This is a genomic window from Streptomyces sp. NPDC002884, from assembly GCF_040295245.1.
Classification (GTDB): Bacteria; Actinomycetota; Actinomycetes; order Streptomycetales; family Streptomycetaceae; genus Streptomyces.
Genome location: NZ_JBEOVB010000016.1, coordinates 103,864 through 160,915 on the forward strand (window position 1 = coordinate 103,864; position 57,052 = coordinate 160,915).

The 57,052-nt window shown below is 71.4% G+C and carries 50 protein-coding genes, 3 pseudogenes and 1 riboswitch (1 of these 54 cut by a window edge); of the genes and pseudogenes, 39 read left to right on the forward strand and 14 right to left on the reverse strand.

Annotated elements, in window-relative coordinates:
* Nucleotides 1-182 (reverse strand): annotated as a pseudogene (locus ABT070_RS28285) (helix-turn-helix domain-containing protein); the annotation flags it as partial.
* 245 nt (nucleotides 183-427) lie between these two features.
* Between ABT070_RS28285 and ABT070_RS28290 the strand changes: the two are divergent.
* Entirely contained in the window at nucleotides 428-976 is a 549-nt protein-coding gene (locus ABT070_RS28290) for a DUF1062 domain-containing protein (protein ID WP_351764696.1), read from the forward strand.
* A 486-nt stretch (nucleotides 977-1,462) separates the two neighbouring features.
* On the opposite strand, the gene ABT070_RS28295 is transcribed toward ABT070_RS28290, so the two are convergent.
* Nucleotides 1,463-1,957 carry a lamin tail domain-containing protein gene (locus ABT070_RS28295; RefSeq protein ID WP_351764697.1) on the reverse strand — a complete coding sequence of 165 codons (495 nt, stop codon included), beginning with the start codon at nucleotides 1,955-1,957 and terminating at the stop codon, nucleotides 1,463-1,465.
* 196 nt (nucleotides 1,958-2,153) lie between these two features.
* On the opposite strand from ABT070_RS28295, the gene ABT070_RS28300 reads away from it, so the two are divergent.
* Nucleotides 2,154-2,654, forward strand: coding sequence for a cupin domain-containing protein (locus ABT070_RS28300; protein WP_451101687.1), 501 nt, complete (start codon nucleotides 2,154-2,156; stop codon nucleotides 2,652-2,654).
* Between the two features lie 168 nt (nucleotides 2,655-2,822).
* Here the strand turns inward: ABT070_RS28300 and ABT070_RS28305 are convergent, their stop codons facing one another.
* The gene (locus ABT070_RS28305; RefSeq protein ID WP_351764698.1) at nucleotides 2,823-3,314 is read right to left on the reverse strand and encodes a MarR family winged helix-turn-helix transcriptional regulator; all 492 of its coding nucleotides are present in this window, start codon (nucleotides 3,312-3,314) and stop codon (nucleotides 2,823-2,825) included.
* 114 nt (nucleotides 3,315-3,428) lie between these two features.
* Here ABT070_RS28305 and ABT070_RS28310 point away from each other — a divergent pair.
* The 3 genes and pseudogenes from ABT070_RS28310 to ABT070_RS28320 form a co-directional block, all read left to right on the forward strand.
* Nucleotides 3,429-4,792, forward strand: a pseudogene (locus ABT070_RS28310) (pyridoxal phosphate-dependent decarboxylase family protein).
* 105 nt (nucleotides 4,793-4,897) lie between these two features.
* Complete coding sequence (locus ABT070_RS28315) at nucleotides 4,898-5,419, forward strand: AAA family ATPase (RefSeq protein WP_351764699.1); 522 nt, start codon at nucleotides 4,898-4,900, stop codon at nucleotides 5,417-5,419.
* Between the two features lie 25 nt (nucleotides 5,420-5,444).
* Nucleotides 5,445-5,651, forward strand: a pseudogene (locus ABT070_RS28320) (SulP family inorganic anion transporter); the annotation flags it as partial.
* A 49-nt stretch (nucleotides 5,652-5,700) separates the two neighbouring features.
* Here ABT070_RS28320 and ABT070_RS28325 read toward each other — a convergent pair.
* Entirely contained in the window at nucleotides 5,701-6,981 is a 1,281-nt protein-coding gene (locus ABT070_RS28325) for a YhgE/Pip domain-containing protein (RefSeq protein WP_351764700.1), read from the reverse strand.
* A 170-nt stretch (nucleotides 6,982-7,151) separates the two neighbouring features.
* On the reverse strand, nucleotides 7,152-8,078 hold the full coding sequence (locus tag ABT070_RS28330) for a TIGR03564 family F420-dependent LLM class oxidoreductase (RefSeq protein ID WP_351764701.1): 927 nt from the start codon (nucleotides 8,076-8,078) through the stop codon (nucleotides 7,152-7,154).
* 168 nt (nucleotides 8,079-8,246) lie between these two features.
* A riboswitch (SAM riboswitch) is annotated at nucleotides 8,247-8,356 on the forward strand.
* A gap of 258 nt (nucleotides 8,357-8,614) precedes the next feature.
* Here ABT070_RS28330 and ABT070_RS28335 point away from each other — a divergent pair.
* From ABT070_RS28335 to ABT070_RS28360, 6 genes are read left to right on the forward strand one after another with little or no spacing between them, the layout of a single operon-like run.
* Nucleotides 8,615-10,255 (forward strand): ABC transporter substrate-binding protein, encoded by a 1,641-nt coding sequence (locus tag ABT070_RS28335; protein ID WP_351764702.1) that lies wholly within the window; start codon nucleotides 8,615-8,617, stop codon nucleotides 10,253-10,255.
* Nucleotides 10,252-11,334, forward strand: coding sequence for an ABC transporter permease (locus ABT070_RS28340; protein ID WP_351764703.1), 1,083 nt, complete (start codon nucleotides 10,252-10,254; stop codon nucleotides 11,332-11,334). The genes ABT070_RS28335 and ABT070_RS28340 overlap by 4 nt, the downstream gene beginning before the upstream one ends.
* A gap of 3 nt (nucleotides 11,335-11,337) precedes the next feature.
* Nucleotides 11,338-12,285: an ABC transporter permease gene (locus ABT070_RS28345; protein WP_351764704.1), complete on the forward strand. Its 948-nt coding sequence runs from the start codon at nucleotides 11,338-11,340 to the stop codon at nucleotides 12,283-12,285.
* Nucleotides 12,278-14,044: a dipeptide ABC transporter ATP-binding protein gene (locus ABT070_RS28350; protein WP_351764705.1), complete on the forward strand. Its 1,767-nt coding sequence runs from the start codon at nucleotides 12,278-12,280 to the stop codon at nucleotides 14,042-14,044. The genes ABT070_RS28345 and ABT070_RS28350 overlap by 8 nt, the downstream gene beginning before the upstream one ends.
* Nucleotides 14,041-15,267 (forward strand): dipeptidase, encoded by a 1,227-nt coding sequence (locus ABT070_RS28355; RefSeq protein ID WP_351764706.1) that lies wholly within the window; start codon nucleotides 14,041-14,043, stop codon nucleotides 15,265-15,267. Before ABT070_RS28350 ends, ABT070_RS28355 begins: the two co-directional genes overlap by 4 nt.
* Before the next feature lie 7 nt (nucleotides 15,268-15,274).
* Complete coding sequence (locus tag ABT070_RS28360) at nucleotides 15,275-15,514, forward strand: DUF6059 family protein (RefSeq protein ID WP_351764707.1); 240 nt, start codon at nucleotides 15,275-15,277, stop codon at nucleotides 15,512-15,514.
* A 642-nt stretch (nucleotides 15,515-16,156) separates the two neighbouring features.
* On the opposite strand, the gene ABT070_RS28365 is transcribed toward ABT070_RS28360, so the two are convergent.
* Nucleotides 16,157-16,408, reverse strand: a complete 252-nt coding sequence (locus ABT070_RS28365) for an acyl carrier protein (protein ID WP_351764708.1) — start codon at nucleotides 16,406-16,408, stop codon at nucleotides 16,157-16,159.
* Between the two features lie 148 nt (nucleotides 16,409-16,556).
* On the opposite strand from ABT070_RS28365, the gene ABT070_RS28370 reads away from it, so the two are divergent.
* Nucleotides 16,557-16,832 carry an acyl carrier protein gene (locus ABT070_RS28370; protein WP_351764709.1) on the forward strand — a complete coding sequence of 92 codons (276 nt, stop codon included), beginning with the start codon at nucleotides 16,557-16,559 and terminating at the stop codon, nucleotides 16,830-16,832.
* Nucleotides 16,829-17,986 carry a bis-aminopropyl spermidine synthase family protein gene (locus ABT070_RS28375; RefSeq protein WP_351764710.1) on the forward strand — a complete coding sequence of 386 codons (1,158 nt, stop codon included), beginning with the start codon at nucleotides 16,829-16,831 and terminating at the stop codon, nucleotides 17,984-17,986. The genes ABT070_RS28370 and ABT070_RS28375 overlap by 4 nt, the downstream gene beginning before the upstream one ends.
* Here the strand turns inward: ABT070_RS28375 and ABT070_RS28380 are convergent.
* Entirely contained in the window at nucleotides 17,938-18,930 is a 993-nt protein-coding gene (locus tag ABT070_RS28380; protein WP_351764711.1) for a BtrH N-terminal domain-containing protein, read from the reverse strand. The genes ABT070_RS28375 and ABT070_RS28380 overlap by 49 nt on opposite strands.
* Nucleotides 18,931-19,328: 398 nt before the next feature.
* Here ABT070_RS28380 and ABT070_RS28385 point away from each other — a divergent pair, with 398 nt between their 5' ends.
* On the forward strand, nucleotides 19,329-19,709 hold the full coding sequence (locus tag ABT070_RS28385; protein ID WP_351764712.1) for an S-adenosylmethionine decarboxylase family protein: 381 nt from the start codon (nucleotides 19,329-19,331) through the stop codon (nucleotides 19,707-19,709).
* A gap of 10 nt (nucleotides 19,710-19,719) precedes the next feature.
* Here the strand turns inward: ABT070_RS28385 and ABT070_RS28390 are convergent, their stop codons facing one another.
* Together ABT070_RS28390 and ABT070_RS28395 are read right to left on the reverse strand one after the other, a co-directional pair.
* Nucleotides 19,720-20,415, reverse strand: coding sequence for an alpha/beta hydrolase (locus ABT070_RS28390; protein WP_351764713.1), 696 nt, complete (start codon nucleotides 20,413-20,415; stop codon nucleotides 19,720-19,722).
* 13 nt (nucleotides 20,416-20,428) lie between these two features.
* Complete coding sequence (locus ABT070_RS28395) at nucleotides 20,429-21,502, reverse strand: PIG-L deacetylase family protein (RefSeq protein ID WP_351764714.1); 1,074 nt, start codon at nucleotides 21,500-21,502, stop codon at nucleotides 20,429-20,431.
* A gap of 119 nt (nucleotides 21,503-21,621) precedes the next feature.
* Here ABT070_RS28395 and ABT070_RS28400 point away from each other — a divergent pair, with 119 nt between their 5' ends.
* From ABT070_RS28400 to ABT070_RS28415, 4 genes are read left to right on the forward strand one after another with little or no spacing between them, the layout of a single operon-like run.
* Entirely contained in the window at nucleotides 21,622-22,266 is a 645-nt protein-coding gene (locus tag ABT070_RS28400) for a winged helix-turn-helix domain-containing protein (protein ID WP_351764715.1), read from the forward strand.
* Nucleotides 22,263-23,009: a 4'-phosphopantetheinyl transferase family protein gene (locus ABT070_RS28405; protein ID WP_351764716.1), complete on the forward strand. Its 747-nt coding sequence runs from the start codon at nucleotides 22,263-22,265 to the stop codon at nucleotides 23,007-23,009. Before ABT070_RS28400 ends, ABT070_RS28405 begins: the two co-directional genes overlap by 4 nt.
* Before the next feature lie 56 nt (nucleotides 23,010-23,065).
* Nucleotides 23,066-24,808, forward strand: coding sequence for a B12-binding domain-containing radical SAM protein (locus ABT070_RS28410; protein WP_351764717.1), 1,743 nt, complete (start codon nucleotides 23,066-23,068; stop codon nucleotides 24,806-24,808).
* Nucleotides 24,805-25,752 (forward strand): Gfo/Idh/MocA family protein, encoded by a 948-nt coding sequence (locus tag ABT070_RS28415; protein ID WP_351764718.1) that lies wholly within the window; start codon nucleotides 24,805-24,807, stop codon nucleotides 25,750-25,752. The genes ABT070_RS28410 and ABT070_RS28415 overlap by 4 nt, the downstream gene beginning before the upstream one ends.
* Here the strand turns inward: ABT070_RS28415 and ABT070_RS28420 are convergent.
* Nucleotides 25,713-26,831, reverse strand: a complete 1,119-nt coding sequence (locus ABT070_RS28420) for a radical SAM protein (protein WP_351764719.1) — start codon at nucleotides 26,829-26,831, stop codon at nucleotides 25,713-25,715. The two genes, ABT070_RS28415 and ABT070_RS28420, sit on opposite strands and share 40 nt — an antisense overlap.
* Before the next feature lie 305 nt (nucleotides 26,832-27,136).
* Here ABT070_RS28420 and ABT070_RS28425 point away from each other — a divergent pair, with 305 nt between their 5' ends.
* The 16 genes from ABT070_RS28425 to ABT070_RS28500 all read left to right on the forward strand — a co-directional run bounded on the left by ABT070_RS28425 (nucleotide 27,137) and on the right by ABT070_RS28500 (nucleotide 44,739).
* Nucleotides 27,137-28,183, forward strand: coding sequence for a 3-dehydroquinate synthase family protein (locus ABT070_RS28425; RefSeq protein ID WP_351764720.1), 1,047 nt, complete (start codon nucleotides 27,137-27,139; stop codon nucleotides 28,181-28,183).
* Between the two features lie 8 nt (nucleotides 28,184-28,191).
* On the forward strand, nucleotides 28,192-29,043 hold the full coding sequence (locus ABT070_RS28430; protein WP_351764721.1) for a shikimate dehydrogenase family protein: 852 nt from the start codon (nucleotides 28,192-28,194) through the stop codon (nucleotides 29,041-29,043).
* The gene (locus ABT070_RS28435; RefSeq protein WP_351764722.1) at nucleotides 29,040-30,191 is read left to right on the forward strand and encodes an aromatic ring-hydroxylating oxygenase subunit alpha; all 1,152 of its coding nucleotides are present in this window, start codon (nucleotides 29,040-29,042) and stop codon (nucleotides 30,189-30,191) included. Before ABT070_RS28430 ends, ABT070_RS28435 begins: the two co-directional genes overlap by 4 nt.
* 94 nt (nucleotides 30,192-30,285) lie before the next feature.
* Nucleotides 30,286-30,537 carry a phosphopantetheine-binding protein gene (locus ABT070_RS28440; RefSeq protein WP_020129798.1) on the forward strand — a complete coding sequence of 84 codons (252 nt, stop codon included), beginning with the start codon at nucleotides 30,286-30,288 and terminating at the stop codon, nucleotides 30,535-30,537.
* A gap of 19 nt (nucleotides 30,538-30,556) precedes the next feature.
* Nucleotides 30,557-31,303, forward strand: coding sequence for an FkbM family methyltransferase (locus ABT070_RS28445; RefSeq protein ID WP_351764723.1), 747 nt, complete (start codon nucleotides 30,557-30,559; stop codon nucleotides 31,301-31,303).
* A 40-nt stretch (nucleotides 31,304-31,343) separates the two neighbouring features.
* The gene (locus tag ABT070_RS28450; RefSeq protein ID WP_351764724.1) at nucleotides 31,344-33,068 is read left to right on the forward strand and encodes a carbamoyltransferase family protein; all 1,725 of its coding nucleotides are present in this window, start codon (nucleotides 31,344-31,346) and stop codon (nucleotides 33,066-33,068) included.
* A 12-nt stretch (nucleotides 33,069-33,080) separates the two neighbouring features.
* Entirely contained in the window at nucleotides 33,081-34,289 is a 1,209-nt protein-coding gene (locus ABT070_RS28455; protein ID WP_351764725.1) for a DegT/DnrJ/EryC1/StrS family aminotransferase, read from the forward strand.
* Entirely contained in the window at nucleotides 34,289-35,359 is a 1,071-nt protein-coding gene (locus tag ABT070_RS28460) for a Gfo/Idh/MocA family protein (RefSeq protein ID WP_351764726.1), read from the forward strand. The genes ABT070_RS28455 and ABT070_RS28460 overlap by 1 nt, the downstream gene beginning before the upstream one ends.
* Nucleotides 35,356-36,576, forward strand: a complete 1,221-nt coding sequence (locus tag ABT070_RS28465) for a DegT/DnrJ/EryC1/StrS family aminotransferase (protein WP_351764727.1) — start codon at nucleotides 35,356-35,358, stop codon at nucleotides 36,574-36,576. Before ABT070_RS28460 ends, ABT070_RS28465 begins: the two co-directional genes overlap by 4 nt.
* Entirely contained in the window at nucleotides 36,569-37,228 is a 660-nt protein-coding gene (locus ABT070_RS28470; protein WP_351764728.1) for an HAD-IA family hydrolase, read from the forward strand. Before ABT070_RS28465 ends, ABT070_RS28470 begins: the two co-directional genes overlap by 8 nt.
* A complete protein-coding gene (locus tag ABT070_RS28475; protein WP_351764729.1) occupies nucleotides 37,225-37,698 on the forward strand; it encodes a type II 3-dehydroquinate dehydratase in 474 nt (157 codons plus the stop codon). The genes ABT070_RS28470 and ABT070_RS28475 overlap by 4 nt, the downstream gene beginning before the upstream one ends.
* Nucleotides 37,695-39,833: an AMP-binding protein gene (locus tag ABT070_RS28480; protein WP_351764730.1), complete on the forward strand. Its 2,139-nt coding sequence runs from the start codon at nucleotides 37,695-37,697 to the stop codon at nucleotides 39,831-39,833. Before ABT070_RS28475 ends, ABT070_RS28480 begins: the two co-directional genes overlap by 4 nt.
* Nucleotides 39,830-40,795 (forward strand): ROK family protein, encoded by a 966-nt coding sequence (locus tag ABT070_RS28485; protein WP_351764731.1) that lies wholly within the window; start codon nucleotides 39,830-39,832, stop codon nucleotides 40,793-40,795. Before ABT070_RS28480 ends, ABT070_RS28485 begins: the two co-directional genes overlap by 4 nt.
* Nucleotides 40,792-41,664: a glycosyltransferase family 2 protein gene (locus ABT070_RS28490; protein ID WP_351764732.1), complete on the forward strand. Its 873-nt coding sequence runs from the start codon at nucleotides 40,792-40,794 to the stop codon at nucleotides 41,662-41,664. The genes ABT070_RS28485 and ABT070_RS28490 overlap by 4 nt, the downstream gene beginning before the upstream one ends.
* The gene (locus ABT070_RS28495) at nucleotides 41,661-43,079 is read left to right on the forward strand and encodes a condensation domain-containing protein (RefSeq protein ID WP_351764733.1); all 1,419 of its coding nucleotides are present in this window, start codon (nucleotides 41,661-41,663) and stop codon (nucleotides 43,077-43,079) included. The genes ABT070_RS28490 and ABT070_RS28495 overlap by 4 nt, the downstream gene beginning before the upstream one ends.
* Before the next feature lie 355 nt (nucleotides 43,080-43,434).
* Nucleotides 43,435-44,739 (forward strand): condensation domain-containing protein, encoded by a 1,305-nt coding sequence (locus ABT070_RS28500; RefSeq protein WP_351764734.1) that lies wholly within the window; start codon nucleotides 43,435-43,437, stop codon nucleotides 44,737-44,739.
* A 45-nt stretch (nucleotides 44,740-44,784) separates the two neighbouring features.
* Here ABT070_RS28500 and ABT070_RS28505 read toward each other — a convergent pair whose 3' ends face one another.
* On the reverse strand, nucleotides 44,785-45,090 hold the full coding sequence (locus ABT070_RS28505) for a phosphopantetheine-binding protein (protein WP_351764735.1): 306 nt from the start codon (nucleotides 45,088-45,090) through the stop codon (nucleotides 44,785-44,787).
* Nucleotides 45,091-45,226: 136 nt separating this feature from the next.
* Between ABT070_RS28505 and ABT070_RS28510 the strand changes: the two genes are divergently transcribed.
* The 3 genes from ABT070_RS28510 (at nucleotide 45,227) to ABT070_RS28520 (ending at nucleotide 51,659) form a co-directional block, all read left to right on the forward strand.
* Complete coding sequence (locus tag ABT070_RS28510; RefSeq protein WP_351764736.1) at nucleotides 45,227-46,633, forward strand: condensation domain-containing protein; 1,407 nt, start codon at nucleotides 45,227-45,229, stop codon at nucleotides 46,631-46,633.
* Nucleotides 46,634-46,891: 258 nt separating this feature from the next.
* Nucleotides 46,892-48,187 (forward strand): MFS transporter, encoded by a 1,296-nt coding sequence (locus ABT070_RS28515; protein WP_351764737.1) that lies wholly within the window; start codon nucleotides 46,892-46,894, stop codon nucleotides 48,185-48,187.
* A 187-nt stretch (nucleotides 48,188-48,374) separates the two neighbouring features.
* Nucleotides 48,375-51,659, forward strand: coding sequence for an AMP-binding protein (locus ABT070_RS28520; RefSeq protein WP_351764738.1), 3,285 nt, complete (start codon nucleotides 48,375-48,377; stop codon nucleotides 51,657-51,659).
* A 230-nt stretch (nucleotides 51,660-51,889) separates the two neighbouring features.
* Here the strand turns inward: ABT070_RS28520 and ABT070_RS28525 are convergent, their stop codons facing one another.
* Nucleotides 51,890-52,258, reverse strand: a complete 369-nt coding sequence (locus tag ABT070_RS28525; protein WP_351764739.1) for an ArsR/SmtB family transcription factor — start codon at nucleotides 52,256-52,258, stop codon at nucleotides 51,890-51,892.
* The gene (locus ABT070_RS28530; RefSeq protein ID WP_351764740.1) at nucleotides 52,255-52,701 is read right to left on the reverse strand and encodes an SRPBCC domain-containing protein; all 447 of its coding nucleotides are present in this window, start codon (nucleotides 52,699-52,701) and stop codon (nucleotides 52,255-52,257) included. Before ABT070_RS28530 ends, ABT070_RS28525 begins: the two co-directional genes overlap by 4 nt.
* 658 nt (nucleotides 52,702-53,359) lie before the next feature.
* Here ABT070_RS28530 and ABT070_RS28535 point away from each other — a divergent pair.
* Nucleotides 53,360-54,442 (forward strand): ScyD/ScyE family protein, encoded by a 1,083-nt coding sequence (locus ABT070_RS28535; RefSeq protein WP_351764741.1) that lies wholly within the window; start codon nucleotides 53,360-53,362, stop codon nucleotides 54,440-54,442.
* A 314-nt stretch (nucleotides 54,443-54,756) separates the two neighbouring features.
* Here the strand turns inward: ABT070_RS28535 and ABT070_RS28540 are convergent, their stop codons facing one another.
* Entirely contained in the window at nucleotides 54,757-56,499 is a 1,743-nt protein-coding gene (locus ABT070_RS28540) for an acyltransferase (RefSeq protein WP_351764742.1), read from the reverse strand.
* Between the two features lie 272 nt (nucleotides 56,500-56,771).
* Here ABT070_RS28540 and ABT070_RS28545 point away from each other — a divergent pair, with 272 nt between their 5' ends.
* Nucleotides 56,772-57,052, forward strand: partial view of a hypothetical protein gene (locus ABT070_RS28545; protein WP_351764743.1) — the 5' portion only. The gene runs 487 nt beyond the window's last position; the window shows 281 of its 768 coding nt (coding positions 1-281); the start codon lies at nucleotides 56,772-56,774; its stop codon lies off the right edge, out of view.

The window sequence follows — 57,052 nt, forward strand, 5'->3', positions numbered from 1 at the left end:
ACGGCCGGTACGGCCGGTACGGCCGGTACGGCCGGTACGGCCGGTGCGGACCAGGATCCGGTCCCCGGTGGCTTTGCGGATGCGGCCCAGGGAACGGCTCATCGCCGGTGCGGTGACCTGGATGCGGGCCGCGGCGCGGCCACGCTTCCCTCTTCGGGCAGCGCGTCCAGAGCCGTGAGCAGGTTCTGATGTCAAGTCGGGCCAACGGCAGGGGAGTCGGCCGGACGGATGCCGGCGCTGAGTCGCTCGAAATCCGGTGGAACAGCGCCGCCGCCTGCCACTACCGTGCTGCCGAACCGAGTCGTCCAGGCAAGGAAGTGCCGTTGTACACCGTGTGAGACCTCCCGAGTGCTGATTCGTCGCGCGTCGCACCTGTGCGCCGCGCTGCTTTTTGCTGCGGACTTCTCACTGAAACCGGTGTACTTCTGTGCTCGAAAACTGGGTGGTCGTGCCCACCTGCCTGCCGACCGTTCTCCGCCGCTGCCACGCGTGCGCGTCCGAGCGTTTCGGGGCAAGCGGAAAATTCCGCGTCAACGCGCACCACAAGCTCCTCGACGTCTGGCTCCTCGTGCTCTGCACCTCCTGCGGGGAAACCGCGAAGCTCACGGTCCTGGAGCGGGTGAACGTGCGCTCCGTACGACCTGAGCTGCTGGACCGGCTGCATGACAACGACCCTGGTCTGACAGCTGAGTTGCTCCAGGATCCGGGTGTGCGGCACCGCAACCGCATCGCCCTCGACTGGGACGGTGCCTGGCGCCTCGACACCGGCGGTTCGGACTGCCCGGGCCGCGAGGCGATCGAGGTCTCGGTCCGCTTCGCGGCCCGGATACCGGTTCGGCCGGTGCGGCTGATCGCCGAGGGGTGCGGGCTTTCGCGGGCCGAGGTGGAGCGACTGATCACGGAGGGGAAGCTCGTCTCGGCAGTCCGGCTGAGCGGCAAGCTCACCGGCGACTTCACCTTCACGCTCAAGCGCTGAGCCTTCCTCAGGGCCGGCCGAGGCCAAGGTCAAGGCCAAGGCCAGAGTCAAGAGTCAAGAGTCAGGAGGCAGAAGCCAGGGGCCTGTCCGGCAGGATCCGCCGGACAGGCCCCTGGTGCTCCCGGCGTAATGCGTGATCTTGACTGCGGGGCTCTGGGCCAGGGTCCTGACCATGCAGCCGTACTCCCTCGCAGTCCTGTCCCCGCCCGCCTTCCAGCGGGCGGCCCCACCGGATCTCCACTCCCTCCGAGCGTTCCTCGAAGGAGCCGTCGGAGCGGTGCCCGCTGCCCGCGCGCCGAGTCCACGCGCCGTCAGCGACCACCGACCGGAGTCCTCCATGCGGGCTGCACCCGTACGTCCCTTGCTCCACATCTCCCTCGCCGCCACTTCCTGGGGCAGTGCCGGCGCCCGTGCTGTCATCCGCCACCGCGGCGGACCGACCGAGGATGCCTCTCGCCGCCGTGGGAAGGATGACTCGGCGGGGTGTCAGCCGTGGTAGTTGATGTAGCCGTTGCCGTCGGCGTCGTTGGCACGCTTGGTGTAGGAGTGGACGTCCGCCTTGGCGCCGGTCGGCTTGAGCAGGTAGATGGTGTCCTTGTCGTTGTTCCAGATGAAGTTGCAGTTCTGGCGGTAGACGACGTTGCCCGCGTCGGAGTCGGTGCCCTTGCCGCCGCGCAGCTTCACGTAGTCGCCCGGCTCGAGCTTGTGGCCGGCGGTGAAGGTGAACTTGTTGCCCGTGGCGTCCTTGACGACGTAGCCCTTGAGGTCGACGGTCGCGGTGCGGGAGTAGTTCTTGATCGTCAGGTACTCGTTCTTGGTGTTGCCGCCGGAGCACCGGTTGGAGTCGCTGCCGGGGGCGTCGTACTGGACGCCCTTGAACTTCAGCGCGGACGTGTACTCGGTGGCCTGGGCCGGTGCGGCGACGGTCACGGCGATCGTGCCCGCGGCGGCAACTGCGGCCAGGGTGTGGCGTATACGCATGAGGAATCCCCCCTCAGTGGTGCGAATGGAGCGCCTGGAGCCTATCGGAAGTGATGAGGAGGTGTTCCTCTCGTGTGCAGATGGTGAAGGCCGTGGTCGGGGCGGGCGCGGTGCCTGGCACCCTGGCACCGCCCCGGGCACGGCGACGTGACCGACGTCCCCCAGCTCAATCCCGGGCGTCGGACGGTACGACACCGTGAGCACGCTGTCGCGCCTGGAGTCGGGCCGGCGCTGCCCGACGCTCGACCTGCTCATCCCGCTCGCCCGCGCCCACCGCGTCGCGCTGGACCAGCTGGTGACGGCTCCGGCCACCGGAGATCCGCGGGTCCATCTGAAGCCTCGAAGCCGGGAGCGCGGAAGCGTCCTCGTCCCGCTGACGCAGTACCCGGGTCGGGTCCAGGTCTTCAAGCAGGTGCTTTCGCACCGCGAACCGAGACTGGTGACCCACGCCGGCTACGAATGGCTCTACGTGCTCGCCGGCCGGCTCCGGCTCATCCTCGGGGAGCGCGAGATCGTTCTCCGGCCGGGGGAGGTGGCCGAGTTCGACACCGGTGAACCCCACTGGTTCGGTCCCGCCGACGCCGAAGCGGTGGAAATCCTGCACCTGTTCGGCCCGCACGGCGACCAGGCCGTCGTCCGCACCGCCCCGCCGGCGAGCGCCGAGGGGCACCCCCGGAGTCAGACGGGACCGAGCTGACCGCACTCCAGGATCCCAGGGGGCGATGAGTCCCGTTGCGTTTGCCGGTCTCCTCCACAGCACGCGACGAACCGCACCGAGGCCGCCCGCGCACGGCCCTGAACGACCAGGATCCGGCTCGGACGGGGTGCGCAGGCTTCCCCTCCGGGCCGCCGTCCCGCGCCCCTGTCAGCCGGCGGCCTCGCGCAGTGCCTTGTCGATCTCGCTCAGGGCGCCGGTCAACCGCGTGTAGTCGTCGGTGGTCAACGGTTCGACGAAGAACTTCTCCACCATGCGGGCATGGACGGCCGCGGCGCGCACGAAGGTCGCTCGGCCCTCGGCGGTCGGTTCCACGAGGGCCACCCGGCGGTCCTCGGGAGACGGCACGCGGCGGACCAGGGCGGCCTCTTCCATCCGGTCGATGAGCCGGGTGGTGCCACTGCTGGTGAGCGTGAGGTCGTCGGCCAGCTGCCGCTGCGAGACCTCCTCGCCGGGGCTGCGACAGAGCCGGATGAGCACTTCCAGCATGGTGTGGCTGATCCCGCACTCCCGCCGCAGGGCGGCGTCGATCCGCTGTTCCAGGCGAGTCGCGGACCTGATCAGCAGGCCGAAGTCCCGGACGAGCCCACTGTTCGCGGCGCGAGCGGCGGCTGCGGTGTTCGGCTCGGACATGTCGTTCATCGCCGTGAGTTTACTGCCGGAGCACCTGCTGCCATCTCAATTGCTGAGCAGTCAATTGCTGATCAGTCACATAAATTCTAGAGTGGGCGCACCCCGAGGCTGAGAGGGGGATCAGTGGATCTGCAGCACTGGCTCGGTCGAGCCACACACGCGATACAGGACTGGGCCGACACCTTCGGCCCCTACCGGCCCCACCCGTCCCTCCAGGTGGACGACGAGCGCTTCGCGAGGCCTTCGAGCTGTTCACCGGACGGCTGCGGAACAACTATCCCTTCTTCCACCCGCACTACGCGGGCCAGATGCTCAAGCCCCCGCACCCCGCGGCCGTGGTCGGCTACCTCACGGCGATGCTGATCAACCCGAACAGCCACGCCCTGGACGGCGGTCCCGCCACCGCAGCGATGGAACGTGAGGTCGTCGGGCAGTTGGCCACGATGTTCGGCTACGACACCCATCTGGGGCACCTCACGACCAGCGGCACGATCGCCAACCTCGAAGCCCTGTTCGTGGCCCGCGAACTCCACCCCCGCCGCGGGATCGCCTACAGCGGGGACGCCCACTACACCCACGGCCGCATGTGTCACGTCCTCGGCGTGAAGGGGCACCCCGTGCCCACCGACGACCGGGGCCGTATGGATCTCGACGCGCTGGAGGACGTCCTGCGCACCGGCGAGGTCGGCACCGTCGTCCTCACCACCGGCACCACAGGACTGGGCGCCGTCGACCCCGTCCACCTGGCTCTGCCGATCGCCGAACGACACGGCGCCCGCGTCCATGTCGACGCCGCGTACGGCGGGTTCTTCACGCTCCTGGCCGGCGTCGACGGCCCCGAAGGGCTCTCGGCCGAGCCGTGGCGGGCCGTGGCCCGGTGCGACTCGGTCGTGGTCGACCCGCACAAGCACGGACTCCAGCCCTACGGCTGCGGCGCCGTCCTCTTCCGCGACCCCGAGGTCGGCCGTTTCTACCTGCACGACTCGCCTTACACCTACTTCACCTCAGCCGAACTCCACCTCGGCGAGATCAGCCTGGAGTGCTCGCGCGCCGGCGCCTCCGCCGCCGCCCTGTGGCTCACCTTCCAGCTCCTCCCGCCCACACCCGACGGCCTTGGCAACGTCCTGGCGGCCGGGCGAAGGGCGGCACTGAGATGGGCGCAACTCATCGACGAATCGCAGTACTTGACGCTCTATCAACAGCCTGAACTGGACATCGTCAGCTACTTTCCCACCGTCGGCCCGGCCTCCCTGACCGCCGTCGACGCGGCCTCCGTCCGCATCCTGGCCGACGGCATGACCGGTCCCGACCCGACCTTCCTGAGCACCCTCAAGGCCGACCGTGAGGCGTTCACCGCACGGCACCCCGAGGTCACCGCCGACGCCGACGGCGCCCGGATTCTCCGGAGCGTGCTGATGAAGCCGGAGTCCGAGCAGCACGTCGAAAACCTGCACGACCGGGTCGAGCGGCTCGCCAGGGCCCGCTGACCGCAGGAGAACGGCGACGGGAGTGCCACCCGGTCCCACCCGGCCCGGTGGCAGTTCCGGCCCGAACCCGTCTTCGCCGCCCGTGCGGCGCTAGCGTGAGGGCGCATGATCGTATGGCTCAACGGCACCCACGGCGCGGGCAAGACGACGACCAGTGCACTCGTGCAGCAACTGATCCCGGATTCCAGGGTGTTCGACGCCGAGAAGGTCGGGGAGACACTCATGGACATCACGCCGGGGCTGCCCGCGACGGACAACTTCCAGCACTGGCCGCCATGGCGGCCGCTCGTCGTCGAGACCGCCCGCCGTGTACTCGACTACACCGGCGGCACCCTGGTGATGCCCATGACGGTCCTGGTCGAGCGGTACTGGCGCGAGATCAGCACGGGCCTCGCCCACCATGCCGTCCCGGTGCGGCACTTCGTCCTCCATGCCGACGAGGACACCCTCCGCGGGCGCATCGAGGGGGACACCGTCCTCGGCCCCTCCTCGTTCCGCCTGAAATACCTCGAGCCCTACGCCGAGGCGGCCCGCACGTGGCTGCACGACGAGGCCGAGGTCGTCGACACCACGCACCTCACCCCCGCCCAGGCCGCCCAGCGGATCGCGGAGGCCGTCAGGAGGTGAATCCGGGCTCGCGAGTCAGCCTGCGGGGCAGTTTCCTCACGCCACCGACCCCGACAAGGCCGTCATCGACCTGTCCGCCGCCCACATCCGGGACGCCTCCTCCGAGGCCGCCCCGGACGCCGTCGAGACGTACGCCCAGGGCGGCGGGAGCGGCAGGAGCGTCGGGATCATCGGACCGGACGAGCCCGGCGCCCGGATCCACGAGCCGCTCGGCGGCGCGCTCGCGGGCAGCCGCCGACCGGCGCGCGGGCCCGACCGGGGGCGGCGGTCGGCGGGTGCGCTCAGGTGGGCTGCGGGGTGAGGCGCTTGTGGCCCTTGCGGTCGTAGTAGGCGGCCATCGCGAAGCCGAAGAGGAGACCGAGGGCCGCGCCGATCGCGATCATGATCCAGGCCCGGGTCAGCCCGGCGTCGCCGCGCGCGTCGAAGTAGAGGATCGCCCGGACGCCGTCGCTGAGCTGGCGCATGGGCTCGAAGTGGGACAGGAAACGGTAGAAGCCGGGGACCGCTTCGAGGGGGACGGTGGCGCCCGAGGAGGGCAGGCCGAGCACGATGAACACGAACATGGACACCAGCTGGCCGATCCCGCCGAAGGCCGCGTTGATGGCCTGGACGCCGAGGCCGACCGCGAGGGTCGCACAGTAGGAGTAGATCCACAGCAGCGGGATGTGGGTGGCGTCCATGCCGAGGACGCCGACGCAGGCGAGCAGGACGAGGGAGACGCTGAGGACCGAGATGCCTGCCGTCATGGCCATCTTCAGCAGCAGTGTCTGGGTGCGGTCGATCGGCACCGTGGGCAGCCGGGTGTGCCAGGGGCCGATCTCGTTGTCCGCGTAGCCGAGAGCGGTGTCCACGCCGTTGCTGATGACGTTGCCGCCCATGAAGCCGGCCAGCACGAGCAGCAGGGTGTAGTAGAAGGCGCTCAGACCGAGGCCGCTGTGGTTGCCCAGGGGGTGGCCGACCTGGGTGACGACGTTCACCGGGTCGGCGAGCAGCAGCTTGGTCGTGGAGTTCGCTCCCGAGGCGGCGGCCGTCAGCTGTTTGCCGATGGACTGCGAGGACTGCTGGGCCGCCGCCGTGGTGATCTTGCTCGCGAGGGAGGAGCCGAGGCTGCCCTTGGCGGGGTTGGTCAGCACGGTCATGGTGGGGCGCGCGGTCGCGTTCGCGCTGGTGAGTGCGGCGACGGAGTCGGTGAAGTCCGCGGGGACGACCAGTGCGCCGTACACCTTGCCCGAGTCCAGCTCGTCCTGGGCCTGGGCCCGGGTCAGCTGCCTCCAGTCGGCCGTGCCGCTGGAGGTGTCCGAGGTGATGGCCGCGGCCACCTGGGTGCCGAGGTTCTGTTTCTGCCCGGCCGGCGGCTTGCCGGTGTCGCTGTTGACGAGTGCGATCGGCAGGTCGTGCAGGTCGCTCTGCGGGCTGACGATGCCGCCCATGTAGAGCAGCGACAGCAGCAGGGCGAGCAACCCGGTGAGGATCGTGGGCACCAGCCACAGCTTGGGGCGGCGCAGGAGCGTGGCAGCGCGTGCTTGCGGGCGGGTGCCGGGGGTCGAGCCGTCGGCGGTCATGGTTCTCCGTCGTGTGTGGGGCCTGGCGGGTGGGTGCCCGCTGTGGGGCCGGCCGCCATGGGCCGCCGGCCGGGATGAACGGGTACGGCGAGTCGCCCCAAGTCTCCTCGCACCTCGGTCCGGTGGAGCGCAGACAGTCTGTTCACCGGCGCGGCGCCAGCCGGATGGGGTCACCCGGGCCAGCCGTTCGCCAGTTCTCCGAGCAGTTTCCAGGTGCGGCGCCGGTCGTCCTCGCCGCCGAGGTCCGTCGCGGTGAACACCACCTCGGTGGCCCCGGCCTCGCGGTAACGGCGTACCTCGGCCGCGACGGTCTCCTCGTCGCCGATGACGGCGAGGTCGGCGGCGCGCGTGGCGCCGGAGAGACCTATGACCCGCTGGTAGGAGGGGAACTGCTCGTAGAACGCGAGTGCCCCGGTCGCGATTCGGCGTACGGCCTCGACGTCGGCGGTGACCACACCGGGCACGAAGGCCACGATCCGGGGCGCCGGGCGGCCCGCCGCCCGGGCCGCGGCGGTGACGGCCGGGACGATGTGCTCGGCCAGGGCGCGCGGGCCGGCCAGCAACGGCAGGATGCCGTCGGCGAGTTCACCGGAGGCGCGCAGGGCCTGCGGTGCCATGGCCGCGACCAGGAGCGGCACCGGCGGTTCGGCGCCCGGCACCGTCGCCGGCAGCGGGGTGGTCGCGGTGAGCAACTCGCCGTGGAAGTCGGAGGCCCCCGTCTCGACCAACTGACGCAGAGCGGTGAGGAACTCGCGGAGCCGGGCTATCGGGCGCTCGTAGGGGATGCCGAAGCCCGTCTCGGTGAGGTGCTTGGTGCCGAGCGCGAGTCCGAGGTGGTAGCGGCCGCCGGTGGCGGCCTGGGCGGTCCGGGCCTGACTGGCGACGAGCAGCGGATGGCGGCCGAAGACGGGGATCGCGGCGGTGCCGACCTGCAGTCCCGGCACCTCGCGGCCGACGATCGCGGCCAGCGAGGGCGAGTCGTACCCGAAGGTCTGCCCGAACCACGCGGAGCGCAGTCCGGCCGCGTGGGCCTCCCGCGCGAGCCGCACAGTGGGGTCGATCCGGTTCTGGAGCGAAAGCGCTACACCGATGGTCATACACCCGCCAACTGCCCTGCTCGTGAAGGGAATTCCTCACCGCACATGACAAGCTCATGGCGGCCTCGTAACAGCACCCTGTGACCCTTGGACCTGCATGTCCGTGTGTCCCACCCGGCCAGGGAGAACCCTTGACGGCGAGAGAATCGCCGATCTACGGTGAGCGCGAGCTACGAGTTCCGGTGATCAAGCCCTGGCTGGCCGGACGGCAACCCTCGACGCGGCGGGGTGCCCCAGGTGAAGGCTCGGCGGATTTCCCAGTTCTGCAAGTGCGTTTCCCTCGGCCGGTGAGCCGACGACACTCCCAGGAGGACGGCATGGCAAGTGGCCTCGTGCTGTGCTCCCGACGTCATGTGGATCTGCTGCTGGTCTGCAGCTGTCTCTGTAGGAACTGACCGAGCCGTCGGCACGGAACCCGCCGGCGCACCTCCGCGTTCCTTCACCCTTCACTTCCACGCGACCACGCACGCCGTCCGGCAGGTCCTGCCCGGCGCGGCTCCCTCGCGTACCGACCCATGCGGAAGCAGAGACCAGACATGGCACAGCACAGCACGGCCAGACCGCTCCGGTCCGGCCTCGGCGCCCTTTCCCTCGGCACGGCGTTCCTGGTGGCCCTGACCGGCTGCACCAGCACCAAGGACGGCGGTGACACGGCCTCCGCCGAGGCGCTCACGATCGGCACGACGGACCAGGTGACCAGCCTCGACCCGGCGGGCGCCTGGGACGCGGGCTCCGGCACCATCGAGAGCGAGGTCTACTCCACCCTGCTCAGCGTGAAGAACGGCTCGACGGATGCCTCCCCGGACCTGGCCACCGGGATCGAGCTGACGGGACCCAAGGAGTACACGGTCACCCTCAAGAAGGGTCTGAAGTTCGCCAACGGGCACCAACTGACCTCGTCCGACGTCAAGTTCAGCTTCGACCGCACGCTGAAGATCGCCGATCAGAACGGCCCGTCCTCGCTCCTGTACAACCTCGCCTCGGTCGCCGCCCCGACCCCGGCCACCGTCGTCTTCACCCTCAAGTCGGCCGACGACACGCTCTTCCCCCAGGTGTTGTCCACGGCGGCCGGCTACGTCGTCGACGAGCAGCTCTTCCCGGCCGGCAAGATCCTCGACGACAAGGCGATCGTCGAGGGCAAGCCCTGGAGCGGACCGTACGGGGTCACGAGCTACGACAAGAACTCGCTGGTCTCCTTCACCGCCAACAGCGCCTACGAGGGCCAGCAGGGCGCCCCGAAGACGAAGAACGTCCAGCTCAAGTACTACACCGACGCCAGCAATCTGAAGCTCGACGTCCAGCAGGGCGGCATCGACGCCGTCTACCGCACGCTCACCACCGCCGACCTGGACGACCTGGCCAAGAAGAAGGACATCAAGGTCCACACCGGCTCCGGCAACGGCATCCGGTACATCGTCTTCGACTTCCAGACGCAGCCGTACGGCACCAAGACCAAGGACGCCGACCGGGCGAAGGCGCTGGCCGTTCGGCAGGCGGTCGCCGACTCCGTCGACCGGGCCCAACTCGCCCAGCAGGTCTACAAGAACAGCTACCAGCCGCTGTACAGCTCCGTGCCCGACGGCCTCACCGGAGCCACGCCCTCCTTCAAGTCGCTCTACGGGGACAAGAAGGGCGGCCCCGACAAGGCGGCAGCCGCGGCGAAGCTGAAGGCGGCGAAGGTGAGCACCCCGGTCACCCTCAACCTCCAGTACAACAGCGACCACTACGGCTCCTCCTCGGCCGACGAGTACGCGCTGATCAAGACCCAGCTGGAGGCCACCGGCCTGTTCAAGGTGAACCTGCAGTCGACCGAGTGGACCCAGTACGGCAAGGACCGCATCAAGCACCTGTACCCGCTCTACCAGCTCGGCTGGTACGCCGACTACCTCGACGCCGACAACTATCTCTCGCCCTTCTACTCGGCCAACAGCTGGGTCGCCAACGGCTACGACGACCCCGCCGTACGTGAGCTGATCCAGAAGGAGGAGACCGAGACAGACGCGACCGCGCGGGCGGAACTGCTCAAGCAGGCACAGGACAAGGCCGCCGCACAGGTGCCCCTGCTGCCGCTGGTCCAGGGCTCCACGGCGATCGTCACGCGTACCGACGTCAGCGGGGTGCCGGACGAGCTGACCAGCGCGTACACCTTCCGTTGGGCCGGGCTCTCGAAGAAGTGAGCGCCCTGACCCAGGACGCCCCCGGCGCCGTCACCACCCCGGTCGACGGCGCCGGCGGGTACGGACTCGCCCGCTATCTGGTGATCCGTTTCCTCCTCATCATCCCCACCGTGCTGATCCTGGTCAGCCTGGTCTTCTTCCTGACGCGCGCGACCGGCGACCCGATCAGCGCCGCCTTCGGCGACCGGCTCACCCCGGACCAGCTCCAGGCGAAGCTGCACCAGGCGGGCTACGACCGGCCGTTGCTCACCCAGTACCTGGAATACCTGAAGTCCCTCGCGACCGGCGACTTCGGACACACCGTCACCGACAACCAGCCGGTCACCCACGTGCTGGGCACCTATGGCGCAGCCACCCTCGAACTCGCCTCCTACGCCCTGCTCGTGGCCCTGCTCGTGGGCGTCCCGCTGGGCATGGTGGCGGCCTCCTACCGGGACCGCGCCCCCGACGCGGCCCTGCGGCTGTTCGCCGTCCTCACCTACGCCACCCCCGTCTTCTTCGTCGGCCTGCTGCTCAAGCTGGTCTTCGCGATCCAGCTCGGCTGGCTGCCCGCATCGGGCCGGGCGAGCACCGACGTCCAGCTCTTCCTCCAGAACCAGACCAGCACCACGGGGCTCTACCTCGTCGACGCCCTGCGCAGCGGCAACGGGGCGGCGGTCGCCGACGTCCTGCGGCACGCCGTACTGCCGGGCCTGGCCCTGGGGTTGCTCGTCGCGGGCATTCTTCTGCGCCTGGTCCGCACGAACCTGATCGGCACGCTGAACGCCGACTACGTCGAGGCCGCGCGCTCCCGTGGCGTCACGTCCTTCCGCCTGGTCACCCGGCACGCCACCCGACCCGCCCTGATCCCCGTGGTCACCGTCCTCGGCCTCCAGGTCGCCGGCCTCCTCGGCGGAGCGGTGCTGACGGAGACCACCTTCGAGTGGAAGGGCCTCGGCTACGAACTGGCCCACTATCTGGCGGCCCGTGACTTTCCGGCGGTGCAGGGCATCGTGGCCCTGTTCGCCGTCGTCGTGGCGGTGACGAACTTCCTCGTCGACGTCGTCGCGGCCCTGATCGACCCCCGAGTGAGGTACTGAGCCGTGGCGCAGGTTCTTCTACGACGGCTGCCGCTGCCCCTGCGGGCAAGCACGGGAGTGCAGCGGGCCATGCTGGTCACCGGGGTGGTCCTGACCGGGCTGTTCGTGCTGACCGCACTGGTCGGGCCGCTGCTCGCGCCCTACGGGTACGCCCAACTCCGCGACGACGGCGGACTGTTCGGCTCGCAGCAGCATCCGGGCGGCGAGCATCTGCTGGGCACCACCATCGCCGGCTACGACGTGCTGTCCCGCACGGTGTGGGGCGCCCGCACCGCCCTGGAGATCATCCTTGCCGCACTGCTGCTGTCGGTGGTCCCCGGCACGGTCCTCGGTCTGGTCTCCGGCTATCTCGGCGGCCGCCTGGACCGGCTCCTGGTGGGCCTGGCCGACGCGCTCTACGCGTTTCCGTCCCTGCTGCTCGCCATCGTCATGTCGATCGTGATCAGCGGTGGGCAGTCGAGCCTGGCCGGCGGCCTCGGCGCGGCGGCCTGCGCGGTCGCCGTCTCCTTCGTGCCCCAGTACTTCCGCGTCGTACGGGCCGAGGTGATCCGTGTGAAGGCGGAGCCCTTCGTGGACGCGGCCCGGGTGATCGGCACCGGAACCTGGCGGATCATGTTCCGGCACGTGCTGCGCAACTCGGTCCGCACCCTCCCGCTGATCTTCACGATCAACGCGTCGGAATCCATCCTCACCCTCGCCGGCCTCGGCTTCCTCGGCTTCGGGATCGAGCCCAACTCGGCCGCCGAGTGGGGCTACGACCTCAACCGCTCGGTCGCCGACGTCACTTCGGGTCTGTGGTGGACGGCGATCCCGCCCGGCCTCGCCATCGTCCTCACCGTGCTCGGCACCACCCTGCTCGGCGAGAGCCTGACCGACCTGGCCGACCCGAGGCTGCGGCGGCGTGGCGCCCCGGCCGTCGCCGGCCCGGAAGGAGACGCGGACGATGACTGACCTGCTGCGCATCGAGGACCTGCACGTCTCCTTCGCCACGGACGCCGGTACGGCCCCGGCCGTGCGGGGGGTGAGCCTGTCCGTCGCGCCCGGAGAGGTGCTGGCTCTGGTCGGCGAGAGCGGCAGCGGCAAGACCGTGACCGCCAGATCGGTCCTGGGCCTGCTGCCCGCCACCGCGTCCGTCCGGGGCCGCGTACTGCTGGGTGACGGCACCGCCGACCCGGCCGACGACGTCCTCACGGCGTCCCCCGCGAGCCTTCGCGAACTGCGCGGCACACGCGCCGCGATGGTGTTCCAGGAGCCGTCCACCGCGCTGAATCCGGTGTTCACCGTCGGGTGGCAACTCACCGAGGGGCTGCGCGCCCACGGCCATGGCGGCAGCGGGGCCGAACGCCGGGCACTGGCCGTCGAATGGCTCGACAAGGTCGGCATCCCGGACCCGGCCACCCGCGTCGACCACTACCCGCACCAGCTCTCCGGCGGCCAGAAGCAGCGCGCCGTCATCGCCATGGCCCTCGCCCTCGGCACCCGGCTCATCGTGGCCGACGAACCCACCACGGCCCTGGACGTCACCGTCCAGGCGGAGATCCTGGAACTGCTCCACCGCTGCCGCACCGACTTCGGCACCGCCGTCCTCCTCATCACCCACAACATGGGCGTGGTCGCCGACCTCGCGGACCGGGTCGCGGTGATGAGCGAGGGCGAGGTCGTCGAACAGGCCCCGGTCCGCGAGCTGTTCGCGGCGCCGGCCCACCCGTACACGCGAGAACTGCTGGCCGCCGTACCCGTCTTCGGCGGCGGAGGCCGCACGCAGGCTCCCGCACCGGACGACGCACAGCCGGTCGTACGGGCCTCCGGCCTGGTCGTGGACTTTCCCGGCCGGTTGCGTGGGAAGGGCTTTCGGGCGGTGGACGGCGTGAGCTTCGAGATCGGGCCGGGGGAGGTGCTCGGGCTGGTGGGGGAGAGCGGCAGCGGCAAGACCACCATCGGCCGGGCCGTCGCCGGGCTGACGGCCACGACCGCGGGGCGACTGCACGTGTTCGGGGAGCAGTCGACGGCCCGCCGCCGCACCCGCGGCCGGGCCGGCCACATCGGCTACGTCTTCCAGGACCCCGCCGCAAGCTTCAACCCGCTGCTGACCGTCGCCGACAGCATCGCGGAACCCCTGATCGTCCACCGGCGCGAACTGGGGGCCAAGGCCGTCCGGGCCGAGGCCGAGGCGCTGCTGGAGTCCGTCCACCTGCCCCGCTCCTACGCCGACCGCTACCCCCACGAGCTCAGCGGCGGCCAGCGCCAGCGTGCCGCCCTGGCCCGCGCGCTCGCCCTGCGGCCCCCGCTGCTGATCGCCGATGAACCCACTTCGGCGCTCGACGTGTCCGTCCAGGCCAAGGTGCTCGACCTGTTCACCGAACTCCAGCGGGACCTGGGCTTCGCGGCGCTGTTCATCAGCCACGACCTCGCGGTGGTCGAACAGGTCGCCGACCGGGTCGTGGTCCTGCACCGCGGACGGATCGCCGCCTCGGGCCCCACGGCCCAGGTGCTGGGCGATCCGCAGGACGACTACACGCGACGGCTGGTGGCCGCCGTGCCCGTCGCCGACCCGGTCCGGCAGGCCCGCCGGCGTGACCGGCCCCTCGACGTCCCCGACATCCGGGAGGGCCCCGACGGCCCAGCCGTCCCCGACGACCCAGCCGTCCCCGACACCCTCGACCACCTCGACGACCTCGACGACCTCGACGAAGGAGTGGCAAGCCCATGACCGACACCACGACCGATCTGGTCGAAGAGGTGTTGCGCAGTACTCCGGTCGTCGACGGCCACAACGACCTGCCCGTCGCGCTGCGCGCCCGCTCCGGCTACAGCGTCGAGGGCCTCGCCGACGGTCGCCCGGACCTCCATACCGACCTGCCCCGACTCCGTGCCGGCGGGGTCGGCGCGCAGTTCTGGTCGGTGTACGTCTCCTCGGAACTGCCCGAGCCCGAGGCCGTGGTGGCGACTCTGGAACAGATCGACGCCGTCTACCGGCTCGTCGCCCGCTACCCCGGCACCCTGCGGATCGCCTACACCGCCGCCGATGTCGAGCGTGCGGTCGCCGACGGGCGGATCGCCTCCCTGCTCGGCGTCGAGGGCGGCCACAGCCTCGCCGAGTCGCCGGGCGTGCTGCGGTCGTACGCCAGGCTCGGCATCCGCTACGTGACCCTCACCCACAACGACAACACCTCCTGGGCGGACTCGGCCACCGACGAACCGCGCGTCGGCGGCCTGAACGGGACCGGACTGGCGATCGTCGCCGAACTCAACCGCACCGGCGTCCTCGTGGACCTCTCCCATGTCGCCGAGTCCACCCAACGGGCGGCTCTGGCCGCCTCCACCTCCCCGGTGCTCTTCAGCCACTCCTCCGTACGCGCCTTGAACGACCATCCGCGCAACGTCGCCGATCCGGTGCTGGAGCTGCTGCGGGAGAACGGCGGCGTCATCCAGCTCACCTTCGTCCCGTACTTCATCTCGGCCGAGGTCGCCGAGTGGGCACAGGAACTCCGGGCCGAGCGGGAACGCCTCGGACTGCCGGAGAGGTCCTGGTCCTGGCCGCGCGCACCCAGGCCGGGCGAGGATCCGGCCGGGGTCGCCGAGGAGAACACGGCGGGCTTCACCGCGCCCGCCGACGACCGGCTGCGGCGCTGGACGGAGGCGCACCCGCGCCCCGAGGTCACGGTGGCCCAGGTCGCCGATCATGTCGAGCACGCCCGCGAGGTGGCCGGGGTGGACCACATCGGTCTCGGCGGGGACTACGACGGCATCGACCACCAGCCCACCGGCCTCGCCGACGTGTCCCGCTACCCGGTCCTGCTGCGTGAACTCGCCGACCGCGGCTGGTCCCGGGCCGACCTGGAGGCCCTGACGGGCCGCAACGTGCTCCGCGTCCTGCGCGAGGCGGAACTGCGGGCGGCCGAGCCGCTGTGGCCGACGGCTCCGCTGCGGTGAGCGCACGGTGAAACGCGAACGCCGATGGGCCGATGCCGTCGCCCGGTGGACGCCGGGGCTCCTCGCGGTCGGATGCTGCCTGTGGGGACTTCCGGCGCCGGAGGTCCGCGTCGGCGGTCAGGAGCCCGGAGCCGCACGGGAGCGGGCCGGCCGGCTGCCGTCCGGCCACCCGGAGCGGCACGCCGCGCACATACCGCTGACGGACGTGGAGCGGGAACTCTGGTCCGCCCTGGATCTGAAGGCCTGAGCGACGCGTCGGCGAACGGCCGCTGGGGCTGGGGCGCCTCGCCGGACGGACGGGCGGACGGGCGGACGGACGGGCGGGCGGGGACGACCGGTCCGCTGTGCGGCGGCGGCGTAGAAACGCGTCGACGGCCGGAGGCGTCCGTCATTCGGGGGGCAGGTCGGGCCCCGTTCTGCCCTTGGCGTGGAGCTTGCTCTCCTCCTCGGCGGCCCTTTGCAGAATGGCCGCCGACCGTGGATTCATGCATTCCGACCGGGGGGATATTGCCCGAAGGTGACCGTCTTCACGTCCTGGTCGATGTCGATCCCGCGCTGGATCGCCTTGCGTACGCGCTGGTCGTCCAGAGGAGCCAGTGAGCCAGTGAGCCGTTGAGCCAGAGGTTGTAGTACCTGCCGGGGCGTGCCGGGAGATGAGTGAGAGCCCGGGCGTCGCCTTGAGGGTGGTGACGTTCCGCGGCGGTATGGCCTTCGCCACCTCGGCCTGAGGGGCACAGTGCGTCCAATGCCGATTTGTGATCAGAAAGGACGCGCTGCACGCCACCTCGGGGCCCCGGGCCGTCGCGCACCGGGATGCTTCCTGATCCACGTCACGGGTGTGTTCCTGGTTTGGATCATCCGCGCCGTGAACCCACGGCCGCCCGCACGCTCAGGTGCGGGGGAGGCTCGACAGGCTGTTCCACAGGGTCGACGGTGTCTCGAAGGTCTCCATGACCAGCATCTCGTCCGGCAGTTCCACCGAGAACCTGTCCTCCAGCTCCGCCACCAGGCCGAGCAACGTCAGCGAATCCAGGCCGAGTTCCGTCAGGCTCGCGTGCGCGTCGACGGGTGTCTCCTCGTCGAGGAAGGGGAGTGACTGCCGGAGCGCGGATTCGAAGTCGCTGTAGGAAAGGTCGTTCACGGGCTGCTCCTCGATGCCGTGGGGTCTACGGGCGACGGCTGCGCCGCCGTACCGGCCAGGGTAGTCCGTACGCGATCAAGAAGGGGAGCCCTTTCTGAAACAATCTGTTCATGTTTGGCCAATGATATCCCCGAGCAGGTATGCCGGTGTGACGAGTCATCAGAGGGATGAATTATTCTATGATGTATCCACACTTCTGAAATCGGTCGACGACACATTCGATCCGGACCGGATCGCGCCCGACGCGCATTTGCTTTCCCTCACCCTGGGATCCCTTCAGCTGCTGGAGTTCCTGAACCGGCTGGAGGAGCGGTTCCGAATCGCCATTCCCGATGAGGATCTCGTCGTCGACCGATTCTCGACCCTGGAGAAAATCGTCGCCTATGTCGCCTCGCGGCAGGCGGAAGCCGGGGACGGGCGGTGAGTGCGGAGCGACACGCCGCATGGTCCCGTGTCCTGCGGGCCGCGGGGCCGGACGAAGTGCGCGACCCGCGGGCCACGGTGCGCGCGGTGGCCCAGGTCGCCCGGCGGGCGCGGGGCGGCGGGCGGCTCGACGACATCGTCCGTGGCCCGACGACGGTCAACTCCGGGCTGTGGGTGGTCTCACGGATGTGCCGGGACGGAGCGGTGCGCGTCGACCCCGACGGCACGGTCCGGCCCACCGCCGGGATCCCGGACGCCCGCGACGACGGCGCGCCGGGATTAGTCGACCTCACGCTCGCCGACGGACTCGTCGACTGGGAAGTCCTGGCCGAGGTCCTGACCCGGCGCACCTACGCGCCGGACCCCGAACTGCACCAGAGCTTCGACACCTTCGCCTCGCTGCGGCGACGGCTCGCTGTCATGGACTACTACGACGACCTCGACGGCCGGACGGTGCTGCAGCTCGGCGACGACGAGATGTTCGGCGTGGCCATCGGGCTGGCGGACGGTGTGCGCCACGTGCATGTCGCGGACACCGACGAACGGGTGCTCAAGTCCATCGGGGACGAAGCGGCCCGCCTCGCGCTGGGCCTGACCACGCACGTCGTCGACGTGCGCCGGGACAGGCCGGATCTGTCCGGCGTGGACACCTTCTTCGTGAGCGGACTGAAGGACCCCGGCGGTCTCTTCCTGTTCGTGGCGACCGCCGTGTCGACCGTGGCAGGAGCGGGGGCGGTCGGCTACGTCAGCTTCGATCTCGACGTGTACCGCGCCGGCACCGGTTCCGACCCGGGTGGCGAGCCGGCCCAGCGGGAGGTGCTGCGGATGTTCGACCGGCTCGACTGCACCGTCACCGCCCTCCTGCCCGGCGACGACGGGCTGTTGGACGACTCCGTCCTGGCGGACCTGGGTGAGGCCACCCGCGCCGCGGCGTGGCACGCGGCCTCACCGGCGGAGCTCGGGGCACGGCTGCGGACACTGCTCGACCGGCGGCCCGCCGGCGCCGACCTGTCGCTCTACCAACCCGGATTCCCGCACGCCCAGCTCAGGCCCATCTCGCTCGCCCGGATCGAGACCGGCCCGGCGAGCAGACGGCTGGCGAGCCGCTACCTCGGCTTCCTGCAGAGCGCGGTGCCGGCAGCGGGCGGCGGCTGAGATCCGGTCACGGGATCCCGGGACACGGCGTCCTGTCCGGCGAGGGATTCCCGCAGTCTCGCGTTCCACTCGTTCTCCAGGGCCACCGTCTCGGTGATGAGATCGGCGATGCGCTGTACTGCCGCGGCTCCCTTCCGAAAGCGCAGGAAGAAGTAGTTCCGGGTCATCTCCCAGCGCCGGGAGAGGGCTTCCGCGTCGGCGGCCCGATCGTGCAGCAGCGGGAGCGCACAGGTCTCGGCGGCGGCCCGCAGGAAGCGCGCGTTCAGGGCGCGCTGGCTGGCCAGCTCGCCGAACCAGGCACTGACCTCGATCGTTCCCACGGGGCTGAGCGAGGCGAAGGCGTCCGGGGTGGCGCGCAGTTCGTCGGCGCACGCGGTCACCAGATCCGCGCCGGCGCAGGCGTCCGCGTTCTCCGCGACGACGGAGCGGAACCGCTCCCGTCGCCTCTCCTCGTGCGTCTCCTTCCGGGCCGCCCCCCGCGCTTCCCCGGAGGCGAGCGGGCCGGCTTTCACGACCACCGTGCGGTTCCGCCAGTCGGGGTCGCCCCTGCGCGCCTCTCCGAGCGCGTCCGAGGACATGGCGGTGAACAGCGTGGCGCTCTCCATGAAGCCGTCGAAGAGCGACCCCTGATAGCGGTCGACGATCCGCAACGCACCGGCCTTCTTCCCGCCGTTGCCGTTGCCGTTGCCGTTGCCGCCGCCGTCGTTGTCGTCGGCGGGATGGATCACTATCCGGTGTGAATGGTGCTGCTGCAGGTGGAACGAACTGTGGGGGACGTGGAAGGTGTCCACCCAGGCGATCACCGGATTTCCCTCCGAGAGCTGAGCCCGAATGTATTCCTCGGCTCGCTGCGAGTCGGCGTGATGAATATGGTCGGCGGTCAGGCCGTACCATTCGCCCAGGATCTCCTCGGGTGTCCGACGCTGGATCCCGATCTGTTCCACGGGCCATTCCGAGTCGACGGCGTCCGTCCTGCGGTGGTATCCCCAGTGATCTCCCAGAACGCTCGGATCGTGACCGAGCCAGGCCGCCGTGATGCCGAAAGTCGCCGAAATGCAGTCAAGTGCCAGGAAATCCCGGCCCGATGCGTCCTGCCGCTCCAAGAACTCCGCTCCTTCGTTGTCCATCGCCGTCCGCAGTGTTCCGGCCAATCCGACGTGACCTCCCCTGAGCCCCTTGACGCGCGGCGCCCGCGAGCCCTAGAGCGCGCGCCGGATGCTACGCTGCGCCCCGCCGGACCGTGTGTGAACCGGCCTCGCCGACCTTCCACTTCGGCCGTCAGACCAGCACATACCTATCTGAAAGGAGACGGGGGCGAGCGACAAGCGGCCTCCGGTTCCCCATGACCAACTCCAGCAGTCCCGCCACCGACGGAATAAACGTCGACGACCTGTGCTCGTACGCAGTCGACGTCTGGGTGAGCGACCACAGCATCCTGACCGACGAACAGCGCCTCCTCAAGATCCTGCGCACGGCCGCCGAAAAGGGAAACGCCACGGTACTCGGTGAGTCCTCGCACATCTTCCCGAACGGCGCCGTCACCGCCATCCTCCTGCTCTCCGCCTCGCACCTGAGCATCCACACCTGGCCGGAATTCAGCCTCGCGAACATCGACCTGCTCGCGTACGGCCGCCTGAACGGCGAACGGATGATGCAGAGCGTCGAGTTGGGTCTCTCGCCCACGAGGATCAACGTGACGCGCATGCTGCGCGCGGTGCACTGACCCGCACCGTTCACAGCCACCCCGACAGCGACGTGAGGAACGCGTCGAAGCTGTCCCGGTGGATCGCGTGCGTGGCGTCCGGCACGGTCCGCACCTCGAACCCCCGCCGGGTCAGCTCGGCCCGCATCTCCCCGCTCACCAGCGTGCTCGGCTCCGCCGCCTGGACGAGGGAGCGGACGAGCGGCTTCTGCGGAGTGTGATCGGCGCCGCGGTAGGCGGAGAGGGCGAGCGCCGACCGCTCGTCCCAGGCGTCCAGCGCCGCCAGCTCGGCCGCGACCTCCCGCTCTCCCCACTCCGGGCGCAGACTCCTGATCAGCAGCCGAGGCGCGCGCTTGAAGAGGGTGAAGACGGCCGGGTCGAGGGTGCCGTCCGGGCCTCCCAGCCGCCAGGCGGGCTCCGAGTAGACGGCACGCTCCGGCTCCAGTTCCGGCACGGCGAGCGCCAGGGCCAGGGCGCCGAGCGAATGGCCCAGCGCCAGCTCCGGGCCGCGAGGCAGCGTCTCCAGCAGATCCTGTGCGAACAGGTGCGGCGCGTAGGCGCCCCGGCCGCTGCCGCCGTGACCGCGCAGATCCACGGCGAGGACGCGGTAGCCCCGTCCGGTCAGGACCGGGACCAGTTCGTGCCAGGTGCGGTGGTCGGCCATGAGGCCGTGGACGAGGACGGCGACGCGGTCGCCGGTGCCCCACTCCCGTGTGTGCAGTCGCATGCCGGGGCCGCCCTCACCCGGCCGCGGCGGCTTCCTCCGCCGCCGCGGCCGCCAACTCCCCGAAGGCGGCGGCGGACTCCGGCAGCACCCAGAGGCGTTCCGCCCACCCCGGCGCGCCCAGCTGCCGGCCATGGCGGACGATCCGTTTCGAGACCGCCTCCAGCACCTGGAGCCGGTAGGGCCACAGCGCCTCCTGCTTGGTGCGTACCGCGGCTTCCGACGCGGGGATCAGCACCGGGACCGGCGTGGCCTGTTCAGGGCCGACCGTGAGCCGGCCGGCTTCGGCCGTGGCGTCCGCGAACAGCGAGTACGGCATGTCCTCGTAAAACGCGACCCGTTCGGGCTCCAGCGTCTTGCGGGCGATCAGCTCCAGCGCGGCCTGCCGGGTCAGGACGTGGTCGACATGCCCGCCCACGGCCAGCGGCACGAGCACCAGGCCACCGCCCGCCGCCTCGGCGGCCAGATCGGCGGTGACGCGCTCGAACAGCTCCGGCTCCGTCGCACGGGCCGCGTCCGCGGACTGCGGCCCGAGGAAGTAGCCGTCCTGCCAGGCGGAGCGGTCGGCGGCGTCCACGTGGCCGAGCACGGTCAGTTCCGCGCCCAGCACCCCGCACGCCACCCGCTCCTCCTCCAGCAGCAGGCGTGAGGCCAGCGCGGGACGGCTCCGATAGTGAGGGCGACGAGTCCAGGTCTCGTGCGAGAACACGTCCACCACGCGGCCGCCGAACCGGGCGAGCAGTCCGCCCAGGGCGAGTTGGGCGTCGTCCGGGTGGGGAGAGAACAGGGTCAGGGCGCGGGACGGCCGCGGGCGGGGCGGCGGAGCGGCGACCACCAGGCCCGCCGCATGCCAGCCGGCGATCAACTCCCGTTCCCGGGACGGCCAGGAACGGTACGGCCGGGCGCCGTCGCACGCGTGCCACAGTTCCGCGGCGGACGAGGGGAGGACGGCCGGATCGACCGGCTCGCCGAGGAACCGCACCTCGGCACCGTCGAACTCGGTGTGCGGCAGCCGAATCGGCCGGTCGTCCGCCAGGAGTGGGTGGGTCGTGCGCCGGACCAAGGGGGCGGGGGAGGGGCGCTCTGGCATGCGCAGGAGTGTAGACCAAGGGTCGATCATGGAACTATGGGAAGGAGAACGACAGTTGGAGAACCCGACAAGCCTGTTATCCACTCCGTGATCCGCACGCGACGAGAGGCTCGAACTGCATGTACGTACTCACCCGGGGACTTGCTGCGCCGGAAGCCGCCCGTCTGCGAGAGGCGTGTGAGCGCACCGGACTGCCGCTGAGGGAGCCGGCGGCGCAGGACCCGCGGGAGCTGGCCGCGCACGTCGCCGACGACCTCCTCGTCGTCTTCGTGGCCGCCGAGGCGGACGGCTCGGCGCCGCTCGAACTGCGCGAGATCACCCGCGAAGGCGCCTACGCCGTCCTCGTACAGCCGGCGCCGACCGCCAAGGGCACGCTGGCGGCGCTCCGTTCGGGCGCGGGCTTCGTCATGGCCGCGCCGCTCGGCGCCGAGCGGCTCGTGTCCTTCCTGACCTACCTGCGGGACGTCGCCGCCCCCGCGTCCGCCCAGATCCTCGACCTGGACGAGACCGGCGCTCTCACCACTCCGTCCGCGTCCGTGCGGCTGTCCGAGGCCGAGGCCAAGGCGCTGCGGGCGCTCGCCGACCGCCGGGCCGTCATCGTCCCCCGGCCCGACCTGCTGCGGCTGACCGGTGAGGACCCGCGGGACGTCATCGAGGCGCTGCGGGCCCGGTTCCGGGAGGTCGGCTCGGGCGCCCAGATCCTCAAGGTGCCGCACATGGGGTTCCGGCTCGTCGGGGAAGTGCGGCTGAAGGCCGGCACATGACGGCGGCGGACCGCCCACCGCGTCCGGTGCAGCTGTGGTGGGCCCGCCTGGCCGACGCGCGCCCGGGCCTGGTGGGACTGCTCGATCCCGTGGAACTCGGCCGCTACGAGGCCACGGCCGACCCCGACAACAGGCGCCGCTTCCTGGCCGGTTGCGCGGTCAGCCGGACGGTGCTCGGCGAACTGCTGGGTCTGCCGCCCGCCGACGTGCCGCTGCGGCGCGTGTGCCCGCGCTGCGGCGGACCGCACGGCAAGGTCACGCTCGACGTACCGACCGACAGCGCCCATGCGGACGTCCGCTTCTCCGTCTCGCACAGCGGGGACGTGATCGGACTCGCCGTCTGCCGTGGCGCGGACGTCGGGCTCGACGTCGAGGACGGCGCCGGCACCGATGTGGAGAAGGTGGCCCCCCGCGTCCTCACCGACACGGAACTGGCCGCGCTGCGCGCCCGCCCGCCCTCGGAACGGCCGGCGGCATTTCTGCGCTACTGGACGCGCAAGGAGTCCGCGCTGAAAGCGATCGGCGTCGGCTTGCGGGTTCCGCTGCGCCGACTGGAGGTGTCGGATCCCAAGCTGCCGCCGGCCGTGTTGAGTTGGCCTGAAATCATGGGGGTCTGCCATGAAGTGCGTATGGCGGATACGGTGGTTGACACGACGCACCCCGCGTCGGTCTCGGTGACGGGAACGACCGAAGTGACACTCGTACGGCACGACACGTCGGCAATGCTCCGAGCGTGGCGGTAACTCCACTTATTTCTGCATCGACTTCTTTACGGACCACGGGGAAGGGTTAGGGTCAGATGTCGGACGTCGTGCTGTTGACCCCGCGTGAGATAGCCACGGGGGCACTCAGCCTGAACAACCAGAACGTGACCGTCACCGACGAGGAGTACGTCCAACTCGACCCGGCACTGCGGATTTTCTACGAGAAGGTCCGGGAGAATCTGGGCCTGGCCTGCATTACCGGATATCTGCGCAATGCCGGACACTCCGTCACATCGCTCAACCTGCACGGCCGTACACCCAGCGACGAGGCCATCATCGAGCTCATCCGCCGGGAGCGCCCCCGCTTCATCGGGATCAGCATCATGTACGACCTGCACATCATCGACGCCATCCGGCTCATCCGGTGCGCGCGGATCGCCGATCCGGACGTCTTCATCGCCATCGGCGGCGCCTTCTGCACCTACAACGCGAAACTCATCGCCGAGCAGGTACCCGAGGCCGACTGCGTCACCTTCGGTGAGGGCGAGTTGACGGTCGTGGGGATCATGGACCGGCTGACCGCCGGCACCGACTGGCGGCAGACGCCCGGGCTGTTCTACCGCGACGGCGACCGGGTGCGCAGCAGTGGCATGCCCGTGCTGCCGGACCTCGGCAACCTCGTCTGGCCCGCCCGAGACGTGCTGGAGTACCACAAGGCGGCGGGCATCGCGACGCCCGTGGCCTCCACGTTCACCAGCCGAGGCTGCCACGCCAAGTGCACCTTCTGCTACGCGCCCCGCCAGCCCGGAGTGGTGGACGGCTTCTGGCGGATGCGGCCGCCCGGGGACGTCGTCGACGAGATCGAGTACCTGCAGCGGGAGTTCGGGACCCGCTTCATCTGGTTCAACGACGACAACTTCGGCGGGGCGTTCGGCGACGGCTTCGCGCACGCCGTCGAGTTCGCCGAGACCGTCCTCAGCCGTGGTCTGAAGTTCCAGTTCCACTGCGAGTTCCGGGTCGACTCCGGGCTGATCGACCACGAGGCGCTCGACCTGCTGCACCGCGCGGGACTCTCGTCCGCGCTGCTGGGCATCGAATCCGGGTCGCCCGGCATGCTGCGGCGGTTCAAGAAGGGCACCACGGTGGCCTACAACCTGGACGCGGCCCGCATGTTCAAACGCAAGGGCCTCGGCCTCGACCCCGGCTGGATCATGATCGAGCCGAAGACCACCATCGACGAACTCTGGGAGAACCTCGAGTTCATCGTGGCCGCTCGGATCCACGAGGCGGACAACCCGTTCTTCCTGATCAACCGCGCCATCGCGCTGCGCGGCACCGAGATGTACGACAAGATCGAGGAGCCGCTGCCGCTGGCCGACATCGAAGGCCTGGAGGGCGACGCCTACGAGATCCTGCGCACCGCCCGCCGTGACTACCGGGTGCCGGACCCCCGCGTCGAGGCCCTGTGGAGCGCGTGGAGCGAGGTCGGCGAGGAGATCAGCGACCGCAAGGAGAACGTCCTGCCGTTCATCGCCCAGAAGATCGCCCTGGGCGCCCGCCGGCTCCGCGGGACGGAGCACAATCCGCGTGCCTTCCTCAGCCGGCTGCGGGCCTGGCGCAACGGGCTGCCGGAGCTGTTCCTCGCGTTCATGAACTACGGACTCGTCCTCGCCGAGACCGACCCGCCCGACCTCGTCACCCGGCTCACCGCCGATCTGCGGGACCTGGTGGCCGACTACGACGCCGAGCACCTCGGCGAGTCCTTCGAGGAGTTCAGCGAGCGGGTGGAGCGCGTCTGCGGCGCCGAGGCCCTCGTCGCGGCGGGAGTGGGCCGATGACCCTGCGCTACGGAGTGGTCGGCTGTGGTCGCGTCTTCCAGCGCTACCACCTGCCCGTCGTCACCGACCACGAGGACTACACCCTCGTCGCCGCCTGCGACACCGACGCCGACAGCGCGCGCTCGGTGCTCGGAGCGGCGGCCGACGGCGTCCTGGTCACCACCAGCCTGGAGGAGTTCCTCACGGTCGGCAGGCCGGACGTGGTGGCGGTGTGCACGCCCAACGACGCCCACACCGAGCCGGTGCTCGCGGCGCTCGAGGCCGGCGCGCACGTCCTGTGCGAGAAGCCGCTGGCCGCCGACCTGTCCGAGGCGCGCCGGCTGGCCGGGGCGGCCGGCGCCGACCGGCTCGCGGTCAACCTGCCCTATCGCTTCCACGAGCTGGTGCCGGCGTTCCTCAAGGCGCTGCCCGAGGGCCCGTGTGAGATCACCTTGACCTTCACCACGGCCGGCCAGCGGCTGTGGCGGCCGGTGACGAACTGGTACGGCGACGCGGCGCGGGCCGGCGGCGGGGCGCTGGTCGACCTCGGGGCGCACGCCCTGGATCTGCTGATCACCGTCTTCGGCCGGCCCCGCCCGGTCGCCTGCCGGGTCGACGCGGCAGGCGTGGAGGAGCGGGTCGTCGCCGACCTGGAGTTCCCGGCAGGTCACGCGAAGCTGCGCATCGACCGTCGCAGCCGGGTCATGGGCCTCACCCTGGAGGCCACCGCGGCGGACGGCGAGAGCACCGTGCTGGACCTGCGGCGCGGCGAGGTGCGCAGCGCCGCAGGCACGGTCACGGCCGAGGATCGCCGGCCCGAACTGGCGGCGATCCACGGCTTCCTCGACACGGTGGCGGGCCGGGCCCGGGGCCGCACGGTGGCCCCGGCTCAGGCGTTGGAGGTGCAGGAACTCATCGCGGCGCTCTACGCCGACGCGGAGCTCGATCCGGGGCTGACGCTCTGAGCGACACCCTGTCCGGTTGCGGGGGCGTCGGAGATGACCGGCCGGAACGTCTCCTTCAGCTCCCGCAGCCGGGCGCGTGAGCGCTCTCCCGAGTACAGGTGCGTCGCGCCGATCTCCTCCTCCGTGATCCGGTCCAGGAAGAACAGGTTGATGACGTCGGACGGCGTGGCGCAGGTCTTGCAGAAGGAGAACCGCGGGCGGTCGTGCATGAACAGGTCGTAGTGCTGGTGCGAGCCGTACTGGTCGAGCAGCAACTTCCGGTCCTGGGCCAGGTTGCCCATCGGCTTGACCCAGGCGTGCGGGCACGCGGAGACGTCGCCCTGGCCGAAGAGCTGCGCCATGGTCGCCGTGACGAAGCAGCCGAGGGTGCGCACGTTCGTCTTGAGCTGTTCGGCCATGTGCTCGACGTAGGCGCGCGGCGGCAGGACGTCCGCGAACTCGTCGTAGCGCTCCACCAGCGGCATCAGGTGGTCGCCGGCCGGCGGGCCCATGCGCTCGGCGGTGTCGCCGCGCACGGGGAAGAAGTACAGCGTGGTGCTGCCCGCGACCTCGTCGCGCAGGTACTGGGCGAACTCCAGCTGGCCCGCGTAGTTGGCGTCGGTGAGCACCGACTGGATGTCGATGCGCAGCCCCGCCTCGGCCGCCGCGTGGAGACTGCGCATGATGACGTCGTGCAGCTTGGCCTGTTTCGGGGGCAGGCGGTGCCGGTTCAGCTCCAGCGTGTGCCCGTCCAGGGAGATGTTCAGCTGGACGTTGCCCATCGCGGCGAGGGCCTCGATGCGCCGCTCGTTGAGGAACACGCCGTTGGTGATGACCTGGACGGTCTCGTAGCGGCGGCTGGCCTCCTGGACGAACTCGGTGGACCCTTTCAGCCAGAAGAACTCACCGCCGGACAGCCGCAGAATGGGCGCGTCCACGTGCTCGTGGTACATGTCCAGAATCTCGTGCCAGTCCTGACGGCGGTCGGTGGTGAGCCGCAGCCGGGCGTCGGGCACGTTCATGAGGAGGTTGTACTCCTCGGTGAGGCAGTAGGAACAGCGCATTTGGCAGAGCTGTTCCTCGATGACCATGTCGTTCATCAGGAACGGGAGTCGACCGCCTTCTGCCGCCGAGGCGGTGAGTGCGGCACGAAACTTTTCCTTAAGGCGCATGAAAGTCCCCGTTTTGCGGTCGGCTTGGGATTTACGGCCAGGTCGCTCGACCGGTCAACCCTAACTGTTCGTCAACCGTGTTGCCATAGGACCCAGTTGGGGTTCCACGAGCGTGAAACATTCTGTACATGTACGGAACCGGCGGTCTACACGATCAGGGGGTGGACCTTGATCCGCACCGTTGGTTAGCATGCCGTCGGTGAAGGCCGGACAGCCACGGGGGCACTGAAGGCATGAGCGTAATCCGCCGTATCGACGTCACGCTGAAGGATCACGACTACGCCGTCCATGTCGGATCCGGCGCTCGCCGACTGCTGCCGGGCGTCCTGAGGGAGCTGGGCGTCGGCCGCGTCGCCCTGGTGAGCGCCTTACCGGAGAGGGAACTCCCCGACCCCGGCGTGCCGTTCACGGTCGTGCCGGTCGCCGACGGCGAGCGGCACAAGACGCTCGCGTCGGTCGAGTCCTACTGCCGCGCCTTCGTCGGGGCGGGGCTGACCCGGTCCGACGCCGTGATCGCCTGCGGTGGCGGCACGACGACGGACACCGTCGGCCTGGCCGCCGCCCTCTACCACCGCGGCATCAAGGTCGTGCACCTGCCGACCACGCTGCTCGCCCAGGTCGACGCGAGCGTCGGCGGCAAGACCGCGGTCAACCTGCCCGAGGGCAAGAACCTGGTCGGCGCCTACTGGCAGCCCAGCGCGGTGCTGTGCGACACGGACTTCCTGGACACCCTGCCCCGACGCGAACTGCTCAGCGGCTACGGGGAGATAGCCCGCTGCGCGTTCATCGGCGCCGGCGATCTGCGCGGGCTCGACCTGACCGAGCAGATCGTGGCGAGCGTGACGCTGAAGGCGTCGGTCGTCGCCCGCGACGAACGCGATCAGGGGCCGCGCCACATCCTCAACTACGGCCACACCCTCGGACACGCCATCGAGCGTGCCACCGACTACGCCTGGCGCCACGGCGAGGCGGTCGCGGTCGGCACCGTGTTCGCGGGCCTGCTCGCGGGCCGGCTGGGCCGCATCGACCAGGGCCGGGTGGCCGAGCACCGGGAGATGGTGGAGAGCTTCGGACTGCCCACCTGGCTGCCGTCCGGTGTGCCCGTGCCGACCCTGGTGGAGCTGATGCGGCGCGACAAGAAGGGGCAGGACGCCGACGCCGGGCTGACCTTCGTCCTGGACGGCCCGCGCGGGGTCGAACTCGTGCCCCGGGTCGACGAGCACCTGGTCTCCTCCGTCCTGGCGGACCTGCCTTCGGGCGCCGCCCCCACCTCGGCCTGAGGAGCGCCATGCCCGACGCCCCACCCGGCCCGAGCGCCATCTCGGGCACGACCCGGCTCTACGTGGTCCTGGGCGACCCGGTGGCCCAGGTGCGCGCCCCCGGCCTGCTGAACGACCTGTTCGCCCGTACCGCGCGGGACGCGGTGCTGGTCCCCGTGCATGTCGCCCCCGACGGCCTCGCGGAGGTGATGCGCGGACTGCGCCGCATGCGCAACCTCGACGGCATCCTCGTCACCGTGCCGCACAAGATCGAGGTGTGCCGGTACGCCGACCTGCTGGGCCCGGCCGCCGAAGTGGCCGGTAGCGCCAACGCCCTGCGCAGGAACCCCGACGGGAGCTGGCTCGCCGACAACTTCGACGGCGCCGGCTTCGTCCACGGACTGCGCGACAACGGCCACGACCCCGCGGGCGCGACCGTCGCCCTGGCCGGGGCCGGCGGCGCCGGACGGGCCGTCGCCGCCGCCCTGCTCACCGCCGGCATCGCCCGACTGCGGCTGTACGACCCCGACCCGATCCGCCGGAAGGACGTGCTCACCCGGCTGGACGCACGCTGGCCGGGCCGGGTGACGGTCGACGCGGAGGACGATTTCGACGGCGATCGCGTCGACATCGCGGTGAACGCGACCCCGCTGGGCATGCGTCCAGGTGACCCGCTGCCCTTCGACCTCGCCCGCCTGCCGGATACCTGCGCGGTCGCCGACATCATCATGAAGCCGGCCGAGACCGCCCTGCTCAAGGCCGCTCGGGAGAGCGGACGGCCGGTGGTGTACGGCCGCCACATGCTCGACAGCCAGGTGCTCCTCTACGAGGAGTTCTTCGCACTGCACGCACCGCAACGAAACGGGAGGTGGGAGCCGTGATCGACCATGCCCAGGCCGTGGCCCTCGCGCAGCGGGCCCTGGCCCACCTGGAGGCCGGCACGACGGACCAGGCCGAGGACGTGCTGCGGGTCCCCGTCACGGAATACCTCGACCCCGACCGGTGGCGACGGGAGGTCGACGTCGTCTTCAAACGGGTCCCGCTCGCCCTCGCGCTCTCCGTCGAACTCCCGGGCGCCGGCTCCTACAAGGCCCTGGACGCCCTGGGCACCCCCGTCCTGCTCACCCGTGGACAGGACGGCGCCGTACGGGCGTTCCTCAACGTCTGCCGCCACCGCGGCGCCCAGCTGTGCCCGGCCGGCACCGGCACCCGGCACCGCTTCCGCTGTCCCTACCACGCCTGGGTGTACGACGACCGGGGCGGACTCGTCGCCGTGCACAAGCCCGGCACCTTCGGGGACGTCGACAACGCCGAACTGGGGCTGCGTCCGCTGCCCGTCGTGGAGCGCCTCGGCTTCGTGTGGGTGTGCCTCACGCCGGGCACCACGATCGACCTGGACGCCTGGCTCGGGGAGTACGCGCGCGAGCTGGAGCGGCTCGAACTCGACAAGTGGCACGTCTACGAGCAGCGCGAACTGGCGGGGCCCGGCTGGAAGGTGGCCTTCGACGGCTATCTGGAGAGCTACCACATCCAGGCGCTGCACCGCACCACGTTCGCCCCGACGTCCACCTCCAACCTGATGGTGGTGGACTCGTTCGGGCCGCACCAGCGGATCCTGTACCCGGTCAAGTCGCTGCGGACGCTGCGGGACATCCCGGTCGAGGACTGGGACCCCGCCCCGCACTGCGGCACCGTCTACACCGTCTTCCCCAACGTGTCGATCGCCGGCAGCTGGGAAGGCCATGGAGTCGTCTCCCAGATCATGCCCGGCCCGGGAGTGGACCGGAGCAGCACCGTGCAGACCATCCTGACGCGCGTGCCCCCGGTGACCGATGAGGACCGGCGCTACACGGCGGAGTTCAGCGAACTCGTCGAAAGAGGCGTGGCGGAGGAGGACTATCGCACGGGATTTGACGTACAGGCAGCTTTGTCCTCCGGGGCGAATACGCACTTTGTGTTCGGGCGCAACGAGTTGGCGTTGCAGCATCACCATCGCTGGCTGGACCGTCTGCTTGCACAAGCCAACTAGACGCTGGTAGAGGTGTTTTGAGGCATAGTCAGGATGGACAGCCTCTGACCCACCGGATAGATTGTCACTCGTCCGAACGAATGAAAGGCTGTCTGTGAACCGCGACGAAGTGCTCCAGGAGATCCACCAAATCGCCAAGGAGTTTGCCGCCTCCAGTGGTCGCACGGTGAATGAGAACAGCAGCAACTTCCTCGAGGCCTATGGATTCACCTCGCTGGACGCGCTGGAGTTCCTGCTTCTCCTCGAGGAGCGGTTCGGTGTGACGTTCGAGGACGAGGACCTGACCGAGGACACGCTCACGTCCGAGGACCGGCTGGCCGACTACGTCGTCGAACGCCTCGGCTGAGCAGCGGGAGCCCCGCCCCATGACTCTCCCCAAGCTGACGGAAGTCGCTGAGGGATTCTCCGTGCACGCCGTCAGCGCGCTGGACGCCCGCTTTCTGTACCGCGAGATGTTCGAAGGCGGAACCTACGCCGGTATTTCCCTTCCCGACGAGCCGTTCGTCATCGACGTCGGGGCCAACATCGGGCTCTTCACGCTCTTCGTGAAGCAGCGGCGGCCCAAGGCGCGCATCGTGGCCTTCGAGCCGCTGCCCGAACTCGTCGCGGCTCTGCGCGCCAACGTGGCGGAGTTCGGCCTCCACGACGTGTCCGTGCACGAGACGGCCCTGGGGAGCGAGGAGGCGGCCGATGTGTCCTTCCGCTACTACCCGCTGCTCCCGAGCAGTTCGACGCTGTACCCGCAGGACCAGGGGCAGCTGAGGGAACTCCTGGGCAGAAGCTTTCCGCCGCGGGTCGTGGAGCGGATGTTCCAGGGACGCGAGACCACCGTCAGCGTCGAACGGCTCTCCCGCCACATCGGCACCGACCGACCCGTCGATCTGCTGAAGATCGACGCGGTGGGCTCCGAACTGGAGATCCTGCGGGGTGTCGACGCGGAACTGCGCCCCCTGCTGCGCAACGTGTTCATCGACGTCCAGGACGTGCACGGCCGGGTCGCCGAACTCTGTCTGTATCTGCGGGAGATGGGCCTGGAGCCCAGCGTGCTGAAACCGCCGATGGCGGACGGAGAGGACACACTGAACCACCTGATCCATGCCGTGCGGCCGTGACACAAGGAATGCTGCGAGCTCAAAGAGGGGGAACACGCGGATGCTGACGCTCGGGCTGGGCGGGTCCAACCACGACTTCGCCGCCTGTCTCGTCTCCGACGGCGTCATCGCCGCCGGAATCGAGGAGGAGCGGGTACGCCGGGTCAAGTACTCGGTTGGAGTCAACTCGCTGTTCAACCAGTCGTGGCGGTACTGCCTCGACATGGCGCAGGCACGCCTCGCGGACGTCGACGTCATCGTCGCCGACGACACGCTGCTGGCGCCCGCGTACTTTCCCTTCCGCAAGCGCATCCATCTGATACGCCATCACATGGCGCACGCCGCCAGCACCTTCTTCCCCTCGCCCTTCGAGCGGGCCGCCATTCTCGTCGTCGACGGAGCGGGCAGCCTCATCGACGACCGGGGCGTGGAGACCCTCACCACCGCCGTCGGCGAGGGCACCACCATCACCGAGCTGTCCAAGGTGCTCGGCACCAACTGGTCCACCGACGGCCTCAGCGCCCTCCGGGTCTACCAGGCCGGCGACAGCGACCACTCCCTCGGCTACATGTACAAAGCGGTCAGCAAGGCCATCGGCTTCGTCCTGTACGAGAACGAGTACGAAGGCCGGCACTGGTACCTGTCCGAGGACGGCAAGACGATGGGCCTCGCGCCCTACGGAACCCCGCGCTACTGCAAGGAGTTCCGCGAGTACCTCACGCTGCTGCCCGACGGCCGCTATGAACTGCACCTCAAGAACGGCGGACTGCTCGACTTCATCGAGCACGCCCTCGACGGCTACGCGGGCGACGAGCGCTTCGCCCGCGCCGCCGATCTGGCCTACGCGGCCCAGGACACACTGGAGGAGACCCTCCTGCACGTCGCCCGGCAGCTCCACGCGGACACCGGGCTCACCGACCTGTGCCTGGCCGGCGGCGTCGCGCTGAACTGCGTGGCCAACGGCCGGCTGCTGCGCGAGACCCCCTTCGAGAACGTCTTCGTGCAGCCCGCCGCAGGCGACGGCGGCTGCGCCGTCGGCAACGCCTACTACGGCTACCACGTCATCGCCGGACAGCCCCGCGAAAAGCCCGCCCGCACCGCCCAGCGCCACGCCTACCTGGGCCGCACCTACGACGACTCCGAAGTGCGGGCCGCGCTCGACGCCAGCGGACTGCCCTACCGCGCGGTGGACGAGCCGTCCCGGATCGGGGCCGAACTGCTCGCGCAGGGCAAGCTGCTGGGCTGGTTCACCGGCGGGTCGGAGTTCGGGCCGCGCGCCCTGGGCCACCGCAGCATCCTGGCCGATCCCCGGCGCGCCGAGATGAAGGACATCATCAACGCCCGCGTCAAGCACCGCGAGCCCTTCCGGCCCTTCGCCCCGGCGGTGCTGCGCGAGCACGCGGCCGACTACTTCGACCTGGACATCGAGTCGCCGTACATGCTCATCGTGGCCCCGGTCCGGCCCGAGAAGCAGGGCGAGGTCCCGGCCATCGTGCACGTCGACGGCACCGCCCGGGTGCAGACCGTGACAGCCGAGGACAACGGCGCGTACCACGGGCTGATCGCGCACTTCCACCGGCTGACCGGGGTTCCGGTGGTGCTCAACACCTCGTTCAACGACAACGGCCAGCCGATCGTCGAGACCCCGCAGCAGGCCCTCGAGTTCTACGGCGGCAGCCGGCTGGACTGGATGATCATCGAAAACTACGTGGTGGCGCACTCGGCCGACGACCTCGACGCTCTGGCGTCCCTGTCGTCGGCGACCGGCAGCCCCGCCACCGACTGAGAGGGACGCACTGTGGCTCTGGCACTCGACGGTGGCAATCCGGTCCGCCGCCACGACTTTCCGGCCTGGCCGTACCACGACGACACCGAACGCGCGGCGCTGATCCGCGCGGTCGACCAGGGCCAGTGGTGGCGAGTCGGCGGCTCCGAGACCACCTCGTTCGAGGCGGAGTTCGGCGAGTACCACGGCGGCACGACGCTCGCCGTCACCAACGGCACCCACGCCCTGGAACTCGGCCTGGAGCTGCTGGGCCTGGAGCCGGGCGACGAGGTGATCGTGCCCGCCTTCACGTTCATCTCCACCTCCATCGCGGTACAGCGCGCGGGCGGCGTCCCGGTCCCGGTCGACGTGGACCCCGTGACGTACTGCCTCGACCCGCAGACCCTGGAGGCGGTCCGCACACCGCGGACGCGCGTCGTCATCCCCGTGCACATGGCCGGGCACGTCGCCGACATGGACGCCATCGGCGCCTGGGCCGCCCGGCACGACGTCGTCGTCTTCCAGGACGCCGCGCACGCCCACGGCGCCGTCTGGTCCGGCCGGCGCATCGGCGACTTCGGCACGCTCGCCGCGTTCAGCTTCCAGAACGGCAAGCTGATGACGGCGGGCGAGGGCGGGGCGCTGCTCCTGCCGTCGCAGGAGTGGTTCGACGAGGCGTTCTCCCGGCACAGCTGCGGCCGGCCCTTCGGCGACACGAACTACGAGCACCGCACCCCGTCCTCCAACTACCGCATGACGGAGTTCGCCGGCGCGGTCCTGCGCGCCCAGCTCGGGCGGCTCGACGAGCAGAACGCGCGCCGCGAGAGCCGCTGGAAGACGCTGTCCGCGGCGCTGCGCGAGATACCCGGAGTGGTCCCCCAGGGCCGCGACCCGCGCTGTGACCTCAACCCGCACTACATGGCCATGGCCGCCCTCGACCCCGCGACGCACGCCGGGACCGACCGCGACCTGGTGGTCAGGGCGCTGGTCGCCGAGGGCATCCCCGCCTTCGTCAACTACCCGCCGGTCTACCGCACACAGGCCCACGAGGCGCTGCGCGGCAACGGACTGCCGGACACGGCCGAGCTCGCCGAGCGCAACCCGGTCAGCGAGCACCTGGGCGCGCACGGCTTCTGGCTGCACCACCGGGTGCTGCTCGGCACGGACGCCGACTGCGCCGACGTCGCGGAGGCCGTGGCCAAGGTGCTGACCGAGCTGGCGGGGAAGAAGCGTTCGGCTTGATGAGGGTCGCCGTCGTCGGGCTGGGCTGGGTGGCCCGCGAGGTATGGCTGCCCCGGCTGGTCAAGCATCCGGACTTCGAGGTCGTCGCCGTGGTGGAGCCGCGGCCCGAGGCCGTCGAGCGGGCCGCCGCCCTGGTGGGCGGGGCGCGGGTGTACGGCGGGTACCAGGAGCTCGGGCCGCGCGAGGCCGACCTCGTGTTCGTCCTCACCCCGAACCACACCCACGGCGCTCTCGCGGGCCACTTCCTGCGCCAGGGCCTCGCCGTCTTTCTGGAGAAGCCCACCGGCACCGACTTCGGCCACCTGCGGCTCCTCGAGGACGCCGCCCGCGACGGCGGGGGGCGGCTGCTGCTGTCCACCGCCGCCCGCCACCGCGCGGACGTGGGGGAGCTGGCGCGTCTCGTCGCCGACGGGGCGCTCGGCACGCCCCGCCACGCCGAGCTGAGCTGGGTCCGCTCCCGGGGCATTCCCGGCAGCGACTGGTTCGCCCGCCGGGAGACGGCCGGCGGCGGAGTCCTGGTCGACCTGGGCTGGCACGTCATCGACGTCCTGCACCACCTGTGGGGCGCCTCCGGCGTGCGCCACGCCACCGCCCTCGCCTCCAGCGACTTCCTCAGCCGTGCGGGCTGGGGCGCGGACTGGCACGCCGGCACGGCCGGCCCGCGGAACGCCGACGTGGAGGACCAGCTCACCGCCCTGGTGGCCACCGAGCGCTACGGACTGCACCTGCGCTTCGCCTGGGCGTCGCACGAGACGGTCGACCGCACCCGGCTGGTGCTGCACGGCACCGCGGGCACCGCCGAGCTGACCACCACGTTCGGCTTCAGCCCCCGACGCGTGAGCGAACCGACGCTCACGCTCCGCCAGGAGGGCGCGGAGCGCCCGGTGCCGCTGCCCCCGGCCGGCGTCGGCGACGAGTACGACCAGCAACTCGACGCGCTGGCCGCCGAACTGGCCCGGCCCGATGCCACGGACCGGGCCCTGCGCGAGGCCCGCGAGGCCCTGGCCGTCGTCGAGGCCTGTTACCGCGCCACGTCCGCCCGCTGGACAGCACCGGAGACGAATTCATGACTGCATCCCTGTCCGAGCCCACGGCGCTGCGCTACGAGCCGCTGCGCGGCCTGGCCCTGTGGGGCCAGGAGGAGAAGGCCGCCGCACTGGAGGTGCTGGAGAGCCGTTCCCTCTTCCGCTACTACGGTCCCGCGCTCCAGCGCCGGGTCGAGCGGTTCGAGGAGCGGTTCGCCGCCCTGCACCAGGCACCCCACGCGGTCGGCGTGTCCTCCGGTACCGCCGCCCTGACCTGCGCCCTCATCGGCCTGGGGATACCCGAGGGCGGCGAGGTCATCGTGCCGTCGGCCACCTTCATCGGCTGCGTCAACGCCGTTGTGGCCGCGCGTGGCGTCCCCGTCTTCGCCGACATCGACGAGTCGCTCACCCTGGACCCCACGGCGTGGGAGAAGCTCGTCACCGAGCGGACCTTCGCGGTCATGCCCGTCCACCTGAACAACGTCGCCGCCGACATGGACCCCATCCTGGCCGTCGCCCGTGAGCACGGCATCCGGGTGCTGGAGGACGCCGCCCAGGCCTGCGGTGTCAGCTACCGGGGGCGCCCGGTGGGTTCGATCGGCGACGCGGGGGCCTTCAGCTTCCAGCTGGAGAAGAACATCACCGCAGGCGAGGGCGGCGCCGTCGTCACGACGGACCCCGACGTCCACGACCGCGTGGTCCGCTACCAGGACCAGGGCGGGCAGTTCACCACCTCGCGCAGCGGCGAGCGCGGCGGTGCCGCCGGCGAGGCCTTCCTCGGGGCCAACCTGCGGATGACCGAGATCGCCGGCGCCCTGCTGTCCGTACAGCTGGAACGGCTCACGCCGATGCTGCGACGGCTGCGCGACATCGCCCGTACCGTCCGCGCCGACCTCGCCGACCTGGAGCTCGAGTGGCGGCGGCTGCCGGACGAGGAGGGCAGCGGCGGCGATCTCACGGTCCTGCTGGACAACCGCATGGCCGCCCGCCGGTTCGTCACCGTGCTCACCGCGGCCGGCATCCCCGCGGCCACGCTCTACTCGGGCCGCCTGGTCCAGCAGAACCCGGCCGTCCGCGCCGGCCGCACCCCCTGGGGCGTGGCCTGGGACGCCACCGCGCGCCTGCGCGCCAGCGAGGCCGTCCTGGGCCGGTCCGTCACCGTCGGACTCGGCGCGACCATGACGGACGAGGACGTCGCCCATCTGGTGGCGAGCCTGCGGACGGCGTCCGAGGCGGTCCGCAAGGGAGCGAACGGTGAGTGACCTCTGGCCGCGGGCCGTCGTCCTGGACCTGGACGGCGTTCTCATCGACAGCATCCATGTGATGCGCAGGGCTTTCCAGCGGGCGTACGACCTCACGGTCGGCGACGGCGAGGCGCCCTTCGAGGAGTACCTGACCCACCTCGGGCGGCACATGCCCGACACCCTGGCGATCATGGGTCTGCCCGCCGGGATGTACGAGCCGTTCGTCGTGGAGAGCCGCAAGCTGGTCCACGAGATCGAGCCGTGCCCCGGCGCCGCGGAACTGCTGGCCGGGCTGCGCGAGGCCGGCGTTCCGACCGCCGTCGCCACCGGCAAGACCCATGGCCGCGCCGTGGAGGCACTGGCGGCGACCGGCCTGCTGGACCTGGTGGACGCGGTCTGCGGCAGCGACGAGGTGGCGCACGGCAAACCGGCTCCCGACATCGTCCTGCTCGCCCTGGAGAAGATCGGGGCCGCCGCCGAGGGCGCCGTGATGGTCGGCGACTCCGCGTTGGATCTGCGGGCCGGCCGCGCGGCCGGCACCCGTACCGCCGCCGGGCTCTGGGGCCAGGGCGACCGGGAGGAACTGCTCGCCCACCGGCCCGAGCTGGTGGCCGGCTCGTGCGCCGAACTGGCCGCTCTGCTGCACCGCCGTGAAGGGACCCCCGCGTGACCATCGCCTCCACCTCCCGTGACCTGCTGCTGCTCAACGGCCCCAACCTGGGCACGCTCGGCACGCGCGAACCCGGGATCTACGGCACCACCACCCTCGCCGAGGTGGAGGAGTCGGTGGCCGAGCTGCTGGCCCGCGCCGGGTACGGACTGCGCAGCGAACAGCACGACGGCGAGGGCGAGTTGATCCGGGCCCTGCACAAACACCGGGACACCGCCGCCGCGATCGTCAATCCCGGCGCACTGATGATCGCCGGCTGGAGCCTGCGCGACGCCCTCGCCGACTACCCGGCGCCCTGGGCCGAGGTGCACATCTCCAACGTCTGGGCCCGCGAGTCCTTCCGGCACAACTCCGTGGTCTCGCCGCTCGCCGTGGGCGTCATCGCGGGCTTCGGCACACACGGGTACGAACTCGCCGCGCAGGCACTGGTGCGGCGGCTGGAGACGGCGGCGCAGGGTACGGCGAAGTGACCGCCGCGGACCTGTGGGAGGCGTTCTCCCGGGCGGACCTGAACCCGGACGCGCCCGCGCTCGGCGACCTGACCCGCCGGGCGGCCGTCGCGCGGGTGACCGAACTGGCCGAACGGCTGCGCGCACAGGGCGTACGGCCCGCGGAGGCCGTCGGACTCCAGGGGCCCAACCAGCCGGAATGGGTGCTGGGCCTGCTCGCGCTGACCGCGGCGGGCGCCTGCCCCCTGCTGCTGCCCGCGGACTCGCCACCGGCGGAGACCCGCAGGCTGCTGAGGGCCGCCGGGGCCCGCCGGACGCTCGTCACGGACCCCGGCGAGGAGGACCGGGCGGTGCTGCGGGCGGAGCACGGCGGCCCGGAGGAGGAACTCGTCGGTGACGGGACCACCGCGGCCGACCCGGACCCCGGAGCGGCCGTCCACGCCCCGGGCACGGTTCTGCTGGTCTCCTCCGGGTCGACCGGGACGCCCAAACTCGTGGCACGGTCGCCGCGTTCCGTGCTCGACGAGGGCGTGCGCTACCACCACGCCGGTCTGGCGCGGCCCGACGACTCCGTACTGCTGCCGCTGCCGCTGAGCCACGCCTACGCGCTCGGCTGGCTGGCCGGCGCGCTGGTGGCCGGGGCGCATGTGGACCCGGTGCCGCCGCGCGCCGTCGGCGCCGTGCACAGCCGACTGCGCGAACGGGCGACGGTCCTGGTCACCGTGCCCGGCCTGGCCCGTGTCCTGGCGCGCCGCCGGTCTCTGGTCGAGGACGCGCCGTTCCCCGCACTGCGCCGGGTGATGGCAGGCGCCGGATACGTGGACGCCGACCTGGACGCGCTGTGGACCCGCACCCTCGGAGTGGGCGTCTCCCGCAACTACGGCTCCAGCGAGACCGGTTCCGTGCTGTGGGGAGACCCCGGACTGCCGTCGGGAGCCGTCGGTCGTCCGATGCCCGGCGTCCGGGTCGATCTGCTGGACCCCGACGGCACGCCGCTGCCCTGCGGGGAGGCGGCCCAGGGAGAACTCGCCGTCGTCCTGGAGGACGGCTCGGCCCACCGCCTGCACGACCTCGCCGATCGCGACGAGCACGGCGTCCACCGCATCCTGGGCAGAGCCCGGCTCGGAGTGGTCCGCCGGGGGGCCCGCTGGGTCTCCACGATGGAGGTGGAGTCGGTGCTCCGGGCGGCCCCCGGCATCGCCGACGTCTCGGTCACGGCGACGGGTCCGGACGACTCGGACGACCAGGGTCTCACCGTCGAGTACGTGCCCGCCGACGCCGAACTGGCCGCCCCGGCACGGGTGCAGGCGTACGCCCGCGCCGAACTGGCCGCGTACAAGGTGCCCGACAGCTTCCAGCCGCGCTACCGGCTGCGCCGCTCCGCCGTCGGCAAGGCGCAGGCGGCCCCCGTGTACCGCCTCGCCCGCGCCGCCCGCCCCCGTTCCACGGCCGAGCAGGTCCTGGCGGCGGCCCTCACCGAACTCGGCCTGCTCCCGCGCCTGGCCGACGGCGGAACCGCCGCCGACCTGGCCCGGACGGCGGGGTTGCGCGCGGACGTGCTGTCGCCCGTGTTGGACACCGCCTGCGCGCTGGGGCTGCTGGTCACGGACACCGCCTCGGCGGGTGCGCCGGACACCTGGGTCTGTCCCCCGGACGTGGCGCCGGCCGGCCGGGCGCTGGCGGCCCGGGTGCGCGGCGAAGCGGCGGGCGGGCGACCGACGTCGCCGGCCGGACCCCCGGCACCGGAGAAGGCCCTGCGCGCGAGCGTCGAGGGGCTGCTCGCCGAGGCCGCCGTCGACGGCGCGCTCCTGGAGATCGGCGACGGCGACGCCCCACCGGCGGCCGACGCCGAGTACGGCGCCTGCGTGGTCCTCGGCGGTGTCCACGGCCCGGCCGCCCGACTCGGCTCACTCGCCGCGCTGCTGCGGCCGAAGGGGCTGCTCGTGGTCGCCGACGCCTTCGTTTCCGACCCGCTCGCCCTCACCGACGACCTGAGCCGTACGACGGCCGTCCGCTGGCTCGTCGACGGACACCTCCACTGGTGGACGACGCAGGAACTGCGGGCGGGCCTGGAGGCCGTGGGCCTGCGGGTGGAGGAGAGCCACGGTGCCGAGCAGGCGCCGTACGCGATCCTCGTCGCCCGGAAGCCGTCGTGACCGGCGCCCGCCCGCGCACGGACCCCGGCACGGCGGGCGCCACCCTCGCCGTGGACATCGGAGGCACCAAGCTCGCCCTGCGCGCGCTCGCCGCCGGTGCGGCCGTGTACGAGCGCACCGTCCTGTGGCCCGTCGGCGGTGACGCGGCAGGCGAGTCGGAGCTGCTGGAGGCGTCCGTCGCCGAGGCGGTCGGCGCGCTGGGGGGAGCCCCCGTCCGGATCGGCGTGGCGGCGGCGCCCAATGTCGGCGCCGACGGATCCGTGCTGAGCTGGCCCAATCGGCCCGCCTGGGTGGGGCGTTCGCTGAGCGCTCCGTTCGCGGGCAGCGGCGCGGAGGTCCTGTTCGGCGACGACGCGACGCTCGCCGGGCTGGCGGAAGCCCGTTCCACGGGCAGCCGGGACCTGGTCTACCTGGGCATCGGAACGGGCGTCGGCGGCGGGCTGGTCAGCGGCGGCCGACTGCTGACCGGCGCCTGGGGCACGGCGGGCGAACTGGGCCACCTGGTGGTCGATCCGGCGGGCCCGCGCTGCCGGTGCGGCACCCGCGGCTGCCTTCAGGCCGTGGTCTCGGCCGGGGCGCTGGCCGCCCACGCCTCCGCGACACGTGGACTTCCCACGACGACCGCCGAGCTGGTGGCGGGCGTGGACCGCGCCGACCCCTGGGCGGAGCGCACGCTCGACCACGCGGCCGACGCGATCGCCCGCGCGCTGCGGGTCCTCGTGGAGCTCGTCCAGCCCGCGCACATACGCATCGGAGGCGGCCTCGGAGCCGCGCTCGCGCCCCTGCCCCGCAGGGTGGCGCGGCGCCTGTCCGCGACGGCCCGCCCGGGCCGGCTCCTTCCCGAGGTCGGTGCGGCCGTCCACGGTCCGCACTCCTCCCTCGCCGGCGCCGCCCTGCTCGCCGCCCACGGCACGAGCCTGCTCGGCGGGGCGGACCTGTTCCACGAGGGGAGCCCGACATGACCCGGCCGGCGGTCAGCGTGGTCATCCCCACCCGCGACAAGGCGGACAGCCTGCGGCTCGTCCTGGCCTGCCTGGCCCGTCAGGTGTGCCCGGAGCCCCACGAGATCGTGGTCGTCGACGACGGCTGCACCGACGGCACCGCCGACGTCGTGGCGGCCGCCGCCGCACAACTCCCGCTGCACACATTGCCGGGACCGCGCGCGGGCCGCGCCGCCGCACGCAACGCCGGGGCGGCCGCTGCCCGCGGCGGCCTGCTGGTCTTCCTCGACGACGACATCCTGCTCCCGCCGCCGGCCCTGGCGGCCCACCTCGCCGAGCACACCGGCCGGGCGCCCGCCTGCGTCCACGGACCGGTCCGTGAACTTCCCGGCGCCCGCCGCCTGGTGGCCACGGATCCGGACGAACTCCTCCCCGATCCGCATGCGGCGGCGACGAGCGGCCGGTTCGGGCGCACGGTGGCGAACGCCCTGGAGACCCTGGTGACCGGCATGGCCTCGGGCGAGCTGGAGCCGGTGGCACCATGGTTGACGTGCATCGGAGCCAACACCTCGATGCCGTACGAGCTGTGGGAACGGACCGGCGGCTACGACGAGACGTTCGGTACGACCTGGGGGTGCGAGGACCTCGAACTCGGCCTGCGTCTGTGGTCGTCGGGGGCCGGGATGCGCCTCGCGCCCGCCGCACCGGGCGTGCACCTCACCCACGAACGCGCCGACCGCTGGGAACAGCACACGGTCAACCTCACTCGGTTCACCGAGAAGCACCCCGTGCCCGCCGTACGCGCCCTGCCGGAGCTGCTCGGCCCCTCGGGAAGCAGTCGCCGGTACGTCACGGCCGTACGCACCCTGGAAGAAAGCGCCCACCCATGAGCCACCGGACCACGACCCACCGGACCACGACCCGCCCTCCCTCGGCCGGCCCCGCCCCGCTGCCCCTGTTCTCCCGCCAGGACTGGTGCTGGGAGTGGACCCGCAGCTACACCGGTGACTCCACGCCGATCGAGTCGTCCGAGACCCTGCTGTTCCAGGGGCCGCTCGACACGGGAGCGCTGCGGGACACGCTGGCCGAGATCGGCACCGGGCACGAGGCGCTGCGTCTGCACCTCGTGGCGGGCGCAGGGCCGGACCCGTCGGCGGTCTGGCCGGGACAGGGGCTGCGGTCCGAGCCGGGGCCGCTGGACACCGTACGGGCCGCACCGCGGGAGCGTGCGGCGGAGGTGACGCGGATCCTCTCAAGGCCCCTCGACCTGACGGACCGCATGACGCGCACGACCCTGGTGCGCACGGCCGAGGAGGAGCACGTCCTCGTCGCGCAGTTCCACCACCTGATCTTCGACAGCACGTCCCACCGCCTCTTCCGGGATCTGCTCGCCCGCGGCTACCACGAGCGCGTCGCACCGGGCCAGGGCGTCGCCAAGCGCCGTGCCGAGCCCGCGAGTTACACCGGGCTGATCAGTCAGGAGCACACGGCGCAGGTGCGCTCCGCCGTACACGGGCGGGCGGCCGGCCTCGCCGCGGAACTGCGGGCGTACGGTGCGGCGGACCCGCTGGCGGGCGACGCCGGGGCGGTCGTCGCCGAGGCGGAGTTCGGCTCCCTGCCGCTGACGCTCACGGCCGAGCGGACCCGGCTGTTGCTGCGGCGCTCGCGCGCCGAGCGCGTCACGCTCCACACCGTCCTGCTGGCGGCCCTCAGCCATGCCGTCGCCACGGCGTACGAGCGGGACCGCCTGGTGTGCTCCGTATACACGCACGGGCGGACCTCCGCGAGCGCCCGTGAGACGCTCGGCCTGTTCAGCACCGTGGTCCCGGTGCCGGTCGACACGGAGTACCGGTCCCTGTCGGAGTTCCTCAAGGCCGTCCACGGCAGCGTCCAGCGGGCCTCGGACCGAGCCGACGTGCCGTTCAGCGAGATCGCCTCCCGCGTCCTGGACCGCCCGCCGGGCGACGGGGCCTACTACCGCAGCGCCCTTGCCCACGTGGAGCTGCGGCTGAGCGGAGTGACCGGCTGGCTGCCGGAGGCGCCGAACCCTCCGCTGGAGTTGCCGCCCGGGCTCGCCGTGACCCCGCAGGGCCTGTACCCCGACCACCCGTTCCCGGTCTTCGCCGGCCCCGAGCAGGCCCTGGCGTGCGCCAGCACCCTCTTCGCCGACCTGGAGATGTCGGACGGGGCCCTCACCGGGGCGCTGTGGTACGAGAAGCACTATCACGACGCCACAAGGGCGGCACGGGTGAGCGAGATATTCCTGCACTTCATAGAGCGATTGAGCGAGGGCAGTACTCCGTGATAGTCCGTCAGAAACTGATGCCGGGCGGGGCATTGTCGAAACCCGACGGATTTGGGGGGCCGGCAAGGCTTTGCGGCAAGCCTTATTGACGGGAGATCACTTGGCCTGGAAGCATTCCCCTGCCACCGACCGGTGGGAGAGGAACCCTCCTATAAAGATGGGAAGTTGACATGATCAAGGTCAACTCTGTAAGCCTCGCCCTCATCAATCTCGAGCAGCTCCGCCGCCAGGCCGCTGCCGAGGCGAAGTAAGACCGACGACAAGTGCCGTACGGGGGGTCACGCCTTCCCGTACGGCACTCGTCGCATCATCGGGCAGGGGTCGCGTGGACCGGGCAGGTGGAAGTGCGTACGCCGTGGAATTGAGCCGTCAGCAGCAACGACTCTGGGAAGTGGAATGCGTCGTTCGGGGAAGTGCGCTGCTGCACACCGGCATTGCGCTGCGACTCGACGGAATGCTCGACGAGAAAAGGCTTTCCCGCGCCGTCACGGCTGTATTTCGGCGGCATGAACTGCTCGACACGGGCTTCCACGCGGACGGCGAGACACTGACTCCCGGCCCGGCCACACACCAGGAGCCGCGCGTCCTGCACCGCCCGGACCTCCGTGCCGACCAGGCCGGTCACCTCGCCGAGGTGCGTCGAGCGGCGGCCGCGGCCCACACGGAGGCCTTCCCCCTCACCGGCGAGCCCCTGGCGCGCGCCCACCTGACGCTTCTCGGCGACGGCAGCGGCGTCCTGCTGCTCACCTTCCACCGGCTCGTGATGGACCTGTTCTCCCTGCACCAGGTGGTGACGGACCTTCAGGAGGCCTACCGGCGCGGGCCGGACGAGCCGCTCGCACCGGCCGACCGCTACTCCGCACTCCTCGCGGCGCGCGAGCACCGCAGGTCCGCCGACTGGGAGTTCTGGCGTACGGAGCTGTCCGGCTTCCCCACGCCGTCGATCGGCGAACGGCGGCCGGAACCGGGCTGGCTGCCCGAGGGCGCCGAACTGCGCGTTCCGCTCGACCCCGCCCTGTCCGGCCTCCTCCAGGCCAACGCCCGCGCCGCGCGCTGCACGCCCACGGTGTACGTCACCGCCGCGGCGGCCCACCGGGTGCTGGAGCGCTCCGGGGCCGCCGACCTGGTCCTCGGCACCATGTCCGCGAACCGGATGAACTCCGACGCGGTGGGCCCGCTCGCCCAGGCGGTCCTCGTCCGCGTCGGCCCCTCGGCCCGGCACGGAGACCAAGGGGTGCTCGCCCAGGTGCGGCGCGGGCTGCGCGAGGGAATGGCGCACCAGGGGGTGGAGTTCGAGGAGATCGTCGACCTGCTCACGGACGGGATGGGCGTCGCACGCGACGACCTGGCTCCGCTGAGCGTGAGCGTGACCGCGGACTCCTGGCAGAGTTCCGCGGCAGGACTCGCCTTCACCCTCTTCGACCTGGACGACGACCAGGGCGAAGGAGGGGGCGAAGGAGAGGGCGAGAGGGAGGGCGAAGGGGAGGACACGGGCGCCGTCGGGCCGGTGGTCCGCCCGTCCCAGCTGGACGTGGACCTCAACCTGTCCGGGACGCAGCCGCAGTTGGTCCTCACCTACGACAGCCGGTGCTACGGCGCACAGTGGTGCGAACGGTTCGCGGCCGACCTGCTGACCGACCTGGCGACCGGCCTCGGCTGATCGGACGTGACGGACGGACGGCAGGGCCGGGCCGCCGTCGCCCGGTCAGGCCGATGCGCCCCGTGAGCGGTCGATCGACTCCAGCCCCAGCCGTCGTACGTCCCCGAAGCGCGCCTCGTCGAGCAGCGCGCTCATCAGCGTGACGTCCAAGTCCTCGACGTCCGGGGCGAACTCGGCGGCCTGTGAGGCGATCCGGGCCGCGTCGATCGAGGTGCCTCCGGCGTCGTAGAAGTCCGTGCCCTCCTCCGGGAGGGAGCCGAGCACGCCGTGCCATGCCTGCGCGAGGGCCGCCGCGAGACCGTCGAGTCCCTGCGGCCCCTGCCGCGTTGCCGAGGTGTCCACATCCGCCATGGCAGGAACATAACGCACCCCGCTCACCCCCCGTCCGGAGTTTTACAGTTGTGTGGCACGACCGCTCTGACGAGGGGCTATGCCCTGCGCCGAAGGTAGCGTCGACGCCGTTCGGGCGTCTTCTTCGAGGCAGGTCATGACGGCGACATCCCATGAGCCAGAGCAAGGACTTCCCCTCTCCTCGCGTCAGGAGTGGTGCTGGGAGTGGGAGAGGTGTTACGACGAGCTCTATCCCAAGGCCGTCTCCCTCGACTGCTCGACCACCCTCCGTCTGCAAGGTCCCCTGGACGTGGGCGCGTTACGCGACGCGCTCGCCGAAGTCGCCCTACGGCATGACGCGTTGCGGCTCCGACTGCTCGACACCGGGACGCCGATCGAACAGGTGGTCCGACCGCGGCAGGCCCTGCGGCCGGAGCCGTTCCCCCTGGAGACCATGGACCTGGGCGACGCACTGCGCCGACGGGAACTGCACGAGATCCTCGCCGACCTGACCACCCGGCCCTTCGAGGTCACCGACTGGCTGTCCCGGGCCACCCTGCTGCGGCTGGCCCCCGACGACCACGTCCTGCTGACCAGCTTCCACCACCTGGTCTTCGACGAGCCGAGCCATCAGGTCTATCTGCGCGACCTCGCCGATTTCTACAACCGTCGCGTGGCCGCCCCCGTCGTCGACAGCGGCCGACCACCCCTGTCCTACGTGGACTTCGTCCGCGCCGAGAACACACCTCAAGCCCTCCTCGACAGGGAGTCCCGCCTGGCGGGCTGGGCGGACCGGCTGCGCGCCCACGGCTCCGGGGACCTCCTGCCCGGCCGCGACACCGGGTTCCTCCCGCTCCAGCACCAGTACGACAGCGTCCCCCTCGACCTGTCGGCCGAGGAGTCCCGACGGCTGCTGCGCGCGGCCCGCGGCGAGCGAGTCTCGCTGTACGCGCTGCTCGCGGCGGCGCTGGCCCGGACACTGGGTGGCTTCTACGGCCGCGAGCGGCTGATCCTCTCCACGCCCTCGCACGGCCGCGTGCGCCCCGAGACCCGCTCCGCCCTGGGCCTGTTCTCCAACATGATCCAGGTACCGGTGGACCTGGGGAAGACCCCGCCGAGCGGACTGTTCCGGCAGGTCGACGGCGTCCTCAGGGACGCCGCGGCGGTCGTCGACCTCCCGTTCGGCCGACTCGCCGAGGCCGTGCTGGGCCGCCAGGGCGACTCGGCCTTCTACCGCCACGCCCTGGCACACGCGGAGCTGCGTCTGTACGGGGTGACCGGCTGGATCGTCGACCGACGGGAACACGAGGTGCCCATGCACGGACTGCGCACCGGTCTTGCTCCCTATCACCAGGATTTCTCCCGGCTGAAGTACGCGACACCGCAGTCCTCGCTGGCCGCCGCGGCCTCCTTCTCGGTCGGCCTGACCATGGAGGCGGGCCGGCTGACCGGCGCACTGCGCTACGAGACGACGTACCACGGACGCCGTGCGGCCGAGGCCCTGGCGGACGGCTTCCGGGGACGTCTGACGGACCTGGCGCGGGTCGGCGCCCGACGGCCGTGAATCCCGCCGGGTCCGCATCGCACAGCTGAAAGGCCTCGGTCGCATTGCGCCAACTGCCGTACCCGGCACGGCTGGAAGACAGTGGTGTGAAGATTCCCGAGGACTGGCGATCACCCGATCGCACTCACATATTCTGTCCGGCGTCGCGTTCGAATACACAGGGCGTTGCGTGGCGCGGTCGCGCCGGGCAGGCCGAGAGAGGAGCGGACGGGTGAGTCACGCACGCGGTCCGGAAACGGACCTGACGGGGGACATGCGATGACCAAGGGGATGGCGGCTCGACTACCTCTGGACCTACTGCGCGAGCCGAACCTGCGACGGCTGTTCTGCGCGCAGGCCGCCTCGGTCCTGGGCAGCAGCATGATGCCCATCGCCCTGTCCTTCGCCGTGTTGGAACACGGCGGCGGGGCGAGCGGGGTCGGCCTGGTGCTGGGCGCGCAGACCGCGCCCCTCATCGTCTTTCTGCTGGCGGGCGGTGTGCTGGCGGACCGGTGGGGCCGCCGCGTCACCATGATCGGGAGCGATCTCGTCCGCGCGGCCATCGAAATCGCCGTCGTGGTCATCCTGCTGACCGTCGGCATGCCGCTGGGCGGCTTCGTCGCCTTCGCCGCGGTGCTCTCCGTGGCGGCCGCGTTCTTCCACCCCGCCTTCCACGGGTTCGTCCCGGAGGTCGTGTCCGGTAAACGCCTCCAGGAGGCCAACGCCCTCGGCTCCACCTTCTATTCGATCGGATCGCTGCTCGGACCCGCCGTCGCCGGCGCGCTGGTGGCCTGGACCGAGCCGGCCTGGGTCATCGCCATCGACGCGGCCACCTTCCTGGTCAGCGCGCTGTTCCTGGCCGGAGTGCGCACCTCGTCGTCCGCCACGGACCCCGCCCGCGAGGACGAGAGCTTCTTTCAGCAACTGCGGCACGGATGGCGGGAGTTCAGCTCACGCACCTGGCTGTGGTCGCTGCTCGCCTACACGTCGTTGGCGTCCACCTTCGTGCTGGGGCCCGTGATGGTGCTGGGCATCGCCTTCGTCGGCGGCAAGGAGAACGGTGCCGCCCAATGGGGCACCGTCATGGCCGCGCAGGGAGTCGGCTCACTCCTCGGCGGATTCGTGGGAATGCGGTTGCGCTTCCGCAGGCCCCTGCTGGCGTCCGTCTTCTGCACCTTCGGCCTGGGAGCCTTCGCCGGCCTCCTCGCCCTGCACGCGCCCGTCTACGTCCTGATTCTGGGCTCGCTGCTGTCCGGCGCGGGATTCGCGCTGCTGCACATCCTCTGGACGAGCGCCCTCCAGGCCGATGTGCCGTCCGATGCGATGTCCCGCGTCAGCGCGTACGACGGTGTGGCGACCGTGCTCTCCATGACGGTCGGCTACTGGTGGGCGGCGCCGACCGCGGACCGGGTCGGGGCGGCGCCGTTGCTGTGGTTCGGCGTGGTGTGGACCGTGGCGAGCGCCGCCGTGATGGTCACCCTGCCGCAGATCCGCCGGTCCGCGCCGGGTGCGGAGAAGGACGGGGACGGCGAGGTCACCCCGGAGGAGGCTCGGGAGCCCTCCACGACGCACTGAGCGGCGCTACGGGGGATCGGATGCGACAGGGCGATCTGCGCTGCCTCGGGGGAGTCGGCCGTCGTTGCCCTCCCGGGTGACCGGCATCGCTCTGCCGTGCGACCCCCGACGTTCTCGAAGAGGTCTCCCGACGTGGCAGGTTCCCGCGCGGGATGCCGTCCGACGGCAAGGAACGAAAGGGAAGTCGATGCCGCAGCCCGGTCTGTCGATCATCGCGGGAGTCGTGAGCCCCGTCCCGGACGACGTGTACGCCATGTTCCGCGCGCAGGCCGAACGCCATCCCGGGCGGACGGCGTTACGGCACGGCGCCGAGGCCCGCACCTATCGCGAACTGCGAGCCGAAGTGGAGGAGTTGGCCGCCCGGCTGTACCGTCGAGGAGTACGCCCCGGTACGTCCGTCGCCGTGTACGCGGAGCGCGGTGTCCACGCGGTGGGCGCCCTGCTGGCCGTCCTGCGGCTCGGGGCCACCTATGTGCCGCTCGATGTGCACCACCCGCTGGAGCGTTCCGTTGCCGCCCTGCGTGCCGTCGGCGCGACCTGCGTGCTCGCCTGCGGGGACGTGCCGTTCGACGGCGTCGAAGCCGTCGATCTGCTCCGGCCCGAACCGGGCGAGGAGGTTCCCGCCACCGCACCGCTGCCCGCCCCCGACGATCCCGCCTACATCCTGTTCACGTCGGGTTCGACCGGCGTGCCCAAGGGGGCCCGGCTTCCTTACCGTGCCCTCGCGAATCTGGTGTCCTGGCTGCGTCGTAGGGCGAGCGTGGGCGTGGGGGCCCGTACGGTCCAGTTCTCCCGGGTGAGCTTCGACGTGTTCCTCACGGAGGTGCTCGGCACTCTGACCACCGGCGGTGAGCTGTTGGTGCTCGACGAGTCCCGCCGGGCCGACGTCGAACACCTCCTGCGGTTCTGCGAGGACCGGCATGTCATGCGCCTCCACCTGCCGTTCGCGGCGCTCCGTCCCTTCGCCGAATGGGCGGAGTACAGGAAGGCTTCGCTGCCGAGTCTCGTGGAGATCTCCACGGCCGGTGAACAGCCGCATGTGACAGCCGCGTTGGAGCGCCTCCTGAGCGGTGGTGGCGGCCGGCCGATCCGGCTCACGAACCAGTACGGACCCACGGAGACCCACGTGGTCACGGAGGCGATCCTCACCGGCGATCCGGCCGGCTGGCCGCGAACCCCGTCGGCGGGAGTGGCCCTCGACAACACCGTCGTCGCCCTGCTGGACTCCGCGGGCGCCGTCGTGCCGCTGGGCGACGAGGGCGAGGTGAGCGTCGTCGGCGCGCCGGTGGGGCTCGGCTATCTGGGACCGGTGCCCACAGCGCCGGGGACGGGTTTCGGCCCTGTCGAAGCGCTGGGTGGACGGTGGGGATACCGCACCGGCGATCTGGGTCGGATCGAGGGGCGCGAACTGGTCCTGCGCGGTCGCATCGACGACCAGGTGAAGATCAGCGGCCACCGGGTGGAGCCGGGCGAGATCGAGATCCTCGCCGACCGTGCCGCGAGCCTCGCCGAAGTCGCCGCCGTGGCCGTGGACACGCCCGGCGGTACGCGGACCATGGCGCTCTTCGCGGTACCGGCGCCCGGCGCCACCGTGGATCCGGACGCGCTGCGCGGCGCACTGGCCCGCCACCTGCCGGAGGCCGTGGTGCCCAGCCGTATCGTCCTGTGCGATGCGCTGCCCCGCACCAGCACGGGCAAGATCGACCGCAGGAGCCTGGCCGAGCGCCCCGCCGACCGGGCCGCGCCGGCAGCCCTGTCGGCCCCGGGTCCCGTGCTGTCCGCCGACGAGGCGCGGATCGCCGGACGCCTGGCCGCCGTGCTGGGACTGGATCGCGTCCTCGCGTCGGATTCCCTGCTCTCCCTGGGCGGCGGCTCGTTGCAGGCGATGACCCTGATGACGGAGCTGGCGGCGGAGTTCGGCAGCACGCCCGCGATCGACCGGCTGCTGGGCGGAGCGACCGTGTCCGACCTGGCCGGGCAGCGGCGGGCGGGCGGCTGGGAGGAGCCCGACGAGAACCGCCCGCCCCACGAGGCGAATCACTCGGTCCCGCCCGTACCTGCGGTCGCCTCAGCCCCCTCGGTTCCCTCAGCCCCCTCGGTTCCCTCAGCCCCCTCCGTTCCCTCAGCCCCCACAGTTCCCTCCGCCCCCACAGTTCCCTCAGCCTCTCCCGCTCCCTCCGCCACGTTCGTCCCCTCCGACCTGGCGGTACCCGTCGGTGGCTCCGGGGAGAGAACGGGGCCGTTGCTCCCCGCGTCGACCGTGCAGTCCGAGATCTGGCTGGCCGGACGGCTCGGTGACCCGACGGCGTACAACGTGACGATCGCCCTCGACGTCGCCGGCAGGCTGGACCGGGCACGACTGCGACACGCCCTGCGGCGCACCATCGCCCGGCACCCGGCACTGCGCTCACTCCTGAAGCGCAGGCGTGACCGCATCTTCGTCCACCACCCGCGGGACCGGCCCACCCCGTTCGAGTTCGAAGTCGTCGGCACGGCGGAGACGCGGACCGGTGCGGAAGCGAGTGAACGAGCCTTCGCCGACCGGCGGTTCGACGTGAGAACGGATCTGCCGATCCGACTGGCGCTGCTGCGCGGCCCGAGCCGGGACCGGGTGGTGGTCACCTTCCACCAGCACGCGGTGGACGCCGCAGGCATACAGACGGTCATCGACGAGCTGGCCCACTGGTACCGCACACCGGACGGGACCCGGGAAGGGGCGACGGACGAGGCCCTGGGCGCGGCGGCACCCGGACCGCGACCCGGTCCCGGCCCGGCGGACGCCGCCACGCTGGCGTACTGGAGATCCGCCCTCGCGGGCGTCACCCCGTCCCATACGGGCTGGTTGCGGCGCGAGGGCGGCATCCCCTCCGGACGGCCTGCGCATCGGCGTCTGCCGATTCCGTACGCGGTGCTGCTTCCGCCCCGGAGCGCGCCCGGGAGCGGCACGGTCACCCCGTTCGCGAGGATCATCGGCACCTTCGCCCACGCCGCGCACGCTGTCGGAGCGCCCGAGGAGTTCCTCACCGGCGTCGTCACGACGCGCCGCGTCCCAGGGGTCTCTCCCGCCGTGGGCTGCCACTTGGGCCTCCTGCCGATCCTGTTGCGGCCTGCGGCGGAGCTCTCCGACACGGTGACCGCCGTACACACGGCCATGGCGACCGCGCTGTCCCACCGGCAGATCTCCCTCGGCGAGCTGACCTCCGTCCTGCCGAAGGGCTCGGCCCTGACCACGACGTTCGGACTCGACGACGCGGAGACCCGCGAGGTCGACTTCGCGGGCACCCGCGCCACGACCCGCTACGTCCACGCGCGCACCCTTCAGTTCCCCCTCGCCCTCACCCCGTGGACGAGCCCATCGGGGACCGCGGGCCTGGACGCGGTCTTCGACGACGGCCTCTACCTGCCGCACACCGTCGACGCCCTGCTCAGCGAATGGACCCGCCTTCTGCGGCACTCCGCACAGCCCCTCTGACCTGTATGTCCTCGCGGCTCAGGGGAACCGACCCGTGACGCCGGGACATCGACGAGCCGTCGAAGCAGTGGGGGCCGCCCCGGTGGAAGAGATCGAGGCGGCCCTGGCCCGCTGCACCGGCACGCTGGTCGTGGTGACGCACGACCGGCTCCAGCGGGGCACGCTTCCACGGGCCCCGCCAGGACCCCTCCATCGCCGCCGGGCAGACGCGCCGGGCCCTCGCGTGGTGATCAGTCGGGGTGTGCCGGACCCGGATCCTGCTCCGCTGCCTCGGCGACGCGTTTGATGTTCGCCAGCCGCCGGTCCCAGTCAGCCGCGAGCGAGGCCATCCAGCGGGCCGTCGTGTCCAATGCCGCGGGCCGTACCGCGTAGCGGACCTCGCGTCCGACCCGGCCGCCGGAGACCAGTCCGGCGGCGTCCAGGACGGCGAGGTGTTTCACCACTGCCTGCCGCGAGACGGGCAGTCGCTCGGCGAGTGTCGTGGCAGTGGCCTCACCCTGCACGGAGAGCAGATCGAGGAGACGGCGTCGCGTCGGGTCGGCCAGCGCGCCGAGGACGCTGTCGACGACCTCGGCGGCTCCGGGGCGTTCCTCCGTCACGTGGCGGACTGTTCGGCACGCGTCTTGAGCGCGTCGAGCTCCAGGGGCCAGCCCGCGCTGTGGTCCTTGTGGTTCTGGCCGCGCAGCTCCTCGGAACCGGCCAGTGCCGCGAACCCGCTCTCGACGACGCGCAGTCGCGTCCGGTCGCCCTCCTGGGTCAACGTGAACTCCACGAGGGTGCTGTTGTCCTCGCGCAGTTCCTCGCCGGGGAACGCGCTGGTCCAGCGGTACGACAGATAGGTAGGCGGCTCGACCTTCTCCACACGCACCGGGAAGTCGCCGTGCTCGGCGTTCTTCGCCACCATCGACTCGCCCTCCCTGGCCACGGTGCCGGGCAGGCCGGCCTTGTCGGCCACCCAGAACCCGGGTTGGGCCACCAGTGACCAGACGCGCTCCAGGGGGGCCGCGATCAGGGTCTCGCGTTCGATCCGGTCCTCGCTCATGAGGGACTCCTTCGTTGTCGTCTTCGGATGCGACTCGTCGCCTTCGGATGCAACTCAAGAGTTGCACGTCGAGTCCCAAGGTGCAACTCGGGGGTTGCGTATCGAGGTGCCGCCTTCGGTCGGTCGGTGCGCGGGCCGCCACCGAGGCCCTTCAGGTGCGCGCCGGAAGACCTCCGGTCCTGGCCCGCCAGGTTCCCGGCCCGCCACGGTCGGGCCGTCGAGGGGCTGTCCATGTCCACTGGAAAACCGCTGGTGTCCGGACGGAATTCGGCAGTCCCATGAATTCACCGGTCCGCGCCGGATAAATGGAGCTGGAGGGTTGCTAGAGAATTACTTCCGAAGCGGTCCGCGGAATCCTCTCGTCCGGACTGTGCTCTCACCTGCGGATCATTCCGGGGAGTTGCCCATGTCCTGCCCCGTGACTGGTGGGAGGCCACATCAATTGCGGCACCGGATGCCGTGCCGAGCCCTGATCCGGTCAATAGGAGACCGCTTTCCGGGGCGGGTTGAACAAGTCTGCGTGCGTCTATGGTGACGCCGGTTGGATTCGCCCCTGATGGCGGGGCGGGCCGGGTTGAGGAGAGTTATGTCAAGAGCAAGCAGGTCTTGGGCGGGGGCTTTTGTGGCGGCGGCGGTCGTGGGGAGTCTCACGGCGACCGTGATCCCGAGCCAGGCCGCGCCCCGGGCCGCGTCCGCCGCGAGCGCGTCCACGGTCGTCCCGACCCCCACGGTCGTGGCCGGCGCCCTGAACAACCCGCGCGCGGTGCGTATCCAGTCCGACGGCTCGATTCTGGTCACCGAGGCGGGCAGCGGCCCGGCGGTGCCGTGCACGGTGCCGGGTTCGCAGTGCCTGGGCTTCAACGGCTCGATCTACCGGATCAAGGGCTCCGCCCAGGGCCGCGTCGTCACCGGTCTGCCCTCCGTGCAGATCGTGCGCGCCGACGGCTCCAGCGTGATCGGCGGAGCGATCGAGGCGGAGGCCGCCCCGGGCGGCACCTACCGGGTGGTCAGCGGCCTGAGTGGCACCCCCACCACCCGCACGGCGCTGGGCGCGGGCAGCGGAGCGCTGGGGACGCTGAGCATCGCCCAGGGCCAGGTGCTGGGCGATCTGGCCGCGCACGAGGTCGCGCACGACCCCGACTCGGCCCTGGGCAACAACGAGGTCTTCTCCAACCCGTGGAACTTCGCCCGGGACGGCAGCGACTTCCTGGTGACCGACGCCGGCGCGAACGACCTGGTCCGCGTCCACGCCGACGGGACGACCAGCACCGAGGCCGTCTTCCCCAACAACGTGCTGCCGGCCGCCGCGTCGAGCGGCGCTGCGGTGGCTCCGGCGGGTCAGGCGGAGGCGGTGCCGACCGGTATCGTGCGCGGCTGGGACGGCGCCTTCTACATCGCCGACATGTCCGGGATCCGTACGGGGCTGAGCCGTATCTGGCGCTATGTGCCCGGCGGTCAGCCGACCGTCTTCGCGTCCGGCCTGACGGGCCTCATCGACCTCGCCGTGGCCCCGGGCGGTGACCTCATCGCCCTGTCCTACACGGGTGGTGCGACGTCGAGCGGGCTGCTGCCGGGTTCGCTGATCCGGATCACCAAGAACACGGGCGCTGCCACCACGATCGACACCGGCGGCAGTCTGAACACGCCCACGGGCGTGGCGGTCAGCTCGAAGGGCGACATCTACGTCACCAGCAACACCCAGGGCAGCAGCGGTGAACTGCTGAAGTTCTCCGCCTCGTAAACCCGCCTCGTAGACCCGCTCCGTCTGTCTCGTTCCTGCCCTCCGGGGGTGTCCGCTGCCGTGACCGGCGGGCGTCTCGCGCGGGAGCTCGCGGCAGCGGCGCGCATCCGGCCGACCGCGGCCCGGTGCGCGCCGCACGGCAGGCGTGGTCCACGCCGCCTGCGCCCGGGCGCACGAGGGCCTGGCAGGTCCTCGACCGGCCCCGCAAGGGGTCCGTTCCGGGTCCGGCGTGGGTCCGGCGCGGGTCCGTCCCGGGTGCCCGGGACGGGGCAGGCTCTCGGACCTTGCGTGCAGCGTGCGAAGGGGACGGACCCTCACGACCGGCCGTGGTGGGGCATCGTGAACATGGGGGAGCGGACGGGCTCGGGGCGGTGCACACCCCGCGGCCGGTATCCCAGCCGATCCGCCACTCCCACCAGGTCGGCCAGCAGCCAGATGATGGCCAGCCACATCTCGGTGCCCTGCAGCCCCGGCTCCCGGCCGGGACCCGAGCCGCCCTCGCCCGCGGGACCGAAGCCGAAACCCGCCCCGTCACGCCAGAGAGCCAGCGCCGGCCCCAACTGCTCCTTCGCCCACGCCCGGACCTCGTCCTCCCGATGACGGGTCTGGCGTCCGGCGAGCCACAGCGGATGGGCCACGTCCAGGACGTTGCACGCGTTCTGACGGCCCGCCGCGAACCAGCGCGGATCGCGCGCATGGGCCAGCACGGTGTCCACCACCCGCTCCGCATACGGCACAGGAATCCCGAACTGGGCGAACGAGCCACGGGTCAGCCGGTAGTAGCCGTTGACCAGTTGGAGCCGGCCGTCGGCCGGCGAAGGCGCCGCGCCCCACATGCCCGTCCACGGATCCACCCGTGTCCCCAGCCAGCCGAACAGCGCCTCCAGCGCGCCCCGTTGGTCGTCGGTCGCACCCCGCGACTCGCGATGTCGATACGCGCCGGTCGCCCAGCAGTCCACCCACGCACCCGCCGACCAGGCCCGGGTCCGCCAGGGCAACGCCTCCAGCCGTGCCACCAGTCGGCCGGCCGTCATCCGATCCACCACGTGCACCGGGTGGGCGAACCGGGAGCCCAGCAACTCCAGCGCATAGCCCACCGACAGCACGTGGTACTCGGCGGCGCCGTCCTCGATCCACCCGTCGGGGGCGGGCTCGGGAAGCACGCCGGGTCCGCCTCCAGGAGCCAGCTCGGGCACCAGCCCGCTCACCGGATCCTGCAGCACCCGCAGCCGCTCGGCATGCTCGGCCGCGGCCAGCTGCCCGGGGGCCGCGCCCAGCAGCAGATCGGCGATCTCCACGGCGTCGCAGTGCGCGCGTACCGTCGCCGAGACGCCCGGCCGATCGCTGTAGCGGCCGGTGTCGTCGTTCCAGCAACGAGCGAGGATCCCGGTGGTCTGGGCCCGGGCCCGCTCGGCGAACCCGGCCATGGCATCGCCCAGCCCGGCCTCCGGAGTGACGGCACCCGATCCGCCGCGCCCGCGACGATCGCGCAGCGGGCGGGCCGGGTTGCCGGCCGCGATCGTCCACGGCGCGAGGTCCTTGGTGACGACCGCCCCCGCTCCCACCACGCAGTGGTCGCCGATCGTCACGCCGTCCAGGACGACGACGTTCGAGCCGATCCACACGTCGTCCCCGATGACGACACCCTTGCTCGTCAGGGGCTGCCGGTGCACGGGCCGGTCCGGCGCGAAACCGTGGTTGAAGCCGAGCAGGGAAGCGTGCGCGCCGATCCGCACCCCGTCCCCGAGCGTCACGCGCCCCCGAACCGTCGCGTACGGGTTGACGGAGCAGTCACGCCCGGCCCGCACCTCACCGGTGACATAGGCGTACCCCGCGATGTAGGAATCGGCGCCCAGACGCAGCACGTCCGCGAACACGGCGGCAGCCGAGGAGACATAGCATCGCGGCCCGAGACTCGCCCCGGCCTCGGTCAGCGTCTCCTGGTGGGCGACCTGAGCCGCTCGCTGCGCGGAAGAGGCCCTGTGCACGAAGTCCCAGGGACAGTAGTCGAAATAGGAGTCCTCGACGGTGCCTTCTTGATCCACGCCCGCCAGCATAGATAGCGCTTACTGTCCGGGCAATCTCCCTCAGCCGCACGCACAGGGGCGATTCCCGGCCGGGGAGCGAAGCCCAGGCAACCGGTTCCCCCGTCCTGCGGGCGGTGCACGGCCGTCTTGGTCCGGCCGCGAGCGGTGACGGCATGACAGGGGTGGCCGGCTGCGGGCGCCTTCGTGACCAGGTCACTGAGTACGCCTACTCATGCCGACCCGCACGGGGACGGGGACGATGGGCTGTGCGGAACGGGGAACGTACGAACAGGAGGCGGGGCATGGGCAGGTTCCTGGGGGTGGTGGCGGCCGTCGTCGCGGCGGCCGCGGCATTGGTCTTCGTCCACATGGCCGGCGCGCCGCCCACGGTGGTGTTCGCCGTCGGTGCGGGCGTGCTGAGCCTGCTGTGGCTGATGCTCCTTCTCACGCTGCCCTGGAACCTGTACTTCCGCGCGCACACGGTGCTCGCCGAGATCGCGGTGAGCCGCGGGAAGGGCATCGAGGTCCCCCCGGCGCGGGACGCCGAGGCCGCGCGGATCGCCCGCGCGATGCTCCGGACGGC

Coding starts and splice junctions, on each gene's coding strand:
- ABT070_RS28295 (WP_351764697.1), bottom strand. CDS start 1,957: ATGCGTATACGCCACACCCTGGCCGCAGTTGCCGCCGCGGGCACGATC.
- ABT070_RS28305 (WP_351764698.1), bottom strand. CDS start 3,314: ATGAACGACATGTCCGAGCCGAACACCGCAGCCGCCGCTCGCGCCGCG.
- ABT070_RS28315 (WP_351764699.1), top strand. CDS start 4,898: ATGATCGTATGGCTCAACGGCACCCACGGCGCGGGCAAGACGACGACC.
- ABT070_RS28325 (WP_351764700.1), bottom strand. CDS start 6,981: ATGACCGCCGACGGCTCGACCCCCGGCACCCGCCCGCAAGCACGCGCT.
- ABT070_RS28330 (WP_351764701.1), bottom strand. CDS start 8,078: ATGACCATCGGTGTAGCGCTTTCGCTCCAGAACCGGATCGACCCCACT.
- ABT070_RS28335 (WP_351764702.1), top strand. CDS start 8,615: ATGGCACAGCACAGCACGGCCAGACCGCTCCGGTCCGGCCTCGGCGCC.
- ABT070_RS28350 (WP_351764705.1), top strand. CDS start 12,278: ATGACTGACCTGCTGCGCATCGAGGACCTGCACGTCTCCTTCGCCACG.
- ABT070_RS28355 (WP_351764706.1), top strand. CDS start 14,041: ATGACCGACACCACGACCGATCTGGTCGAAGAGGTGTTGCGCAGTACT.
- ABT070_RS28385 (WP_351764712.1), top strand. CDS start 19,329: ATGACCAACTCCAGCAGTCCCGCCACCGACGGAATAAACGTCGACGAC.
- ABT070_RS28390 (WP_351764713.1), bottom strand. CDS start 20,415: ATGCGACTGCACACACGGGAGTGGGGCACCGGCGACCGCGTCGCCGTC.
- ABT070_RS28395 (WP_351764714.1), bottom strand. CDS start 21,502: ATGCCAGAGCGCCCCTCCCCCGCCCCCTTGGTCCGGCGCACGACCCAC.
- ABT070_RS28400 (WP_351764715.1), top strand. CDS start 21,622: ATGTACGTACTCACCCGGGGACTTGCTGCGCCGGAAGCCGCCCGTCTG.
- ABT070_RS28405 (WP_351764716.1), top strand. CDS start 22,263: ATGACGGCGGCGGACCGCCCACCGCGTCCGGTGCAGCTGTGGTGGGCC.
- ABT070_RS28410 (WP_351764717.1), top strand. CDS start 23,066: ATGTCGGACGTCGTGCTGTTGACCCCGCGTGAGATAGCCACGGGGGCA.
- ABT070_RS28415 (WP_351764718.1), top strand. CDS start 24,805: ATGACCCTGCGCTACGGAGTGGTCGGCTGTGGTCGCGTCTTCCAGCGC.
- ABT070_RS28420 (WP_351764719.1), bottom strand. CDS start 26,831: ATGAACGACATGGTCATCGAGGAACAGCTCTGCCAAATGCGCTGTTCC.
- ABT070_RS28425 (WP_351764720.1), top strand. CDS start 27,137: ATGAGCGTAATCCGCCGTATCGACGTCACGCTGAAGGATCACGACTAC.
- ABT070_RS28430 (WP_351764721.1), top strand. CDS start 28,192: ATGCCCGACGCCCCACCCGGCCCGAGCGCCATCTCGGGCACGACCCGG.
- ABT070_RS28445 (WP_351764723.1), top strand. CDS start 30,557: ATGACTCTCCCCAAGCTGACGGAAGTCGCTGAGGGATTCTCCGTGCAC.
- ABT070_RS28450 (WP_351764724.1), top strand. CDS start 31,344: ATGCTGACGCTCGGGCTGGGCGGGTCCAACCACGACTTCGCCGCCTGT.
- ABT070_RS28460 (WP_351764726.1), top strand. CDS start 34,289: ATGAGGGTCGCCGTCGTCGGGCTGGGCTGGGTGGCCCGCGAGGTATGG.
- ABT070_RS28465 (WP_351764727.1), top strand. CDS start 35,356: ATGACTGCATCCCTGTCCGAGCCCACGGCGCTGCGCTACGAGCCGCTG.
- ABT070_RS28490 (WP_351764732.1), top strand. CDS start 40,792: ATGACCCGGCCGGCGGTCAGCGTGGTCATCCCCACCCGCGACAAGGCG.
- ABT070_RS28495 (WP_351764733.1), top strand. CDS start 41,661: ATGAGCCACCGGACCACGACCCACCGGACCACGACCCGCCCTCCCTCG.
- ABT070_RS28505 (WP_351764735.1), bottom strand. CDS start 45,090: ATGGCGGATGTGGACACCTCGGCAACGCGGCAGGGGCCGCAGGGACTC.
- ABT070_RS28510 (WP_351764736.1), top strand. CDS start 45,227: ATGACGGCGACATCCCATGAGCCAGAGCAAGGACTTCCCCTCTCCTCG.
- ABT070_RS28515 (WP_351764737.1), top strand. CDS start 46,892: ATGACCAAGGGGATGGCGGCTCGACTACCTCTGGACCTACTGCGCGAG.
- ABT070_RS28520 (WP_351764738.1), top strand. CDS start 48,375: ATGCCGCAGCCCGGTCTGTCGATCATCGCGGGAGTCGTGAGCCCCGTC.
- ABT070_RS28530 (WP_351764740.1), bottom strand. CDS start 52,701: ATGAGCGAGGACCGGATCGAACGCGAGACCCTGATCGCGGCCCCCCTG.
- ABT070_RS28540 (WP_351764742.1), bottom strand. CDS start 56,499: ATGCTGGCGGGCGTGGATCAAGAAGGCACCGTCGAGGACTCCTATTTC.